Origin of the sequence: Bacillus marasmi (genome assembly GCF_902168435.1) — a bacterium.
Classification (GTDB): domain Bacteria; phylum Bacillota; class Bacilli; order Bacillales; family Cytobacillaceae; genus Bacillus_BU; species Bacillus_BU marasmi.
Genome location: NZ_LR656165.1, coordinates 288,358 through 346,028, shown reverse-complemented (window position 1 = coordinate 346,028; position 57,671 = coordinate 288,358). Strand labels below are relative to the sequence as shown.

Genomic DNA, 57,671 nt, shown 5'->3' with positions numbered 1-57,671 from the left:
TTGTAGAGGAGCTTCAAACAGAAGCAGTTGAGTTTAATGAACCAGAAGCACAAATCGAAGAAGCACAACCTATTGTAGAGGAGCTTCAAACAGAAGCAGTTGAGCTTAATGAACCAGAAGCACAAAAGGAAGAAGCACCGCTTATTGTTGAGGAGGTTCATGCAGAGGGAATTGAGCTTAATGAACAACTAGAAGCACAAAAGGAAGAAGCACCGCTTATTGTTGAGGAGGTTCATGCTGAGGATGTTGAGTTAATTGAACGAGAAGAACTAACAGAATCCATAATAGCTCCACCATCAAGCAGTAAGGAAATTGAACCTAAAGTAGTTGAGCCAATTGTTTTAGAAAAACAAGCCGAACCTGTAAAAATCATTAAGTTTCCAATTCAAGAACAACAACCAAAAATAGTTGAAACTGAAACAACCGTTCATGTAACGGACGAAGGCCACCATGAAACCATGAATGAACAGCACGTTACAAAATCCCACATTCCATTTAATGTCATAATGCTTAAACAGGATCGTCTAAAATTAACGAATCAAAATCTTGTGAACGAACCACAAGTAAAAAGTCCTGTAAATGTGGATGCTAATAATAATGAACATGAAATACAGGATTTTGTAAACGACGCAAAGGAAGTTGCATCAGAACCACAACAAAAACAAGAAACGTTTTACGAACCGTTAAACTATCAATATCCAGAAACACAATTGCTTACACCACCTGTCATTCAGGAAGAAAACGATGAATGGCTTCTATCGCAGGAGGAGCTTCTGAATCGGACACTGAATGATTTTAACGTAGGTGCTAAGGTAGTCAATGTAACACAAGGCCCGTCCGTGACAAGATTTGAAGTACAACCTGACCCTGGTGTAAAGGTAAATAAAATCACTAATTTGCAAGATGATATTAAGTTAAGTTTAGCAGCAAAGGATATTCGCATTGAGGCGCCAATTCCTGGAAAGCATACGATAGGAATTGAAGTGCCGAATGGAAAGAGTCGACCAGTATTCATAAGCGAAATTATCTCAAGCCCAGAATTCAAAAACAATCAGTCGCCGTTAACAGCTGCGCTCGGTCTTGATATTTCGGGAAAACCAGTTGTGACGGATCTTCGTAAAATGCCGCACGGGTTGATTGCCGGAGCGACAGGCTCAGGAAAAAGTGTATGTATTAACTCAATCTTAACGAGCCTGTTGTACAAAGCTGATCCGCACGAGGTGAAGTTATTATTAATCGATCCAAAGATGGTTGAGCTTGCGCCATACAATTATATTCCTCACTTAGTTAGCCCGGTTATCACTGATGTGAAAGCGGCAACTGCTGCCTTGAAATGGGCTGTTGAGGAAATGGAACGGCGTTATGAACTGTTCGTTCATACTGGTGTACGAGAAATCTCCCGCTTTAATGAGTTGGCTGAGGAAGCTAAGCGCTATAGCGACAAACTGCCATATATCCTAATCGTGATTGATGAGCTTGCTGATTTAATGATGGTTGCACCTGGAGATGTAGAAGAAGCAATTTGCCGCATCGCCCAAAAAGCGCGCGCCTGCGGGATTCACCTAATTATTGCGACACAGCGCCCATCTGTTGATGTTATTACAGGATTAATTAAGGCAAATATCCCAACAAGGATTGCTTTTTCAGTATCCTCGCAAATCGATTCAAGGACGATTATCGATATCGCCGGTGCTGAAAAATTATTAGGTCGAGGCGATATGCTATTTTTAGAAAATGGTACTTCTAAGCCAGTTAGGCTACAAGGTACATATATTTCTGATACGGAAATTGATGACGTTGTTGAGCATGTACGTTCACAAGCCGAACCGGATTATTTATTTGAGCAGGGCGAGCTTTTAAAGAAAGCTCAAGTAATGGAAGATGAGGATGAGTTGTTCTTTGAAGCCTGTGAATTTATTGTTGAACAGGGAGTTGCTTCCACATCTAGCTTGCAGCGTCGCTTTAAAATTGGCTATAACCGAGCTGCTCGTTTAATAGATATGATGCATTCAAATGGTTATATCTCTGAAGCAAAAGGGAGCAAACCCCGAGATGTATTAATTACTGAAGAAGAACTTGACTCATTGAATAGTAGTAGTACAATAAACTAATGTTAGGATAAAAACTAGCCATTAATATTTTAATAAAAAAGAAATTATTTTCGTCTATTGTAATAATGGTATACTGATTTAATATGATAACGCTGTGATGTAATAAAAATGAGCAAAATGGAAACATTCTCATATAATGTGTTACAGATAGACGTTTGTTGGAGGTTCTTTAGATGACTATTTACCATTTCGTAGGTATTAAGGGGTCTGGAATGAGTGCTCTTGCACAGGTTCTGCACGATACCGATTTTCAAGTTCAAGGCTCCGATGTCGAAAAGCACTTTTTCACTCAACAGGCCCTAGAGCAATCTGGAATAAAGATCCTTCCATTCCAAAAGGAGAATATTCAGCCGGGGATGACAATCATTGCTGGAAATGCCTTTCCGGATACTCATGAGGAAATTCAAGAAGCGATGCGAATGGGGCTGCCAATCATTCGATATCACCGCTTTTTGGGTGATTTTATGCAAAATTATACGAGTATTGCCGTGACCGGTGCACACGGAAAAACATCAACAACTGGTTTGTTAGCACATGTAATACAAGGCGCTAAGCCTACTTCCTTCCTAATTGGTGACGGAACGGGGAAGGGCGATCGCGATGCAGAATACTTTGTGTTTGAAGCATGTGAATATAGACGACATTTCTTATCGTATTTTCCTGACTATGCAATCATGACCAATATAGATTTTGACCATCCAGATTATTTTGCTAATATTGACGATGTCTTCTCTGCCTTTCAGGAAATGGCGCTTCAAGTAAAAAAAGGAATCATTGCCTGTGGTGATGACCGGAATCTGCAAAAAATTCAAGCGAAGGTTCCAGTCCTTTTTTATGGGTTTAACGATGACAACGATTATCACGCTAGTAATATCGTCAAAACAACAGAGGGAACTAGCTTTGACGTATTTGTTCGTAATACTTTTTTTGATACATTTACGATACCTACTTTCGGTGACCATAACGTGTTGAATTCTTTAGCCGTAATCGCGATGTGTCACTATGAAGGAATGGATATCAAAATTATTAAAGAGCAATTAATGACGTTTACTGGTGTGAAACGCAGATTTTCAGAAAAAGCAATTGGTTCGCAAATCATCATTGATGACTATGCGCATCATCCAACAGAAATTAAGGCAACAATTGATGCGGCCAATCAAAAATATCCAGATCGAGAAATTGTCGCTGTTTTTCAGCCACATACATTTACTCGAACACAAACATTTTTAAGTGATTTTGCTGATAGCTTAAACTTGGCAGACAAGGTTTATTTATGTGATATTTTCGGTTCAGCTCGTGAAAACCACGGTAAGCTTTCAATCGAAGATTTACAGGCGAAGATTCCTGGAGCCGAGCTATTGGATGAAAATGAAACAGGATTGTTGCGAAAACATGAAAATAGCGTAATCATTTTCATGGGCGCCGGTGACATCCAAAAATTCCAAGAAGCATACGAAAAAGAATTAGCATAAATGTAAAAAGGATGCAGTGCCTTGGGGGCGCTGCATCCTTTGTTTTTTGTTGTGTGTGTAGATGGTTAGGGGAATAAGGGATTTAAGTTACCTATTTTTTAGATTTTTGTAAAATGAGGGCACATAGAGTGGTGCTAAGTGCCCTATATTTCGGTATCCACCAAATAGAGGTCACTTAGAGAGTTTAAGTGCCCTAAATTTCGATACTCACCAATAATAGGTCACAATAGACCAGTGTTAAGTGCCCTAGATTTAGGTCACTGCCAAAAAGATGTAACATAGAACGAAGCTAAGTACCCTAATTTTAAGCTCCCCACAAAAACAGGGCACTAATAAACTAATATAAAAAAGCCACATGAACACAAAGTTTCATGTGACTCCTCATCGCTAGTCATGTTTATTTCAAGTTCTCCGGATTCAAAGCTTCTAACTCTGGGATCACGAAGCGGCCGTCTTTGCGAATCAGAACGTCGTCGAAATAAATCTCACCGCCGCCGTAATCTGGACGTTGGATGTTAACTAAATCCCAGTGAATATCGGATTTGTTGCCATTATAGGCCTCATCATAGCATTGTCCAGGCGTAAAGTGGAAGCTGCCATCGATTTTTTCATCGAATAGAATGTCCTGCATTGGGTGCAATATGTACGGATTCACTCCGATTGCAAATTCGCCGACATAGCGCGCGCCTTCATCAGTATCAAAGATTTTATTGATACGCTCTGTATCATTAGCCTCAGCCTTAATGATTTTTCCATTCTCAAAGGTTAACTTTACGTTTTCAAAGGTAAAGCCGTGATATGGCGAAGGTGTATTATACGAAATCACACCATTAATAGAATCACGCACTGGTGCAGTATAAACCTCACCGTCAGGAATATTCATTTGACCGGAACATTTAATCGCCGGAATATCTTTTATCGAGAATGTTAAATCCGTACCAGGTCCGGTTAAGCGAACCTTGTCCGTTCTATTCATTAAGTCTACGAGCGCATCCATCGCGGTATCCATTTTTCCGTAGTCCAAATTACAGACATCGAAATAGAAGTCCTCAAACGCCTCTGTGCTCATTTTGGCTAGCTGTGCCATTGAGGAGTTCGGATAGCGAAGCACGACCCACTTCGTTTTTGGAACGCGAATATCTCTATGTACTTTTTTCCCAACCGTTTTGCCTTGAATTTTCATTTTATCATCAGGAACATCTGATAATTCATTGATATTGTCACCGGAACGCAAGCCGATGTACGCATCCATTTGGCTCATCACATTTGCTTCAAAATCAGCCATTAAATCGAACTGCTCCTCCTTTGCACCTAGCAACAGCGAGCGATCTACTTGATGATCCTTTAACAGGACAAATGGATAACCACCAGCATCATACGCAGCTTTCACAAGAGCTGTCACAAGTTCACGCTGCAGTCCGAAGTTTTCAATTAGTACCTTTTCTCCTTTTTGGAGACGTACAGAGTAATTAATTAAATTATTTGCGAGTTTCTCAATTCGTGGATCTTTCAACTAGACTCCTCCTTATAGTACATAAATTGATGCAATATCCTTATTTTAACCTAAATCGCAATAATTGTTGAAAATGAGCCCTCATAAATCGAAAAATATCGTGTGTCAGATGAAGGAAAATGCCACTATAATATTGAAGTATGTATAAAACGGTTTAATCCTACACAACTGGGTAAACAATGATGTTAGAGACAACGGAGGTGCAAAGTGTGATCAATATTCTTTATTTTAGTGTGGCAATCATAGCCATTTCATTTCTCATTTTGGTTATTTATCTTTCAAGAACTTTTAATTCTTTAAAAATAACCCTGGATAATGTATCTAATACATTAACCGGTTTAGAAAAACAACTGGATGGCGTCATGAGTGAGACTAACGATTTATTGAAAAAAACCAATGCGTTAGCAGACGATATTCAGGGGAAAGCAGAAAGCTTAAATAGCGTAGTAACTGCTGTTAAGGATGTGGGTGGTTCGATTCAAAAATTTGGCCATACCCTCCAAACAGTTACTGATACATTGGACCGCGGTGTCGAGCAAAATCTAGAAAAAATATCGCAAGTAGTCCAATGGAGTACAGCAATCCTTGAACTAAAGGAAAAATGGAAAACAAAAAAACAATTAAAACAACAAAAACAGGCGCTTGATAAAAAACCAGCTACTGCAGGGCAACGAATGCGCGATCATTAAATAGAGGAGGAATGTTGATGAGCAACTATTTACACGAAGAAAAGGAAAAGAATGGGACAAAGGATTTCTTATTGGGAGCATTGATTGGCGGGGTCGTAGGTGCAGCCACAGCATTATTCCTTTCACCTAAGTCAGGTCCAGAACTAAGGGAATCAGTTACAAACCAAACGGCTGTATTGAAGGAAAAAGCAGTAACAATACCAAGTAAGGTTTCAGATTTGGCCCAAGCTACAAAAGAGAAAACATCGACATTAACCCAAACAATTAGTCAACAATCAGCTGAAGCAATTGCCAAGCTAAGAGGTAAAAAGAGCGAAACAACTGAAGAATTGGATGAGTTTGAGGAGCTCGAGGCTAGTGCTGAGTTTCAACAGACAGGCTATGATTCAATTCAGCAGATGCTTGAGGAAACAAAAAAGGCATTTGATGAAACTGAGAAAAAGCTAAATCATTAAATTTGCGGATATGTTTTGAAAATGATACGATTACAGAAATTAAGCGAGGCAGCCTTTTTTTAAGGATGATTCGCTTTTTTTCTAGCAAACAGATAACAATCTGTTTAACCAAGGAGGTATTCAAAGTGCAAAAAGTTGAAACGGCTGAGCAATTTAACCAGATTCTTCAATCAGGACAGCCATTTACGTTTTTAAAGCATAGTGTCACTTGCCCAATCAGCCAAGCTGCTTATGAGGAATATGTGAAGTTTACAGAAGACCATCCAGCACTCAATAGCTACTATTTAACGGTTCAGGATTCACGACCACTCTCAAACTACATAGCAGAAAAGTTCCAGATAAAACACGAATCCCCCCAAGCCTTTTATATTAGCAATCAACAAGTCGTTTGGCATGCATCACATTGGAAAATAACCTCTGATGCACTGGAAAAGGCCAAAGAGGCGAATAAATAAACATCCAGCTACATGGATGTTTTTTTTCACCAAAGTTTTGTCGAAAATTATTGGGCACTATTTAAAAAAATAAACATATAATGCTTTAGTGCTTAAAAGCGTTTAATTGTTAAAGTTTTTTGGTGACAAGAAATTATTTATCCTTTATAATTAACCCAATTAACTAGTAAAACAACATTTTTATTTGAGAATTAGAAAGATAAATAAACTGATTAAAAAATCTGGGGGTTGTGCAATGAGTAACTTGGAGCAATTACGTAACCGTGTCGACGAAATTAACCTACAATTACTTTCACTCATTAATGAAAGAGCAAAATTAGTTCAAGAAATTGGTCGTGTGAAGGAAACACAAGGGGTTAACCGATACGATCCTCTTCGTGAGAGAATGATGCTTGATAAAATTACAGCAAACAATGATGGTCCTTTTGAGAATTCAACAGTTGAGCACATGTTCAAGCAGATTTTTAAGGCTGGTTTAGAGCTTCAAGAGGATGATCATCGCAAAGCGTTATTAGTGTCCCGGAAGAAAAAGCCAGAAAACACAATTGTGGATGTTAAAGGCGTAAAAATCGGCGACGGCACCCCACATTTTGTGTTTGGCCCATGCTCCGTTGAATCATATGATCAAGTTGCTCAAGTTGCAGCAGCTGTTAAGCAAAAGGGCTTCTCTTTATTGCGTGGAGGAGCTTACAAGCCTAGAACATCCCCATACGATTTCCAAGGTCTCGGTTTAGAAGGCTTGAAAATTCTCAAGCAAATTGGCGATGAATATGGTTTAGCTACAATCAGTGAGATTGTTAGCCCTAACGATGTTGAAACAGCACTTGAATATATTGATGTCATTCAAATTGGTGCCCGCAATATGCAGAACTTTGAACTATTGAAGGCAGTCGGTTCTGTGAAAAAGCCAGTATTGCTTAAACGAGGTTTAGCAGCAACGATTGAAGAGTTCATTAATGCGGCTGAATACATTATCTCGCAAGGAAATGACCAAATTATCCTTTGTGAGCGAGGAATTCGTACTTATGAGAAGGCGACGAGAAATACGTTAGATATTTCCGCAGTCCCGATTTTAAAACAAGAAACGCACTTGCCAGTATTAGTTGACGTCACACACTCCACCGGCCGTAAGGATTTACTGCTACCTTGCGCGAAAGCAGCTTTAGCAATCGGTGCCGACGGCGTTATGGCAGAGGTCCATCCAGATCCAGCGGTTGCGCTATCTGACTCAGCTCAGCAAATGGATTTACAACAATTTGATGCTTTCCTTGAAGGCTTAAAGGATACCCCATTTGTTCGACTATAAATATACATGAAAAAACCTCCTGTTACAAATGCAGGAGGTTTTTTCATGAGAGGAATATTGAAAAATTCATATAAAAAGCAATAAAATTTCAGTTCTAGTCATTGCGGCAATAGATTGGGTATCGTATCATTAAATACATAAATTAGACAAGTTAAATATCTCACAAACTAAATAATGTGTTTAATCGAGGGAATCTTGCTGTAAACTACTAATAAGTTGATTTGTGGGGATTAATTAAGGAGTGAATATCATTTGAATATTACCATTTATGATGTTGCCAGAGAAGCAAGCGTCTCAATGGCAACCGTTTCTAGGGTTGTGAACGGAAATCCTAATGTTAAACCTGCAACGCGAAAAAAAGTTTTAGAGGTAATTGAACGCCTAGGCTATCGTCCAAATGCAGTGGCGCGTGGATTAGCAAGCAAGAAAACGACAACGGTCGGCGTGATTATTCCTGATATCTCAAGTACGTTTTTTGGTGATTTAGCGCGAGGCATTGAGGATATCGCCACAATGTATAAATACAATATTATTTTGAGCAACTCTGATCAAAATAAAGATAAAGAGTTACACTTAATTAATACAATGCTTGGAAAACAAGTGGATGGCATTGTATTTATGAGCGGAAATGTGACGGCTGAGCACGTGGAAGAATTTGAAAAATCACCTGTGCCAATTGTATTGGCTGGTTCAATTGAGGAATCCGGGAAAATTCCGTCTGTCAATATTGATTATGATCAAGCAGCATATGATGTGACGAAGTCCTTTATTGACAAAGGACATACTAAAATTGCCTTTGTCATTGGACCGATTCATGAACCAATTAACGGTGTGAAAAAGCTTGCCGGTTATAAGCGGGCATTAGCGGAAGCTGGAATTGCATATAATGAAGACCTTGTTGTTGAGGGCGATGATACTTATGATTCCGGGATTGAAGCATTTGAAAAACTGATGGAAGCAAACGAAAAACCAACGGCTATATTCGTTGGTCAGGATGAGATGGCGCTTGGTGTTGTTCATGGCGCAGAGGATAAAGGCTTCTCCATTCCAGAGGATTTTGAAATTATAAGCTCCGATAACACAAAATTAACCTTAATGGTTCGTCCGCAGTTAACGACCGTTGTACAGCCGCTATATGATATTGGCGCTGTTGCGATGAGATTGCTGACTAAATTGATGAACCAAGAAAAAACGAGCGAGCAAATTGTTGTTTTACCACATCGTATCGAAGAACGAGATTCAACGCGATAAAACGAAAAGCAAAAACGCACTACAGAGCGACCTAATAAAAAAGCGAAAAACCGCCATCTTTGGCGGTTTTTATTATTGTTTATAATACTGATTTCTTGCGGTTTCGAATTGGATATAATGCTTTTTGGACAGTTTGGGCATTTTTCTCAGTAATTTCTTCTTTCCGTGGAATCGGTGGATATAAATCAATTGGATCGTCCCACTCTGGTGGAAGTGTGACAGGTGAAAGAGACTGCCATCTATCCAACCACTCCTTCGGTAAACTTCCTGAAAAGTTGGAGTTTTCAGTCATTTCAAGCCAAACCATTGCCCAAGCCCTTGGAACAACTCGCCATATATCATAGCCGCCTCCACCGACAGCAATCCATTTTCCATCACAATATTGATGTGCCATTTTATGGGCAATTTTTGGGATTTCGCGATAGATTTTCATCGTTGCCGATAAATGAGTAAGTGGATCTAAATAATGGGAATCTGCGCCATTTTGCGTTATGATCACATCCGGTTTGAAAAACTCGCAAATTTCTTGTAAAGCTAAGGTGTAAGCATCAATAAAAGACTCATCTTCCGTAAAAGCATCAAGTGGAATATTAAATTTAGTACCATAGCCTTTTCCTTGACCACGTTCATTAATGCTGCCTGTACCTGGAAACAAATAGCGACCTGTTTCATGAATCGATAATGTGCAAACATCAGGATCATCATAAAAGGACCATTGCACACCATCACCATGATGAGCATCCGTATCAACATACAAGACGCGTGCATGATACTTTTCCTGCATATATTTGATGGCAACTGAACTGTCATTATAGATGCAAAACCCAGAAGCTTTACCGCGAAATCCGTGATGTAAGCCTCCGCCAAGATTAAGGGCATGCTTCGCTTTTCCAGTCATGACATGGTCGACAGCTGTTAATGTCCCACCGACCAAAAAGGAACTTGCTTCATGCATGTTTGGGAAAATCGGTGTATCCTCAGTTCCTAAACCATAGTTTTCAGCAACAGCTTGAGGCAATTCCCCAATGCTAGCTAGTTTAACCGCATTCACATAATTGGGGTCATGGATGAGGAGGAGCTCCTCATCCGTAGCCATGCGTGGTAACACGATTTGTTCCTCTTTAATTGCGCCGATTTTCTTTAATAAATCAAGAGTCAGTTCCAGACGTTGTTGATTAAAAGGATGATTGCTATTAAATTTATATTTTAATTGGGCTTCTGAAAATACAAATACAGAATCGGTCATGATGAAATCCCCGGAAGATTAGGCCAAAGCACGGTATGACCGGCTTGCTTTAAATCTTCGATAATATTCATCGGGTTCATTGTCCGAATCCGAATAACTAAATGCTTGTAGTTTTCATCCTTTTTGTCTGGATACACGAGAACGCTTTGAATGCTGGCATTACGCTGTTTAATGACGGATGTAACATCACTGAGAACGCCGATCATATTTCGGACTCTAACTTCAATTACGGACCCTGGTTGATGGGCGCCGGTTAATTCAACTAGAGTTCTTAATAAATCAGTTTCGGTAATAATGCCAGCCAATTTTCCTTCTTTTACAATTGGAAGGCAGCTGATATGGTGCTCATAAAACACAGCCGCAATTTCTTCTACAAAGTCGAGAGGATGCCCAGTAATAATATCTGTCTGCATAATCATATGTAAGGGCTTCTCCAAAATATCTCTGTGTTCCTCAGCATAAAAGGTAGATGGATTGGCATCGCGAATATCACGATCTGTTATAAGGCCAACAACTTTTTTTTGCTCATTAATGATAGGAATGTGGCGAATTTTTTTCGCTGCCATTAAATCGATCGCATCAGCAATTGTGTTTTCTGTAGTCATGGTGGCTACATTCGTTTTCATAATTTCTTCTACAATCATTGCTTAAACCTCCTTTTTGGCAAGGTAATTTGATTCTACCTGAAAGTCTTTTCTTTATTTTGCTAGTTTTTGAGAAGGTTAAAAAGAGTATTATTTATTGAATAGCTAAATTAAAAAACGGTTTTTATATCTTAATCTATCAAATCGTTGAATAGACTCTTGATCAACCCGACTACCGATTCTCGCCATTAAGCAGTTGGCAGGATGAGAACTGATTTCTGGATCATCTGTTGCAAACCAAACTAAGCCGCCGGCATTCATCATTTTTTCCATTATCTTTCTGTATTCCCATACATTCAAACCGGTTCTTTTCAAATCCCAATGCCAATAGTATTCTGTCGTGATAACGATATAGTCTTCCATGGCATCATCCATCATCGATACCATTAAAATGTATTTGCCGACATGATGGCCTCGAAATTGCGGAATGATTTCAATCGCGCCTAACTCTATTAAATTTTCCATTTTAGCCTCTGACCAACGCTCTAAAGGATCGGGATAAAGGAAGGTTGCGTAGCCAACAATTGTGTTTTCGTGTCGGGCAATGATAATTCTTCCTTCGGGTAATCCTGCAATCTCAACGATAGCTTTATGCTGTTGAGAAGCAGGGCGAAAAGCTGTTAAATCTTGATGGAACTCGTATTGAGCCAGTTGTTCGGCTGGCACTGGTCCTTCAATATGAACAACTCCATCTGGGGTTAGCAATTCTTTTTCATAGTACGTTTTATTATACTCCATTTAGTCACCGCCTAAATATATACAATACCATCTCCTCTCTATTATACATAAAATAGCACCTTATAAAGCGCTTCCAATCAATTAAATTTTTATTTTTTTTAAAATTAAATAAATACTTTAAATATTTTAAATATTGCGAAAAATATAAACTAGTAGTATACTAGGGTACATGATAGAGAACAAAGGAGGAAACTGTTTGATGAAATTGGAAGCGCTATCAGCAATTGAGGGGAATTTTAATTTAAAGAATTACGATGAAACTTACCGACAATTTGATTGGAAGGAAGCTGAAAAAGCCTTTTCTTGGTCTGAGACTGGTCAGGTAAATATGGCATATGAGGCAATTGATCGCCATGCAGCTACATACCGTAAAAATAAAGTCGCTTTGTATTATCGTGATGGAGCTAGAAAAGAAAAATATACCTTCAAGGAAATGAAAGACTTATCAAATAAAGCAGGGAATGTGCTTAAAGCATACGGTGATGTCGTAAAAGGAGACCGTGTCTTCATTTTTATGCCACGTTCACCTGAACTTTATTTTGCGGTATTGGGCGCAATTAAATTAGGTGCTGTAGTTGGTCCTTTGTTTGAAGCGTTTATGGAGGGTGCCGTTCGGGACCGTCTAGAAGATAGCGGAGCAAAAGTGATCATCACAACTCCTGAGTTGTTAAAGCGTGTTCCAGTTAGTGAGCTTCCAGAATTAAAACATATTTTCCTTGTTGGAGAAAATATTGAAGAAACAGATTCCCATATTGATTTTAATAAGAAGTTAGCTGAAGCTAGCAGAGAGCTTGAAATTCAGTGGGTTGATCGCAATGACGGTCTTATCCTTCATTATACATCAGGTTCAACAGGTAAGCCTAAGGGAGTACTCCATGTTCATAATGCTATGATTCAACAATATCAAACAGCAAAATGGGTACTAGATTTACAAGAAGAGGATGTTTATTGGTGCACAGCTGACCCAGGCTGGGTTACTGGAACTTCATACGGAATCTTTGGGCCATGGTTAACTGGAACTTCAAACGTTATTATCGGTGGAAGATTCAGCCCAGATGCTTGGTATAGCATGATTGAAGAATATGGCGTTACTGTTTGGTACAGTGCACCGACTGCATTCAGAATGCTTATGGGTGCTGGTGATGAAGTGGTCAAGCGTTTTGATTTGAGCAGTCTTCGCCATATCATCAGTGTTGGTGAGCCGTTAAATCCTGAGGTAGTTAGATGGGGTGCTAAAGTATTTGACCTTCGCATTCACGATACATGGTGGATGACAGAGACTGGTGCTCAGCTTATTTGTAACTATCCTTGCATGGAAATTAAGCCGGGATCAATGGGTAAACCAATTCCAGGTGTACAAGCTGCAATCGTGGATGATCAAGGTAAAGAGCTACCACCATTCCGTATGGGTAACTTGGCAATCAAAAAAGGCTGGCCATCCATGATGCAGACAGTTTGGGGTAACCCAGAAAAATTCGAATCTTACTTCATGCCAGGCGATTGGTATGTATCAGGGGATTCAGCGTACATGGACGATGAAGGCTATTTCTGGTTCCAAGGTCGCGTTGATGACGTAATCATGACTGCGGGTGAGCGTGTAGGTCCGTTCGAGGTTGAAAGTAAGCTTGTTGAGCATCCAGCTGTTGCAGAAGCAGGCGTAATCGGAAAACCAGACCCAGTACGCGGTGAAATCATTAAGGCATTCGTAGCCTTGCGTGAAGGCTTTGAAGCAAGTGATGAGCTAAAAGAGGATATCCGTACATTTGTTAAAACTGGTTTAGCAGCACATGCTGCACCACGCGAAATTGATTTCCGCGACAGTCTACCAAAAACTCGCAGCGGTAAAATCATGCGACGTGTCCTCAAGGCATGGGAACTTAACCTACCAACAGGTGACCTTTCAACAATGGAAGACTAATAGAAAAGCGGAGGCGGCTTGTTCAGCCCCGACAAGCTTAAGACGAGCCGGCCGAAAGGTTGTAGTTTACCTTTTGGCCGGATTGGCTTAAGACCTCGAGGGGCTAGCCGCCGCAGCTAGACATAACGAAAAAAAAAAGGCTGGGACAAAACTAGCTTCTATACATGAAAAAGGCAAAGCCTGTGAAATTTTACTCATCGTAAAAATTCCACAGGCTTTTTTGTATCAAAACTGGGTTTTGTCCATGCCTCGTTTTTATTGTGGTAAAGAAAATTCGGGCGGTGACAGGCACCTAAATTTCGGGTTGTGCATATCATGCTAAATGTGTTCATAAATGCATATTTGTGTGCATATCCTGATTTTTCTGTGCATAATTTTTAGGAGCCTATTAAAAGTTGTGCATATATTTTAAAAGTCGTGCATATATCCAAAAAGTTGTATCATATATTTTTTCAAATGAAGCATATCCTCTATTTCCTGTGCATATCACAGAAAAGTTGTGCAAATCATCTCCCACTAATTAAATGAAATCGTGAAAAATTCTTATTTTTTAATCAAAAACGATGATTTTTATCAAAAAAGATGTAGATTCATCCCAGAATAGTCACTTTTTCAAAAAATATCTCGCATTATTCATCAAAAACCTAGCCAAATTTCAAAATTAACGCAAAATCCATCTTTAATTAGACCAATTATGAAAAATCAATATTCGGGTGAATAGACACACCTCGTAAAAAGAAAAAACCGAACGATCATGTGAAATTCTAAGTTAGAATTTTGCATGATCGTTCGATTTTAGTTTAGCCGAAATACTTTTGTCCCTGCCTCATTTTCTATGGATTCGTCATTGGATCAGGAATAGTATTTTCCTGTTTTTTCGGATTTGATTTAGTTTGAGTTTGAGTTTGCTGTTCCGGTACCCCAATTGTGACTGTATTAGATGGTCCGGATTCATTTCCGGCAATATCCACTGCAGTTACATAATAGGATCCACCTGTTCCTCCCGTAAACGAAAGGGCAGCCCCAGACTTAATGCTCAGTACTTTACCAGCTCCATTTTGGTAAACACGATAACCAACGATATCACCATGTGGGTGAGCGCCCCAGGAAACATTATTACCAGAAAGTGAAATATTTAATGGAGTTGGCTTATTGCCATCTTCGTTTATTTTAGCATCAGCAACTAACACATTTGCCCAACGGTCCATTTTAGGTATTAATTGAGCTGCATTATTTGTTGTTCCCATCATTTTTGCAACATAATCAGGGTTTAATATCACGCCTGACTCTGAAAATTCTGCTGGTGTTGAATCTAGTGCTACATATTTCTTCCCACCGATTTCAACAAATTTCCCTGAAATCAGGCTGTCATCACCTTTAGTAGGTGCGTATTTAATATTGAACAAATCAGTTTCAACTAAACCAGCTTTTGAGCAAGCATCTGAAGGAAGTCCTCCTGAAGCTGCACAAAACGAACGACTAACGATTCCGCTTGGCATTTGGAAGGATTCAGCAGGATCGACTAAATCAGGATTAATATCATAGGCCGCATTCATTAAGTCCGCCCATAAATAATTCGTTCTGATACTATAGCTTAGTCCACCAGTTTGCAGTGATTTTGGTGTGTCATAACCTGTCCAAATTCCAAAGGTTACATTCGGATTTGTTGCGACAAACCAAGCATCATAGAACTGGTTCCCTGTACCTGTTTTTCCAGCCCAGTCAGATTTGAATTTTAGACGGCTATTAATCGAAGTGGCGGTACCTCTCGTGATTACGTCGCGCATGATATCTAATGTTAAATACGATGTTTGTGGACTGAATACTTCGGTTTCTTTTACCTCATGTTGATAAATCGCATTGCCATCACGGTCAGTAATTTTTTCGATCATGTAGGCATCCACAAATTTCCCACCATTAGCGAATGTGCCGAAAGCATTCGTATTTTCCTCAACGGTAACTCCATTTTCTAATGAACCAATCGCTGTAGCAAGGTTTGTATAATCCGGTTCAACTAGAGAAGTGAAGCCCATTTTCTCCAAGTATGTTGCTGGTCTTTGGGCGATGATGTCCTTGTATAGCTTAACGGCTGGCACGTTATACGATTTAGTTAAAGCGTGTCGTGCAGACGTCAATCCGCTATAGCGTCTGTCATAGTTTTGCGGCCAAGGACGATTAATTCCAGGTGCTAGCTTTAGGGCTACATCCGGTAAAATTGTTCCAGGTTGAGCTGCACCAAGCTCGAATGCCGGTGCGTAAACGAGAAGTGGTTTCATCGTCGAACCATTTTGACGGACAGCGCTTGTCGCGTGGTTCAATTGCTCACGTTGATAATCACGTCCACCAACAAAACTTATGATTTTTCCTGTTTTATTCTCGATTAAGATGGCGCCGACTTCAACTGGCTCCATAATCGTTACTTTTTCACCTGTTTCAGGGTCAGTCGTTTCCTGAGCCTTGTCTGGACCAAAGTGAGGGTAATTATTTTTTACCTGCTGCATTGCATCATAAATTTCTTTGTTAACGGTTGTATGAATTTTGTAGCCATTTTGGCGAATATTCAGGTTGGCGATTTCAAGATACTCTGCTTTAAGTTCTTTATCATCCTTTAGATCCTGTTCTTCATAACCATCTTGTTGAGCAAGAATTCCGGCCAAAATTTCAATTGAGCGCTTTTCGATTTCTGTTGTTAAATATGGATATTGTTGTGATGGGCTCTCCTTTGGTGGGATGAAATCCTTTGTAATGTCATAAGCAAGTGCCTCATCATATTGCTGCTGTGTAATATAACCGCCATCAAACATTCGTTTTAAGACCGTTTTCATCCGTTCTAAACCAGGTGATAAGTTGTTTTTAATCGTTTTGTTTTGAGTATATGGGGTATACCCAAATGGACTTTGCGGTAGACCGGCAATGAACGCTGCTTGTGGTAAGCTGAGTTGACTTGCCTCTACACCAAAAATCCCTTTTGCAGCTGCTTGAACACCTGCAATATTTCGACCTGATGAGTTTCGGCCAAATGTTGCAACATTCAAATAGGCTTCAAGTATTTCTTCTTTTTCAAAGAATTTTTCTAAACGTAGTGCCAATAATATTTCTTTTGCCTTACGTTCAAAGGATACTTCGTTGGATAGCAATTGGTTTTTAATTAACTGCTGTGTTAACGTACTACCGCCGGTTTGGACGGAGGCATTTGAAACCTCTTGAAACAGGGCGCGGAAAATAGCTTTCGGAACAACCCCGTCATGCTGATAAAAATATTCATCCTCCGTTGCGACAACCGCATCCTTTAAATGTTGAGATACCTGGTCGAGCTTAACTTCCTCACGATCGATGTCGGAGCGAAGCTTGCCGAGATAAACGTCATTAGCAAAATATAATTCCGATGTTTCTTCGTAGTTATAAATTTGTTTTTTCATGCTAGCATAGGTGCGTATCGGTTCGTCCTTTACTAATGATGCGAAGTAGCCTCCGCCAACACCTAAGGCAAAAGTACCGCCAACCATCAAAATAATAAAAAATAATAATCCCAAATTCCATATAACCTGATAGGTAATCCGAACTCCTTTTACGGTTTTTTGATTTGTAAAAAGTTGTAAGGCTGACCTCAGTTTTTCCTTCCAATTTTGGCTTTCGTTCATTGGCATATCAAACCCCCTAAAATCACATACATTATAGCATATTGCAACCGATAAAATGACAAGCATCGTCAATTTTCCTTTAATTCTCATCCTGCAATTGACAACATCCCTTAATTTATGGTAAAAAAACAATAATGAATTGAATAATTTGCAATGATGGGAATCCAGTAGTTCTTCTATCCCTGTTGACAGAAAACTGGCGGAAGCTGCGAGCCAGTACAAATAGAAGCACGAATTACCTCCCTAAGCATTTGCTGTGAACATTGAACTATAACCATTAGCAGCAAACGGTCTAAACCGTTATTTTATTGAGTGAAAAACCGTTGATGGTTTTTAATTTGGGTGGTACCGCGCTTATGGCGTCCCTGCAATTTGCAGGGGCGTCTTTTTGTTTTTGCTGTGTGCTCTATGCACCGCGGAAAATTACTACCAAGTGAGACATAGCTTTATTTTTTGAAATGGAGGCAAAAATAATGAATGAATTATTAGTTGACTTAAAATGGCGAGGAATCGTCTATCAACAAACAGATGAACAAGGAATTGAGGAGACGCTAAATAATGAAAGCATATCCTTATACTGCGGGGTCGACCCGACTGCAGATAGTATGCATATCGGGCATTTACTTCCGTTTTTAACACTGCGTCGCTTTCAAAAGGCTGGGCATCGTCCAATTGTGCTTGTCGGCGGGGCAACAGGCCTAATTGGTGATCCTAGCGGAAAGAAAGAAGAACGCAAGCTGCAAACGCTTGAAACCGTTCAATACAATGTTAGTTGTTTGCAGGAGCAACTTAAGCGTATTTTCGATTTTGAAGGTAGTAATGGTGCCATCATGGTTAATAACTATGACTGGGCTGGTTCAATGGATATCGTGACCTTCCTGCGCGACTTTGGAAAGTATGTCGGAGTCAACTACATGCTCGCTAAGGACACCATTTCTTCTCGTCTAGAAACAGGAATTTCTTTTACCGAATTTACGTACACAATTTTACAGGCAATGGATTTCTTCCACCTTTATGAAAAACATGATTGCCGCATGCAAATCGGTGGTAGTGACCAATGGGGAAATATTACAACCGGTCTTGAATTAATTCGAAAAATGAAGCCAGAGGGCGCAAAGCCAGCATTTGGTTTAACCATTCCGCTTGTAACTAAAGCAGATGGAACAAAATTCGGCAAAACTGAAAGTGGAGCTGTATGGCTTGATTCTGAAAAAACATCACCATACGAATTCTACCAATTCTGGATTAACACTGCTGACGCTGATGTTGTGAAATACTTGAAGTTCTTCACGTTCCTGTCTCGTGAGGAAATCGAAGCACTTGAGGTTTCAGTTGCTGAAGAACCACATCTTCGTAAGGCGCAAAAAGCGTTGGCTGAGGAAATGACTCGAATGATTCACGGCCAAGAGTCATTAGACCAAGCAGTGAAAATTTCCGCAGCATTATTCAGCGGCGATGTTAAAAACTTAACTGCAGCTGAAATTAAGCAAGGCTTTAAAGATGTTCCTTCTTTTGATGTGGATGATTCTAAAGAGTTAGGTCTTGTAGACCTGCTTGTGGATGCAAAAATCTCACCATCGAAGCGTCAAGCCCGTGAGGATATTTCGAATGGGGCGGTTTCAGTCAACGGTGAGCGGATTACCGATACAGCTTATGTATTAAGTGAAGCTGACCGAATCGAAGGTCAATTCACCATCATCCGCCGCGGCAAAAAGAAATACACTTTGATTAAATACTAAATTGTTAAGTGATTGACCTCTCAATTTTTTTGGGAGGTCTGTTTGTTAGTTTGAAAATTCACATAATGTTCAAGTGAATTATGATTATTATTTTTATAAAATAAAGATAATGAAGTTGAAAGGAAGTGGATTATGGCCTATAAAAATCGAGAAGAGTCGAGCGAATTAAAAATTTTGCATATTTTAAACGCAAGAATGGACTTAACCCAAACCGAGAAGCAGCACTATTTAAATTTAAAAAAAGGTTTTCAAGGTGAAGTACAGTTTGATCAATTAGTAGAGGGGGCCGGGCTACATCATAAGTTTTACATATTAAATGACTTGCTGCTAAAATGCGACAATACCACCTTTCAAATTGATTCCACCATCATCACCCAGAATTCAATCATCCCCAATGAAATTAAAAACTTCGAAGGAAATCTTATTTACAAAAATAAAAACTTCTATAATTGCACCACTGATGGAATCTATCAAAATCCACTTGAACAATTAAATAGGATAAAAATTTTGCTTACGAAACTGCTCCAGAAGAATGGCTTTAACATTCCAATTGAAGGAAATGTCATATTTATCAACCCCGAATGCTTTTTATACCAAGCCCCTGTTGACGAACCAATCGTTTACTATACCCAACTCAATAGGTTTCTGCGTTCGCTTAATGCAAAACCTTCGTTTTTAGATAACACTCACACTGAGTTGGCTAATTTTTTACTTAATGCACATATTACCGAGCCGGAATCGATGCATTTACCAGCTTATCAATTCGGGTCAGTTCGTAAGGGGTTAAATTGCGGGAAATGTAATTCATTCTTTCTCGAAATTCATGGAAGGAAACTAGTATGCTATGATTGTGGGTATCAGGAAAAAATAGAAGCTGCGGTAGTAAGGGGAGTTGAAGAAGTCCGTTTGCTTTTTCCAGAGTTAAAACTCACTCCAAATATTGTTTTTGATTGGTGTCGGCTGTCTATTTCATCAAAATGGCTAAGGAGAATACTTAAGGATAATTATGAGCAATTTGGTTATGGAAAATGGACCTATTATGGATGAGCGTAATCGGGATTTATCCTCGATGAAATGAGAGAGTTACTCTATAAGTGCCCTAATTTCATATGAAAGCAAAAAATGAGGGCACATACAGGAAGTCTAAGTGACCTCTTTTTGAATATGGGAAAAAACTAGGGTACTTAAAATGGCTAAGTACCCTAATTTTGATTGAAGCAAAAAATGAGGGCACATACAGGAAGTCTAAGTGACCTCTTTTCGAATATGGGAAAAAACTAGGGTACTTAAAATGGCTAAGTACCCTCATTTCGATTGAAGTAGAAAATGAGGGCACATACAGGAAGTCTAAGTGACCTCTTTTCGAATATGGGAAAAAACTAGGGTACTTAAAATGGCTAAGTACCCTCATTTCGATTGAAGTAGAAAATGAGGGTACTTACAGGGAGCCTAAGTGACCTCTTTTCGAATATGGGAAAAAACTAGGGTACATAAAATGGCTAAGTACCCTCATATCGATTGAAGCAGAAAATGAGGGCACATACAGGGAGCTTAAGTGACCTCTTTTCGAATATGGGAAAAAACTAGGGCACTTAAAATGGCTAAGTACCCTCATTTCGATTGAAGCAGAAAATGAGGGCACATACAGGGAGCTTAAGTGACCTCTTTTCGAATATGGGAAAAAACTAGGGTACATAAAATGGCTAAGTACCCTCATTTCGATTGAAGCAGAAAATGAGGGCACTTACAGGAAGCCTAAGTGACCTCTTTGCGAATATGGGAAAAAACTAGGGTACATAAAATGGCTAAGTACCCTCATTTCGATTGAAGTAGAAAATGAGGGTGCTTACAGGGAGCCTAAGTGCCCTCTTTTCGAATGAAAAACAAAAAGAGGGTACTTAAAAAATCTAAGTACCCTCATTTCGATTAAATTAGAAAACTAGGGCACTTATAAGCTGACTACGCACCAGAGCTTACCCAAATTCACAAAAAACCAACAAATCAAAAACCCCCCTGGCCAAACGGCCAAGGGGGCTTTTGTATCGCACCGAAGTGCTGATGACAAGCTATTAACGAGAGTAGAACTCAACGATAAGAGCTTCGTTAATTTCAGCTGGTAATTCAGAACGCTCTGGTAAGCGAGTGAAAGTACCTTCTAATTTGTCTGCATCGAAAGTTAAGTAATCAGGAACGAAGTTGTTTACTTCAACTGATTCTTTAACTACATCAAGGTTGCGAGACTTTTCACGAAGAGTGATAGTTTGACCAGGAGTTAAACGGTATGATGGGATATCTACGCGAGATCCATTAACCATAACGTGACCGTGGTTAACTAATTGGCGAGCTGCACGACGAGTGCGAGCTAAACCTAAACGATAAACAACGTTATCTAAACGTGATTCTAAAAGAACCATGAAGTTTTCACCGTGTTTACCTTGTAGTTTGCCAGCTTTGTCAAATAGGTTGCGGAATTGACGCTCATTTACTCCGTACATGTGACGAAGTTTTTGTTTTTCTTGTAATTGCAATCCGTATTCAGAAAGCTTTTTGCGTTGGTTTGGACCATGTGGACCAGGAGCGTAAGGACGCTTTTCTAATTCTTTTCCAGTTCCGCTTAGAGATACTCCAAGACGACGGGATAATTTCCAGCTTGGGCCGGTATAACGAGCCATGAGTGACTCCTCCTTGTGTTTTTATTTTGTAAAATAAAAACAGTAACAAACAACGATTATGCTCATTTTGTTTTCATGTATCTTCGCCCTCGCAGCAGAGGGTTACACAATACCCCATCATAAAGGTTCAAACTAAGGAGAACCGATGGAACAAAATGATAACAAAAAAGTGTTTATATAGGCTGCGATATTTTACACAAAGAGTATTATATAATTGTTTGTCTGTATAAGTCAATGAGTTTTCAAAAATTATCATTATAAATCAAACATACATATGTCCTATATTATAGAATATTTATGAAAGAATTAGACATACATATATTTTGATATGATATAATGAAATAATAATATAAGGAATAAACGCGATGAAAATGGTGTTTTTTTAAATAAATTAATTTATTAGGATAACAATTCCTCTAAAAAGCCAAAATGGGGAAATAGGTGATGCACGATGGGAAATGCAAACAATGAGATAATAGATAAATTAAAAAGTACTCTTTTGGACATTTTGAACGATGAAGAAAATATCCTTCACTTTGAGCAGATTCCTGAACGAATTACGCTTAATATTGCCATAACCCTAAAGGCGGAGGAAGTTATCTTTTATTATTGTTCAGAGTGGGGTGAACAGCTTATTGCTGATGGAATAAACATTGAGGATTCGCCACTCGTTAAACTGATGAATGCCACTAATGAGTCGATCGATGAGGCTGTTTTATTTGAAACAAACTCTAACGTACATAATCAATACATCATTAAGTTTGGGTTGGAGGACTATGGTTATATTTTAGTGAAGAACCCGCAAGTCAATTTGAGTTCACCAGTTTTATTAGAGCAAATTGGTTATGTTTGCGGAAACTTAATAAAGGTTCTCCTGAATCTTTCGAAAATCACAGCTAAAGAGAGGAAATATCGTCTCCTGTTTGGCGTAACAGAAAAGTTCCACTCGACGATGGATATGGATGCCGTATTAGCTGAAATCATCGATGTTCTTCATGAGGTATATCCAGGATTCCAATATTCATTATTCCTTTCACAAGACACTCGAAGCAATAGTAAGCTTCCAATTAAATGTTTGCAATATGATAGTGAAAACACGGCAGCGATGGAAGCCTATGTAACAGGAACTGTGCAAATGGAAAACTACGCACAAGATAATTGCTCGATTCTTTATGCTCCGCTAAAGGGAAAGCAGGGGGTTTATGGTGTCCTGCAAATTACGGCAGTTAATGTACTTGTCTTCCCTATTAAAGAAGTGGAATTTATTTCACTACTGGCTAATACAGCGGGTACGGCGATTGAAAATGCTCAATTGTATCAGCAATCTAATCGGCTTATTACTGATTTAAAATTAATCAATGAAGTATCCCATGAATTAAATTCAAAGCATCGGTTTTCAGATATTGTGTCCTTTGTTTGCAAACAGATTATTAGCTCTTTTAATGCAGAAGAGGTTGGCTTTATTCTTTTTCATGAGGGGCATATGAAAATTCTGGAAGGGAGTACACCGTTTTTCCTTTCAGCAGAGGCAGAAACGTATATTCATGATTTTCATGAGAAGCTTCTAAAGGATAAAAGTCCGATGTTCATTGGAGATTTTAAACAAATAAATGAAAGCCAATATCGTTCGATTATGGCTGTGCCAATGATCCAATCGGGTAGTATGGTCGGATTCATTTTAGTTTTCCATAGTGAGCCATATCATTTCTCATTTGATTCGTATAAACTATTGCAATCCTTAGTTCATCATTCGACATTGGCCTTTGTCAATTCTACCTTAAGGGAAGAGTTAGAGCGAATGGTCGTTACCGATTATTTGACAAAGCTCTATACCCGTAATTATTTAGATAAGCAAATTCAAAAATCGATGATAAATGAGGGTCAAGGTACGTTCATCCTCATTGATATTGATAATTTTAAAAAGGTAAATGATACATATGGACACCAAGTTGGCGATGATATACTGATTCAAGTAGCCTGCGTAATGCGAAGTAGTATTCGAGATACCGATATTGCCGCACGTTGGGGCGGTGAGGAATTAGCTATTTATTTGCCAAGAATACCGATGGAAAAAGGTAAGGAAATTGCTAATCGGTTAATACGACGGGTGGAAGAAGGAACTACACCTTCTGTAACAGTCAGCTGCGGAGTTTCGCATTGGTCGAAGGAGCAGGAGGATTCTGCTAAGCAGCTCTTTAATCGAGCCGATGAGGCGTTGTATTTTGCAAAAAGCTCCGGGAAAAATCGCGTAATCACGCAAACAGAAACGGTACAATAAAATTGCTAATGTAATGACAAATGTTGATTTGGAGCGAAAAATCAACATACTAATTAAAAAGAAATACTACAGGATGACCAGCTAATCAAGCATATGCACTGATATTTTTGGTGATGGAGTTTGATTGTGCAGGGCCATCCTTTTGTGCATTTTTAACGATTTGATTCGGCATATTTCGCGTCGGAAAGAGAGCTTTGTCGATAGAATTTAAAAGGAGAATCGCTTTCGATACAGAATGTTAGTTAAATATCATAGTTTTGAGTGCCATTCTAGCTGTAAGGGAGCGAAGTGCTTATGAGAAAAAATTCGCGGGAGAGAATCGTTAATGCTGCCGTGGCATTATTTAATGCTAATGGATATGATGGAACTTCAATTCGTGATATTGCTAAAAAAGCGGAAATCAATGCTGCGAACATCTCTTATTACTTTCGGAATAAGCAAGGTTTGCTAGAGTATTGTTTAACTGCCTTTTTTGAAGGGTATATGAAGGAATTGGAAAGTGGTTATTCTTGCCTTGAAAAGGGAGCCACAGAGTGCTTACGAGATATTGCCAGGAGACTTTGGGATTATCAATGCAACCAAATTCATTTGACGCGCTTTGTACTTCGAGAAATGTCAATTGACACACAGATTGTTCGAGAAATTTTAACGACTTATTATTCGAAGGAACGCTTCATTTTTCATACGGTAATCGAAAAGGGGATTGAATCAAAGGAGTTTCATCCAGTTCCTATTCAATACTTATTAATTCAATTTAAAGGGATATTGTCCGTACCGTTTTTAAACACGCAATATTTAACAGAGGTATTACATGTATTCCCGCATGAAAGCTACTTTGCCGATAAATATTTGCAAGAGATCAATCGATGGATAGATGGAATTGTTGTCACTCCGCTAAAGCAACGGAATGCTTGTTAAAAAACATCCTAACTAAAATAGGTAGGTTAGGATGTTTTCGCTTGAATCATTTGGTCTAAGCCTTGTCCTAAATCCTTCACCTGATGGGCGTCTGAACCGTATACGAGCGGGATGTTTAGAGCAATTGCTTTTTCGACGACCCATTGTGGTGGATAAGGTTCGCGACAAAGCGGCTTGGCACAACCAGCGCCATTGTAGTCTAATTCGTAGCCGTTCGTCTTTATCGCGTTGAGCAATTTGGACATTTCCGTTTCAAATCGCGTAGCAATCGGAAATTTTCGCTGAAACTTATGTGCCAGGGTAATATGACCAATTCTTTTAGGTTTAAAGGGTCCTAAGTCACTATTTACAGAGAGAAGTAAAGTCTCGTAATACTTTCTGTAGACAGCTTCGACTGAACCTAAACCGTCGACTAGTTTAGCAAAAATATCAGGGCTATAATCCATACATTCATATTGTTCATTGCACTTCAAAAAATGCACAGATAATATCGCATCGTCTAATTGAGGGCCATACATATTAAGAAATGATTTGATTTCCTCCTCGTACCCTTCGATATAGTCTACCTCTAGTCCGGCATTCACTTTTATTTGACCTGCATATTGTATTTTTAGGTTTCTAATGTCGTGAAAGTAGCTATCGAGCTGTTCGAGGCTGATGGCGCTGTCCTTCGTTGGGGCAGGATCGCTAAAACTAGCTGGTAGGGGCGCGTGCTCGGTAAATGAAATTTCCTTAAAACCAAGCTGAATTGCCTTTTCAACATAGTTTTCAAAAGCGTCTTTTGTTCCATGTGGACAGTAAAGGGAGTGTATATGTCCGTCCTTTATCATAAAGGGGCACCTCCTGATATAATAGGATTTTGGATGTCACATGATTGTCATTAAATATGTGTATTCCTGCACAATAGGCAGAATTTGTCTAAAAAAATATGATTTTATTAGTCAAAAAATGTCGTTTACATGTTATCATATTAACATTGAAAAGGACATTGATTAGTGAAAATTGTTCATTATTATATACCATACACTTTACTATACATGTTAAGAAATGAGCATAAGTAAAGTAATCATAGAAAAGAAACGGACTAAAACTTCGTATTAAGTGAGAGCAGGTGTGAGCAAGATGGGTTTTGTGATCGGTGGAATTGGGGCAGTACTGGTTATTGGTTTAGCTTTGCTCGGCTATATAAAAAGAAAAAATTTCTTTAAAGAGATAGATCGATTAGAAAATTGGAAAGTTGAAATATCAGACCGGCCGGTTCATGACGAATTGGCAAAGGTTAAACAATTAAATATGACTGGACAAACTGAGCAGTTATTTGAACAATGGCGTACACAGTGGGATGAAATCGTAACTGTGAAGTTGCCGGAAATTGATGTCATGCTGTTTGAGGCAGAAGAAGCAATTGATAAATTACATTTCAAAAAGGCAATGAATATTCAAGCTGAAATTGCAGCCATACTTGAAGAAAATGAAATGGTCATTAAAAAAATCCTTGCTGAACTTCATGACCTTGTTGGTAGTGAACAGAAAAATCGTGAGGAAACAGAAAGCTTAAAAGGGCTGTACCGCGAGTCGAAAAAGGCGTTGTTAGCTCATCGGCATACGTTTGGACATACAGTCGATGCTTTCGAGCAACAATTGGATGAGATGATAAAAACATTCCAATTATTTGAGGAAAAGACCGAAAATGGTGACTATTTAGAGGCACGCGAAATCGTTTTAACGATAAAAGATAGAATGCAAACCATTTCTGAAAAAATGCAGGCTATTCCAAAGCTGCTCATTGATTGTGAATCGGGATTACCGATGCAAATTAATGAATTGAAGGATGGCTACCGTGAAATGGTGGAGCAAGGCTATCAGCTAGGCCATTTAGAGTTTGAAGAAGAAGTTAACCGTTTAGAGCAGCAGATTACATCATTTTTAGCACAGCTTGGACAAACTGAAGTTAAAGCTGTTGAAGAGGGAATTGAAGCAGTTAAAGACAGAATTGATCAATTTTATGAGCTTTTGGAAAAGGAAGTATTGGCGAAGCACTATATTCAAAAGCATAAAGACGAAATTAAGGATGCTTTAGCCGAAATTGCAGAGCATTGCCGATTGCTGAATGATGAAACGGATTATGTAAGACAAATCTATCAACTTGCTGAGGCAGAAATTGAAACACAGCGAAAATCGGAAAAGCAAATTGTTCAGCTGTTGACTCGATATGATACTTTGGAGAAAAAAATAGATGAGCAAGGTTATGCGCAAACTCAGCTATCTGCAGAGCTTACTGAAATTAAAGAAATGATTGATGAGATTGTAAAAGAACAGGAGTCCTACCAAGAATCACTGCAAACGTTGAGAAAAGATGAATTGGCAGCCCGCGATAAAGTGAAAGAATTGAAAAAGAAAATGGGCGAAACAATTCGAATGGTTTCAAAAAGTAAAATTCCTGGATTGCCGAAGGAATATGAATATCTGCTAGATGATGCAGAGGAAAGTATCGATACATTGATGGATAAGCTTGCTGAAAAGCCGCTTGACATGAATGCCGTTCAGCACTTTTTAGAAGGTGCAGAACATGCGGTTGAAACGCTCGATCACAATACGAATGAAATGATCGAAAATGTTCGATTGGCCGAAAAGGTCATTCAATATGGAAATCGATACAAAAGCAAGTATCCTTCAGTTGCAGAGGGATTATATGAAGCAGAAATTGCCTTCAGAGAGTTTGATTACAAAACGGCACTGGAACAAGCTGCAACAACGATTGAAAAGGTTGAACCAGGCGCATTAAAGAAAATTGAAGAAATGATGACAGAGAAAATACTTTAAGCAGTTATGCTGATCTGGTTCGCCATTTATGGGGAACCTCTTTTTTTTGACAAACTGCGACACTTAAATCATTGTTTTTTAGGTAGACATTTGGAATAATTATTTCGTACAAAAGGAACGGATTCGATTCGTTTTTGCGCAAAGGTGCGCTCAATGTTAATTCATAGGTGTAACGGTTCAAAGCTGAAAGGGGAAAAACATGATTTATCTTGATAATAGCGCCACAACAAAGCCATATTCAGAAGTAGTTGATTCATTTACTAAGGTCGCTACGGATTATTTTGGTAATCCTTCGTCATTGCATCAGCTCGGAGGGATGGCGGAAAAATTGTTATCGCAGGCGCGTTCGCAAATCGCGAAGCTTTTACATGTAAAGGATTCAGAAATTTTGTTTACTTCAGGGGGAACTGAGAGCAATAATCTTGCTATAAAAGGTACGGCATTAATGTATCGTGGGCGAGGGAAGCATATCATTACAACTGAGGTTGAACATGCTTCAATTCGTGAAGCGATGGAGCAGCTTAAAGAGCTTGGCTTTGAAATTACTTATGTTCATCCTGATCAGGATGGAAGAATCGCTGTTAGAGATATTGAAAAAGAAATAAGAAACGACACGATTTTAGTGTCGGTCATTCATGTGCAAAATGAAGTTGGGACGATTCAACCTATTAAAGAAATTGGTACTATGCTAAAAGCGTATCCAAAAATTTTGTTTCATGTTGATCATGTTCAAGGAGTAGGAAAGGTTCCTCTAGACATTTATGACTGCGGCATCGATCTTTGTTCGATTTCGGGGCATAAATTTCATGGCCTAAACGGAACTGGGATCCTTTATTTGCGTGAGGGATTACAAATTAGTCCGCTTTTCTCAGGCGGGAATCAAGAATTTAAACTTAGAAGTGGTACAGAAAATGTGCCGGGTAACGTTGCAATGGCTAAAGCACTTCGTTTGACGATGGATTATTATCATGAAAAGCTATCTTTATTGAATGAAGTGATGCAATATATTAAAAGCGAATTAGAGCAGGTTCCGGAAATTACCATCTATACTCCAAAGAAGGGTGCTGCTCCGCACATTGTTAATTTTTCAATAAAGGGCTTTAAGGGTGAGGTTTTCGTACATGCACTAGAGGATAAGGGAGTTTTTGTTTCGACCACTAGTGCATGCTCCTCACGTCAAGCGGCAGTTAGTAAAACCTTGTTAGCAATGGGGATTTCACAGGATGAGGCAAAGAGTGCGATTAGACTGAGTCTTTCCTATCAGAACACGCTACAGGAAGCAAAAAAAGCAGTAAAGGCTATAAAAGCCACAATAAATCAGTTAGGTGAGGTAATGAAATAAGATGAATTATGATCGGATTATTATACGTTATGGTGAAATATCGACAAAAGGACGCAATCGAAAGCAATTTATTGACAAATTACGGAAAAGCATTAAACCGCTTTTAAAAGATACACCGAAAGCAAAAATCGACGCAAGTCGCGACAGAATGTATATTTTATTAAACGGAGAGAATGGCGATGAAATTATTGAAGGGTTAAAGGGGATTTTTGGTATTCAATCATTTAGCCCAGCCGTAAAGGTTGAAAAAGAGCTAGATCAAATGAAAGATGCAGCATTGACCCTTTTTCAACAAGTGTATAAAACAGGAAACACTTTTAAAATTACCGGGAAACGATCAGATAAAACATTTGAGCTTACTGCCGAGGACATTAATCAGGAATTTGGGGCTCACATTCTAAGGAATATGGATGGATCAGGATTAAAGGTAGATGTGAAAAATCCCGATATCAATTTACTAATTGAAATCCGTGCAGATGCGGCATATTTATCATGTGAAACGATTCGAGGTGCAGGTGGCTTGCCAGTGGGGTCTAGTGGTAAGGCGATGCTGATGCTTTCAGGCGGAATTGACAGTCCAGTTGCTGGATATTTGTCAATGAAGCGTGGTTTAGAAATCGAAGCGGTCCATTTTTACAGTCCGCCGTTTACAAGTGAGCGCTCTAAACAAAAAGTTATCGACTTAACTGAAAAGCTGGCAAAGGTTAGTGGCTATGTCAATTTGCACATTGTGCCATTTACAGAAATTCAGCAGATCATCCAAAAGCAAATCCCGGCAAATTATTCTATGACGACAACACGAAGAATGATGTTGAGGATCACTGATGAAATTAGAAAAAAACGTGAAGGATTGGCGATTGTTACGGGTGAAAGTCTAGGTCAGGTAGCCAGTCAAACACTCGAAAGCATGTATGCAATTAACGAAGTGACGAATACACCAATTATTCGTCCGCTCATTACAATCGACAAAAATGATACGATTGAAATCGCACAACAAATCGACACATACGATATTTCGATTCGTCCATTCGATGATTGCTGCACTGTTTTTGTTCCTTCGTCGCCAAAAACAAAGCCAAAACGCGAGAAGGTCATTCATTATGAAAGTTATTTTGATTTTGAGCCATTTATTGAAAAGGCCGTTAAAGAAACAGAAATGATCCGTATAAGAATTGGCAATACCAACCATAATATGTCAGTGGACGAAATTAATGATTTATTTTAATCGACAAAATTCAATTGTTAACAATTTTTTTAAACAATTGTTAAAAAACTGTTAACAATTACCAATGAATGTATTGAATGAAGCCATGTGATTCTACACACTCTATACTCACAAGGAGGTGATTCACATGGCTAACAGCAACAACTCAAATCAATTATTAGTTCCAGGAGCTGAACAAGCACTTCAACAAATGAAGTACGAAATTGCGACTGAATTTGGAGTAAATCTTGGAGCTGACACAACTTCACGCGCTAACGGTTCAGTTGGTGGTGAGATCACTAAACGTCTAGTATCTATGGCCCAACAACAAATGGGCGGAAGCTTCACAAGATAACAAAAAAATACAAATGGCTACAAGAAGCGAGTCTAATGGCTCGCTTCTTTATATTTTTTTGTCAAAATAAATAGAAAAATAATTTAAAATTTTGCGAAAATTTAGTATAAAATAGGGTTGTAGGAAAATTATTATCGTAATATCTACTAAGGGGGAAATAGAATGGAAAGAAAAGATTTACTAGCGCCTGAAAACTACAACCTTGTAAGTGAAGTTGAGCAATATGCTAAAGATGAAAACAAACTTGCAATTAAATGGGAAAATGAAGCTGGGGATTTGCAAGAAGTTACATACAAACAACTTATTTTAAATGCAAATAAAGTTGGTAATTTATTATATGAAAACGGTTTAAAAAAGGGTGATGTTGTTCTTGTTATGGTTCCTCGCTTAATTGAAGCATACCAAGTATACCTTGGAGCATTAAAAGCGGGAATCGTTGTAATTCCAAGTTCTGAAATGCTTCGTAAAAAGGACCTACAATATCGTATCAACCATGGTGGGGTAAAAGCGGTAGTATGCTATCATCCATACCTTGATCAATTTGATGGTCTTGAAGAAGCGGAAGGACTTGCTAAGTTCGTTATTGGTGCAGAAGCTGAAGGCTGGATTCAATTAGATGGAGAGCTTAAGCATGTATCTGACCAATTTGACTATGCTGATACATTAGCAAGCGATATGGCATTCTTATCATATACTTCAGGTACAACTGGAAACCCTAAAGGTGTTGTTCATACACACGGCTGGGCGTTTGCACACTTACGTACAGCAGCTAAAAGCTGGTTAGGAATTGAAAATGGTGACAATGTTTGGGCAACTGCAAGCCCTGGTTGGCAAAAATGGATTTGGAGCCCATTCTTATCAGTATTAGGTTCAGGCGCGACTGGAATCGTATACAATGGTCGTTTTGAACCACAAAAATATTTACAACTACTTGTGAAGCATGAAGTAAATGTACTTTGCTGCACACCAACTGAGTACCGTATTATGTCTAAAGTAGACAATCTTGCTGATTATCAATTAGATCACCTTCACAGTGCAGTATCTGCAGGTGAGCCTTTAAACCGTGAAGTAATCGACACATTTAAGCGTCATTTTAATATCGAAGTTCGCGATGGTTATGGACAAACTGAAAACACATTATTAATTGGTGTTTCAAAAGGAATGGAACTTCGTGCAGGTTCAATGGGTAAACCAACACCTGGTAACCGTGTCGAAATCATCGATGAAAACGGCGAGCCTTGCCAAGTGGGCGAAGTTGGCGATATCGCAGTTCATGTTTCAACTCCAGCGTTGTTCAAGGAATACTATAAAGATCCAGAAAGAACTGCTATGCAATTCCGTGGTGAGTATTATGTAACTGGTGATAAAGCGAAAAAAGACGAAGATGGTTACTTCTGGTTTGAGGGACGTAATGATGACATCATCATTAGCTCTGGATATACAATTGGACCATTCGAAGTTGAAGATGCGCTTGTTAAACACCCATTCGTTAAGGAATGTGCTGTAGTTGCCAGCCCAGACGAAATTCGTGGTAATATTGTAAAAGCATTTGTTGTATTAAGAGAAGATGTTGACAAAAATGATCAAAATCTTATTTCTGTTCTTCAAGAACATGTTAAAGAGCTTACAGCTCCATATAAATATCCACGTGCAATCGAATTTTTAGAGGAATTACCAAAAACTACATCTGGAAAAATCCGTCGTGTAGAATTACGCCAAAAAGAATTGGCTGCATTTAGCACAAAATAATAACCTTTTTGACAAAATAAAGACTGACTAATGTCGGTCTTTATTTTTTTATGTCTGATATTAGTTGTTAATTTTACCTATTTTTCCAATTCTTTTGTACAATGAAATCATAATATATCCAACTATATTTCTAAACACTAAGGGAATGAAGGTTGTAGAGGAGGTTTTTACATGAATGCTAAACGGTGGGCAGCGTTAGGGATTGCCGCTGGATTGTTTTTATTTTCGGTCATTATTAATGTGCTAAGTACATTTGCTTTTAGCAATGTTGAGACAGGTTTGGCGGATTTCTTTGCCATGGCTGAGGAGCCATTTACAGAAGAAATCATTGAAGAAGGAGATGCTTTTAAGCAAATCGCCGTGCTCGATGTAAATGGTGTAATTCAAGACACTGGCGATGTTAGCTCTTTCTTTCAAAGTCCAACCTATAATCATCGTTTATTTTTGAAAAAGCTTGATTATGCAGCAGAAAGCGATGCAATCAAGGGAATCATAATTCGGGTGAATTCCCCTGGTGGCGGTGTTATGGAAAGTGCTGAAATTCATGATAAGCTTGTTGAAATAAAGAAAGAGAGTAAAAAACCCATCTATATTTCGATGGGATCGGTAGCAGCATCGGGAGGTTATTACATTGCTACACCGGCTGACAAAATCTTTGCTACTAAAGAAACGATGACTGGCTCACTAGGTGTTATTATGCAAAGTGTCAATTATGCTGGTTTAGCAGAGAAGTACGGAGTTGATTTTGTAACGATAAAAAGTGGTCCGTATAAAGATATTATGAGTCCAAGTCGAGAAATGACCGAGGAGGAACGACAAATCCTTCAGAATATGATTAACAATTCATATGAAGGCTTTGTTAAGGTTATTGCAGATGGACGAAAAATGTCAACCGAACGTGTAAAGGAAATTGCAGATGGCCGGGTTTATGACGGTCTGCAAGCTAAAGAGCTAAATCTAGTCGATGATTTTGGTTATTTTGATGATGTTATTAGAGCGATGAAATCAGACCATAAACTAAAAGGTGCCCAAGTAGTTCAGCTAACCGACTATTTTGGCTTTGAGTCGTTTTTAAATATGGGAGCTAACAAGCTAATTGGTAAGGATGCTGAAATGGCGGGATTGATGAAACTGCTATCACAACCAAATTCCCCAAGACTCATGTATTTATATGCTAAATAGGGAGGGGGATGAAAATGGAAAATGATTACTCAAATAATCAGATTGATACAACGGAACATTCTGTAGAGAATCTATCCCCAGCTTATGATTCTTTTCCTATCGGAGTGCTACCAATTCGGTTTGCTGGATTTTGGATGAGATTTTGGGCCTATTTAATGGATTTAATTGTCATTGGGAGCATTAATCGTATTATCATTAACCCGATTTTTCGGGGAATGGATATTTCCTTATACGATTCGGGTGTGCTAGCGCCGATTTCAATTGCTACAGCCATTACGTTTTATGCGTATTTTGTGTTGATGACTAAATACTTTGGACAAACGCTTGGGAAAATGGTATTTGGTTTAAAAGTGGTGAATTTAGATGGCTCCCCTCTAACGTGGAGTACAGTAATATTTCGTGAGTTCATTGGGCGTTACATATCTGTTACGATTTTTATCTTATATATCATTGTGGCATTCCTTCCGAAAAAACAAGGAATTCATGATTTATTTGTCGATACAACTGTCATTTATAAAAATTAGTTTTTTTGACCTGCTGAAGTTCAGCAGGTTTATTTTTTTGTGTTTAAGCCAATAATGGGAGGCTGAAAGGTCGTGAAATTATTGAAATGGTTAGCTCTTTGTCTTATCGTTCTTTTACTCGTAATTGTCCTAATCATCATCACAAAATTAACCATTTTAATAAATTACCATCACCGACAAGATGATGATCGGTTAAATGTGAAATTAAAAATTTGGTTTGGACTTATAACATATAAAATTTCTATTCCGGTTATAAAAATTGATGATGATTCTGCTGCGATTGTTTATAAACAGAAAACGCAGACTGGTGAACAAGCTGAGCCTGAACAGAAAAAGAAAAAATTCACAGCTAATGATTTAATGCATGGTATTAAAGATTTAGAAACATTGATCAAACATGTTGTATCGATGCACAAAATTATTCGTAACTTTCTTCGTAAGGTCTCAATAAATGATATTCAATGGCATTCAGTAGTAGGAGTTGGAGATGCGGCCACCACGGGTACGCTTACGGGAGCCCTTTGGTCGGTTAAAGGTAGTTTGTTAGGCTTGTTAAGTCTTTATATGCGAATTAAGGAGATGCCAAAGCTTTCGATTTCTCCGAGCTTTCTTCGTCCTGTTTCGGAAACCCATTTTCAATGTATGATTCAATTTCGAATCGGGTATGCTATGTTGGCAGGTATTAAACTAGTGAAATACTGGAAGGGCGGACGCCCAAAATTCCAGTCCAATCACTTGAAGATATTTTCGAAGGATAAATCAAAAAGCGTGTAGATTAGGAGGAAAAATGAATGTCTGATCACCCAATCCAAGGACTTATGACGACAGCAATGGAAAATTTGAAGGAAATGATTGATGTCAATACGATTATCGGTGACCCTGTTGAAACGCCAGATGGTAGCGTGATTTTAACCGTGTCAAAGGTTGGCTTTGGTTTTGCTGCAGGTGGTAGTGAGTTTATTATTGATTCCGGTAATGGTGGCAGTGGAGGAAATGGCGGCTCCGGTTCAGATAAAGAAAAAGGCCAAGGTGGACCTAAGCACCCATTTGGTGGTGGTAGTGGTGGAGGTGTTTCAATCACACCGATTGCCTTTTTAATTGTTAGTTCTAATGGTGTGAAGATGCTCCATCTCGACGAGAATACTCATCTGTATGAAAAAATCCTCGACCTGGCTCCGCAGGCTGTTGATAAAATTCAACAGATGATGAATAAGAAGGATCAAAATAATCAATCAAATCAAGATAAAAATAATAATGACAGTAGTGGAAATGGTCAAAAGCAAGAGATCTAGTAAATAACTCGCCCGAGGGCGAGTTTTATTTTGTCGCGAATCATTTGTGCCTGTCGCCCCTGAGCAAGCCGCTTCCGCTTTTCTTGTCTAGCTCCAGCGGCTAGGGGCTCGGGGTCACAAGCCAATCCGTCCAAAAGGTCAAAGAACGACCTTTTAGCCAGCTCGTCTTGTGCCTGTCGCCCCTGGGCAAGCCGCTTCCGCTTTTCTAATAAGTCTTATTATTTGAAAAAATAATTATTTGAAGTTATGATTAACACTATGAGCGTTGTAATAAATGAGGAGGAAATAATAATGGCATCAATTACATTTAAAGGTAACCCAGTTACATTGTTAGGACAAGAAGTAAAAGTAGGAGACAAAGCGCCGAATTTTACAGTTTTGGCAAATGATTTATCTCCTGTATCATTGGATAATTCAAAAGGAAGCGTACGTCTTATTAGTGTTGTACCTTCTTTAGATACTGGCGTTTGTGACCAACAAACTCGTCGTTTCAACGAAGAAGCGGCTAACTTAGATAATGTACAAATTTTAACAGTAAGTGTTGACCTACCATTTGCGCAAAAACGTTGGTGTGGTGCAGCAGGAATTGACAAGGTTCAAACAGTTTCTGACCACCGTGACCTTTCTTTCGGTGAAGCGTTTGGAGTGGCAATCCAAGAATTACGTCTACTAGCTCGTGCCGTATTCGTAATTGATTCAAATGATGTTGTTACATACGCAGAATACGTAAGTGAAGCAACAAATCATCCTAATTATGAAGCAGCAATTGAAGCCGCTAAACAAGCAAAATAATGATTAAACCCAATAAGTCCTATTCGTAGGGCTTATTTTTTTGTCTGAATTTGTAGAAATATGCTTGAGATTAGTACAATTGCTCGGTAAAATAGGGAAATAGGATAAATTAGGAGGAAAGTAATGGTAAAAATATCGCCGGTGGAAGAGCTCTTTACATTCATTAATGAAACAGCTCTTATAATACAAGAAGAGATATCATGTACGTATTTAGAAGCACTTGCGGAAACAGGCGAAAATTTATTCCAGGGGACGATCCTTCAGGAAAATATGAGCGAAATAAATAAAAAACGCCTTGAAAAGCTATACAGTCAAGTGCATCTGACAAAATACCAAAAAGAAGAAATTAGAAAAGCATATCAATTGGTCATATTAAAAGGAATGAAGGACAGTGTACAGGCTAACCATCAAATGACACCAGATGCAATTGGAATGCTGATGGGATATTTGGTTAGCAAATTTGTAACAAACAAAGCCCTTACACTGTTAGATCCAGCTGTTGGAACGGGCAACTTATTGGCAACTGTGATTAATCAACTTCAGGGTAAAGAAATAGATGCAACCGGTATTGAGGTGGATGAATTATTAATTCGATTAGCCTTTGTGAATGCCAACTTACAGCAGCATTCTATCGAATTTTATAATCAAGATAGTATTGCGCCACTATATGTTGATCCTGTAGACGTTGTAATCTGCGATTTACCAGTAGGTTATTATCCTATAGACGAGCGAGCTGCTGAATTTGCAGTTAAAGCAGATCAAGGACATACTTATGCTCACCACCTTTTGATTGAACAAAGTGTTCAGCATACAAAGGATGGAGGATATCTATTTTTCATCATTCCGAATGGCTTATTTGAAAGTGAGCAAGCAGCAAAGCTCCACCAGCTTCTGAAGGAGAACACTAATATTCAAGGAATTCTTCAATTGCCACTTTCAATTTTTAAATCGAAACAAGCTGCTAAAAGCATATTAATACTACAAAAGAAGGCTGAAGGTGTTCTGGCGCCTAAGCAAGCACTTTTAGTTAACATGCCTTCATTATCAAATATGCAAGCCGTTGAAAGTATTTTTGCACAAATAGATTTATGGCTAAAGGAAAACAAATAATACCAGTATTGCCAGTCGTTGGTTCGCTTCGCCTGGCTCTGTAAAGTTATTTCAGAAAAATAAAAATAATCACTTATTTCGAATATATTTACTTTGGAATGAAAACGTTATCATAATAAAAAATAACTTGATTAGACTAATTGCCAATGATTTAATGATGAAATAAGAGAGAGATATTTAGAGTTACTGTGCAAAATAAAAAATGTACACGTTTTCGGTATCACCCTAGATGTGGCACAAAGAAAAAGGAGCGGAAGATTTATGGCAAAAATTATCGCAATTAATGCAGGGAGTTCTTCGTTAAAGTTTCAATTGTTTGATATGCCGAGTGAACATGTAATTACAAAAGGGTTAATCGAACGGATTGGCCTAACTGATGGGATTTTTAATATTACCGTAAATGGGGATAAAATAAAAGAAGTAACAGATATTCCTAATCATGAAGTTGCAGTAGAGCTGTTAGTGAAGAAATTGACTGAGTTAGGGATTATCCAATCTTTAGATGAAATTGAGGGTGTCGGTCATCGCGTTGTGCATGGTGGGGAAGAATTTAATGATTCAGTTTTAATCAATGAAGAAGTGCTACAAAAAATTGAAGCTCTATCTGAATTAGCTCCGCTTCATAATCCAGCAAATATTACTGGTATTAAGGCGTTTGCTAATGTATTACCGAATGTACCAGCTATCGCAGTATTTGACACAGCCTTCCATCAAACGATGCCGGAAAGCTCATTTTTATATAGCTTACCTTATGCATATTATGAAAACTTCGGAATCCGTAAATATGGTTTCCACGGTACTTCACATAAATATGTTTCAGAACGTACTGCTGAATTACTGGGTCGACCAGTTGAGAACTTACGCTTAATTTCCTGTCACCTAGGAAATGGAGCAAGTATTGCAGCAATCGAAGGCGGGAAGTCGATTGATACCTCTATGGGCTTTACACCTCTTGCTGGTGTTACAATGGGAACACGTTCAGGAAATATTGACCCAGCGTTAATTCCATATATTATGGAGAAAACAGGAAAAACTGCTGATGAAGTATTAGATGTTTTGAATAAAGAAAGCGGTATGCTAGGAGTCTCCGGATTCTCAAGCGACCTTCGCGATATTGAAGAGGAAGCTGAAAAAGGAAATGATCGCGCAGAGCTAGCTCTAGAAGTATTTGGAAACAGAATTCACAAATACATCGGTTCATATGCAGCACGGATGAATGGTGTCGATGCGATTATTTTTACCGCTGGTATCGGTGAAAACAGTGAAGCCATTCGCGCACGTGTTCTTCAAGGCCTAGAGTTTATGGGCGTATATTGGGATCCTTCATTAAATAAGGTCCGTGGTCAAGAAGCGTTCATCAACTATCCACATTCACCTGTAAAGGTTCTAATTGTACCAACAAATGAAGAAGTAATGATTGCCCGCGACGTAGTCCGTCTTGCAAACGGCACATTACAAACTGTCTAAACATACAAAACTGCCGAGAAACCTCGGCAGTTTTTTTTATTAGATAAAATGGATATGTTATACTTTATTTACCTACACGTTAATGGGGAGGGATGTACGTGAGCCTTACCGAATACGAAGAAAAGATATTACAAACAATAGTTGAATGGAGAAATCAGCTCGAACAATATCAACCGAATGATTTTGAATTAACGTTTGATAAATATATTGAACGGGCTTTTTTATTGTTACCAGAGGATGTCCAAGACCAATTTTTTACCGTTCTCGACAGCTGGCTATTTCATCTCCATGCGATGATTCAAGGTGCTCAGCTACAAGTGGATGCGAAGGAAAGAATTATTTTATCTGGGCGCATTTTTAATCCTAACATTACTCAAATAGAAGATTTACAACAATTGAGTATTGAACAGCTTCAATATATTGCCGAACAGCAAATTTCTCGTCACCGTTTCTATTCAATGCTTCAGGGAGGGGTGTCAGGAACAGGCGGTGCTATGCTGCTAGGTTCGGATATTCCAGCGATGGCCGTCATTAATCTCCGGGCCGTACAACTGATTGCGATGACCTACGGGATTGAGGTCAATACCCCATTCGAAATGATGACATCACTTAAAGTGTTTAACGCTGCTTCACTTCCAACGCGCTTACAGGCGAATGCCTGGGAAGAGCTTCTCAGTGATCTCAATGACAATCAAATGAAATACTTTTATGAAGGAAAAGAGGAGATAACTGATATTAGCTGGATTGAACAACCCATCAAGCAGCTTTTTAAATTACTTGTTATTTCATTGTTTAAAAAGAAAACAATGAAGGGCATACCAGTTGTTTCTATTGGTATTGGAGCTAGTACGAACTATTTGTTCACAAGACGGGTGACAGATTTTGCCCACAAATACTATCAAATGAGATACTTAATTGAAAAAAGAGGGGATACACTTCAATGAGTAAAGCAGAGCATAAAAAATCAGCACCGCGAAGTGTGAAATGCAAAATCATTACAGTAAGTGATACAAGAACAGAGGAAAGTGATAAAAGCGGAAAGCTAATGAAGGAGCTCTTAACTGAAGCTGGACATATTATTGCTGATTATGTGATAGTCAAGGATGAGGGTGCGGCAATTTCGGCAGCGGTTTTATCCGGCTGTGAAAACTCAGAGATAGATGCAATTTTGACAAATGGGGGTACGGGAATTGCATTACGCGATGTAACGATTGAAACCGTGCGAGCTCTGTTTGAAAAAGAAATCTCGGGCTTCGGAGAAATATTTCGCCTGCTGAGTTACCAGGAAGATATCGGATCAGCAGCCATTATGTCACGTGCTGTTGCAGGCGTCGTTAATAATAAAGTCGTATTTTCAACGCCTGGATCAACAGGAGCGGTTCGCCTCGCAATGAATAAATTGATATTACCGGAATTAGGCCATGTCGTTGGCGAGCTAAAAAAAGATTTACATAAATAATTGTACATAATTAAAAGGATGACTCATTAATGGAGTCATCCCCTTAATCATAAGAACTATGGAATATCGACATGGAAGATCGAGATGGCCACCTAAGTGGAGAACTTTAGAAGAGGTGATTACTGATCTAATTTATATTCATTTGTAGTTTCATCAGATGTACGATACCAGATCCACAAATCATTAATAACAGAGGCAAGTTCAGCAATTTCATTATTTAAGCGACAGGATTTCATAAAATCATTTTCATCTGCAAGCTGAGTAAGCTTCCTGTCTATTTCCTTTTCTAAGGACGAGATTCGGTCTGGAATTTGACCTCGAATATTTTCCCAGTGAAACAGAATTTCTTCCTGTGTCATCATGTTGTACTCATCCCAATCCTTTTCCAAGGAAGGTACCGGAATTCCTAAGCGATTATCGTGGAAAAAATAGCCTTCCATATTATAACTCCTCCTTTTGTTTAGCTTCAGGCTTCCTTGGTTCGTCGTTTGTTTTTGACGAAAGTTAAGTACCATCTGCTTTTCTTTTATTGTCTTAATTTTACAACAAATTAGCGGTCTTCGCCATTGACAGTTTTGTGACATTCATCACGAAAACATTTTTTGCGAGATTTGTAGAATAGCGCTTGAAATTTCCAAGAAAAATTGCTAAAGTGTATACATGTTGAATAAAAATTAAAAAACTTGAATGTTTATACAATAGAATGGAGGAACAAATTAATGAGCAAGCCAAAATTAGTTCTAGCATACTCCGGTGGTTTAGATACATCTGTAGCAATAAAATGGTTAATGGAAAAGGGTTATGATGTTGTAGCCTGCTGTCTTGATGTCGGTGAAGGAAAAGATCTTGATTTTATTCAAAAGAAAGCAAAGGATATGGGGGCAATTGAATCCTATGTTATTGATGCTAAAGAAGAATTTGCAAGAGATTTCGCTTTAGTAGCACTTCAAGCCCAAGCATATTACGAGCAAAAATATCCACTAGTTTCTGCATTATCTCGTCCATTAATTTCTAAAAAATTAGTTGAAATCGCAGAAAAAGAAGGAGCAGTTGCCGTAGCACACGGTTGTACTGGTAAAGGAAACGACCAAGTTCGTTTTGAAGTATCATTCTCTGCATTAAATCCAGATTTAGAAGTTCTTGCACCAGTTCGTGAATGGAAATGGTCTCGTGAAGAAGAAATTGAATATGCAAAACAACACGGTATTCCTGTACCGATTAACTTAGATAGCCCATACTCAATTGACCAAAACCTATGGGGACGTGCAAATGAGTGTGGAATCTTAGAAGACCCATGGGCTGCACCGCCAGAAGATGCTTATGATTTAACTGTAAGCCTTGAAAATGCTCCTGACACTCCTGATGTAATCGAAATCGGTTTCGAGCAAGGTGTGCCAGTAACATTAAATGGTGAATCAATGCTAGTTTCTGAAATCATTCTAAAATTAAACGAGCTTGCTGGTAAGCATGGTATTGGCCGTATCGACCATGTTGAAAACAGACTTGTTGGGATTAAATCTCGTGAAGTATATGAAATCCCAGGTGCATTAACTTTACTTAAAGCGCACAAAGAGCTTGAAGATTTAACTCTTGTTAAAGAAGTAGCTCATTTCAAACCAATCATTTCACAAAAGCTTTCCGAAGTAATCTATAACGGTTTATGGTTCTCACCACTAACTGATGCGCTTAAAGCGTTCTTAAAAGAAACACAAAAATTCGTGACTGGAACAGTTCGTGTAAAATTGTTCAAAGGCCATGCGATTGTTGAAGGAAGAAAATCACCATATTCTTTATATGATGAGAAATTAGCAACTTATACAACTGAAGATAATTTTGATCATGATGCAGCTGTTGGATTCATCAAATTATTTGGTCTACCAACAAAAGTTCAATCAATGGAACAAAACAAGAAGGTGACAGTGTGAAAAAGCTTTGGGGCGGACGTTTTACAAAATCTGCAGAAGAATGGGTAGATGAATTCGGCGCTTCCATTTCTTTTGATAAGCAATTAGTGTTTGAGGATTTAGAAGGTAGTATCGCCCATGTTACGATGCTTGCAAAATGTGGAATCATCTCTCCTGAAGAGGGAGAGATGATTAAAAAAGGACTGCAGGAATTAAAGGAAGAAGCAAAGCAAAACAAGCTTCCTTTTTCCGTAAAGCTCGAGGATATTCATCTTAACAATGAAAGCTTCTTAACTGAAAAAATCGGACCTGTTGGTGGGAAATTACATACAGGTAGAAGTCGTAATGACCAAGTCGCAACAGATATGCATTTATATTTGCGTAATCAGCTTGGCCTTATTATTGAATTAATCGAGGAATTGCAATCTACATTAGTTGAGCAAGCTGAAAAACATGTTGAAACCATCATGCCAGGATACACACACCTTCAACGTGCTCAGCCTATTTCTTTTGCTCACCATCTTCTAGCTTATTTCTGGATGCTAGAAAGAGACAAGGAACGTTACACGCAAAACTTAAACAGAACGAATATTTCACCACTTGGTGCGGGTGCATTGGCGGGAACAACCTTCCCAATCAATCGTCACTACAGTGCGGAATTATTAGAATTTGATGGAATCTACGAAAACAGCCTTGATGCGGTTAGTGATCGTGATTTTATTCTGGAATTCTTATCTTCAAGCTCGATTTTGATGATGCACTTATCTCGATTAAGTGAAGAAATCATCCTTTGGTCTAGCCAAGAATTCCGTTTTATTGAATTAGATGATAGCTTTTCTACAGGCTCTAGCATTATGCCGCAAAAGAAAAACCCTGATATGGCGGAACTCATCCGTGGTAAAACAGGACGTGTATATGGGAACTTAGTCGGCTTATTAACTGTATTAAAAGGCTTACCACTTGCTTATAACAAGGATATGCAAGAGGATAAGGAAGGCATGTTTGATACAGTTAAGACTGTTACCGGTTCACTGAAAATCTTTGCTGGTATGATTCGCACAATGAAGGTGCGCACAGATGAAATGACGAAGGCTACAAAAAATGATTTCTCAAATGCAACAGAGCTAGCGGATTATTTAGCTGAAAAAGGTTTGCCATTTAGAGAAGCGCATGAAGTAGTTGGAAAACTTGTGCTTACTTGTGTGAATAAAGGTTGTTACCTAGCTGACCTATCTCTTGATGAGTATAAAGCAGCAAACTCTTTATTTGAAGAGGACATTTATCATGCCCTCGAGCCATATACTGCCGTTGAACGCCGTAATAGTGCAGGTGGAACAGGATTTAAACAAGTGAAGCTGGCGCTTGAAAAAGCAAAGCAATGCTTGGAAAACTAAACTAATATGAAAAGAGGTTGACCATTGGTCAACCTCTTTTTGTAAGTATTTTATTACTCAACTTCTGGTGTACGAACGACGAGAACGTCACAGTTTGCATACCGAGTGATATGTTCAGATACACTGCCGATAAAGAATCTTTCAACAGCGTTTAAACCAGTCGCACCACACATGATTAAATCTACACCGTTATTATTGGCAATATCTTTAGGGATTTTCACTTTCGGAGAGCCATAATCTACAATATAATCCACATCTTTAATGCCTGCATCAATAGCCTGCTTTTGATAGTTTTGCATTAATTCTGCTGCGAAAGAGTCCGCTCTTTCAGCAATTGCTCTGTCGTAAGCTTCGACAGTTGCGAAAGTACGTGTATCAATAATATGCGTTAACAAAAGTGTGGCATTATTTCTTTTGGCAACTTCAATGGCTTTTTTAAACGCCCATTCTGCTTCTTTTGAACCATCAACTGCTACTAAGATTTTTTTATATTTTAATGTCATTTTCCTCTCCTCCTTCACTTATATTATACAATATTTAACTGGCTAGTATATAAGTTTCTCTTGGAAGAACACTATTATTGTCGCAATAATGCGCAATGAGAGGGGAGTGGTAGCTTGAAAAAGCCACTAGAGAATCCGCAGTACACTTATTTCTACGATGAACAAGGAACGAAGCAAGTTAGCGACCAAATCATGGATGCTTATAGCAGTGGTTTTATTAATCAATATTCATCCGAGCCAACCCAAGCAACTGATACAGATTCATTACTTTAACTAATCCTTTAATTTGGCTGCCGACATTGGCAGTCTTTTTTATCATATTTTTGCTGTTTGGCAAACAATGTTAAGATAAAGGTAAGTACATTGTTGGGAGGTTTTGGGGTTGCGGATTGGGATACCTAAAGAAATCAAAAACAATGAAAATCGAGTTGCCATTACGCCAGCTGGAGTGATGAACCTAAGGAAAAATGGTCATGAAATCTTGGTGGAAAATAATGCAGGGATTGGCTCGGGCTTTACGAATGACGACTATGTTAAGGTTGGCGCAACCATTGTTGTAAGTAGCGCTGAGGCGTGGGCGGCCGAAATGGTGATGAAGGTCAAGGAACCGCTTCCTAGTGAGTATGGCTATTTTCGTGAGGATTTGATTTTATTTACCTATTTGCATTTAGCACCAGAACCGGAGCTAACAAAAGCTTTAGTCGACCATAAGGTAATCGGTATTGCCTATGAAACCGTTCAACTACCAAATGGTTCCTTGCCGCTATTAACACCGATGAGTGAAGTGGCTGGTCGGATGGCCCCTCAAGTAGGAGCACAATTTCTAGAAAAGGTTAATGGTGGGAAAGGGATTCTCTTGTCAGGAGTGCCCGGTGTGTCCCGTGGCGAAGTGACGATTATTGGCGGGGGTGTGGCTGGCACTAATGCAGCCAAAGTGGCCATTGGCTTAGGAGCGAAGGTAACCATAATTGATCTGAATCCAGAGCGGCTGCGTCAGCTTGACGACATGTTTGGTCATAATGTATCTACGCTAATCTCAAACCCTTTTAATATTGCCGAAGCAGTAGCAAAATCAGACTTGGTGATTGGGGCCGTACTGATTCCTGGAGCAAAGGCCCCAAAGCTAGTTAGTGAGGAAATGATTCAAAGGATGAGCTCGGGTTCGGTTGTGGTTGATATCGCGATTGATCAAGGTGGAATTTTTGCGACGACAGATCGCGTTACCACTCATGAGCAGCCGACCTATGAGAAGTATGGTGTTGTTCATTATGCGGTGGCCAATATGCCTGGTGCCGTGCCTAGAACGTCGACAATTGCCTTAACTAACGTTACAGTGCCATATGCTTTGCAGATTGCTAATAAGGGCTATAAAAAGGCATGCACGGAAAATCCGGCATTGCTGAAGGGGATTAACACCCTTAAGGGATGTGTGACCTATAAGGCCGTAGCTGAGGCGCTTCAATATCCTTATTGTGATGCAGAGCCGCTCTTATAGATTGTTCTTTTTGGATGTTTTGTTCCCTTTATTCAGTTAATCTGGTAAAAAGAGGCACTAACCTTTTTAATATAGAAGGTTAAGTGCCTAATTTTTCTAGATCCAAAATAATAAGGTAGTAAACAGCAGTGTAAGTGCCCTAATTTTTCGATTTTAAAAAAATCTAGGGTAGTTAAAGTCGGCTAAGTGCCTTCATTTACTATTTTTTCGAAAAACAGGGTACTTAACGCATCCCACTAATTATCTAAGTGCCTCTTCAACTACAACATGCTATACCCGCTGCAGCTCCTTCGGGAATTTCGTTAATAGCTCATAACCGTTAGCGGTCACGAGGACATCATCCTCAATCCGAACTCCGGCAACATCAGGTACATAGATTCCCGGTTCAACCGTAAATACCATACCTTCCTGAAGCGCCAACGGGTTTTTCTCCGTCACAGAAGGATATTCATGGATACTAATCCCCAGTCCATGCCCTAAACGATGTGGAAAGTATTCTCCGTAGCCAGCACCTGATATGATGTTGCGAGCGGTTAAATCTAACGTAGAACAAGCAACTCCAGGCTTAATTGCTTGAATGGCTGCAAGCTGACCGGCAAGGACCGTTTCGTATATTTCCCTTTGTTTGTCATTGATGTCACCATAGGCGATTGTTCTTGTGATATCGGAGCAATATCCATCTACGACCACGCCTAAATCAAACAGTACGAGGTCACCCTTTTGGATTTTAGTATTACCTGGTGTTCCATGTGGTGCGGCGGCATTCGTTCCGGTTAACACCATCGTCGAGAACGACATCTGGGAGACGCCTTTTTTCTTTAAGGCGTACTCAATCGCTGCAAGAACCTCGAGCTCTGTTTTACCTTCCGAAATTTCTTCCATTCCGATTTGAATGGCGAAATCCGCAAGCTCCCCGGCCTGACGAAGCTTGGAAATCTCAGCATCGCTCTTAATCATTCTAAGCTGACGAAGCTTTTCCTCAGCAGAAACAAATTTAGCACCTTCAAATATAGCAGTCACTGTTTCGTAACGCTCAACATTCATATGCTCTTTTTCTATCGCTAACGCAGAAACAGAATCTATCCGTTTCTTGATGGCACTATGTACTAATTCCCAGGGCTGTTCAATATCGCTGTAGCCGATAATTTCGTATGGCCAGCCAGCATTTCGCGCTTCATTGACTTCCATTCCGGGACAAATTAAAAAAGGCTCAGCATCCTGGAATATGGCTAACCCTAATAAACGTTCATGAGGATCGCTGAAAAATCCGCTTAAATAAAAGACGTTTTCGCTTGAGGTGAGAAAGCAGACCTCGGCACCTTGTTCCTTTAACCATTGTGACACTTCATTTAATTTCAAAGTAAAGCCTCCTTATGCCTTAAAACCATCATGTATTTGTTTACCCACCTTTCAGATTAGCAACAAACAAACAAAAAGTAAATTCCTATAAAAAAAGTCGGAAAGTATAAAAAGGAAAAAAACGATTAATATGGAAATGTAATATTAATGTAATTTAAAGGAGATGGAAAAATGAAAGTATCTTATCATGGACATTCTGTTGTCAAAATTGAATTAAAGGATAAAGTGATATTAATTGATCCATTTATTTCAGGAAACCCATTAACGGATTTGGATGCTCTAGAGGAGAAGCCGGATGTCATTATCGTGACACATGGACATGGCGATCACCTTGGTGATACAGTCGAACTCGCGAAGCGTAATAAGTCGTTGGTTATTGGTAATTTTGAATTGGCAACCTATTTGGGCTGGCAAGGGGTTGAAGCTCATGGGATGTCAATCGGCGGATCCTATCAGTTTGATTTTGGTAAAGTAAAATTAACACCAGCTCTCCATGGTACCGGGCTAGAGACGGGTGATAACCAATTAATTTATTTAGGTATGCCAGCAGGAGTGCTTATCACAGCTGAAGGAAAAACCATTTATCACGCTGGTGATACAGGCTTATTTTCTGATATGAAATTAATTGGCGAACGGCACCCAATTGATTTAGCGTTTTTGCCTATCGGTGATAATTTTACGATGGGACCTGAAGATGCTGCACTTGCTGCGGAGTTTTTACAGGCGAAAAAGGTTGTGCCAATTCATTTCAATACTTTTCCACCAATTGTTCAAGATCCACAGGATTTTGTCAATTTGCTGAAAAATAATCAAGGAATCATCCTCCAACCAGGCGAAAGTATTGAACTCTAGCAGAGTACTGAAACCTCTCAATTATCATCCAACCGCATTTTTGCAATGTGAAATTGCACCATGTTGATGACTTTTTTCTAACCTTTAAGCATAAAATGAAACAAGCTTATTAAAGGGAGGATGGAGACGTGAAGCGAAATCGATATATTTTATGTATGCTGCTATGTGGTTGGATGATTTATTATGCTGGTCCAAAATTGCAGGTTTTTGAAGCAGGCGCTGAGGGGATATTCGCCATTACATGGCTATTATTTGCGTTGATGGTGATGGCCGGAAATCTGACAGGGGTGCTTTACTCATCCAAACCGCAAAAATATGACAGTGGTTCCTATCCAAAAAAACGACAAAAAAAGAAAGTTCGTTCATTTCACGGGTAGTTCTGCCAGTTCATCAATATATAAAATTGAATACAGCCAACATTCACTTTATAATAAAGAATAAGAATATTGCTAGGACTAGTTTTATTTTAGAAATACTTTATAAAGGGTGAAGGCCTTGGCTACGAAACACGAACAAATATTACATTATATTGATGAACTGCCAGTGGGTGAGAAAATTTCAGTCCGCCAAATTGCTAAAGCAATGAATGTCAGTGAGGGAACTGCTTATCGGGCAATTAAGGATGCTGAAAATAAAGGATATGTCAGTACTATTGAGCGGGTTGGAACAATTCGAATCGAACGGAAAAAACGCGAAAATATTGAAAAGCTAACCTTTGCTGAGGTTATTAATATTGTCGATGGTCAAGTGTTGGGCGGTAGAGCGGGGTTACATAAAACACTAAATAAATTCGTCATTGGTGCGATGAAGCTTGAGGCAATGATGCGATATACTGGTGCCGGAAATTTATTAATCGTCGGAAATCGGACCAATGCGCATGAATTGGCGTTAAAAGCTGGAGCTGCCGTGTTGATTACTGGTGGCTTTGATACTGATGAGCACGTGAAAAAATTAGCGGATGAACTGCAAATGCCTATCATTTCAACTAGCTATGATACATTTACAGTAGCAACGATGATTAACCGTGCTATTTATGACCAATTAATAAAAAAAGAGATTGTCCTTGTTGAGGATATATTAACCTCGCTTGAAAGTACAATTTATTTAACAACGGATCAAACAGTTTCCGATTGGTATGAACGAAATCGTGAAACCTTACATAGTCGTTTTCCTGTTGTCGATCATAATTTAAGGGTACAAGGGATGGTTACCTCGAAGGACGTAATCGGTCATGAGCCTGATGTAGTAATTGAAAAGGTTATGACAAAAAACCCAATGACTGTGAGTGGAAAAACAAGTGTTGCATCGTCTGCACATATGATGGTATGGGAAGGCATTGAAGTATTGCCGGTAGTGGATGATTCGAACAAATTAGAGGGAATGATTTCTCGTCAGGATGTTTTAAAAGCTCTACAGATGATTCAACGTCAGCCGCAAGTCGGTGAAACGCTTGATGATACAGTAACGAACCGAATTTCCCTTGTTCAAGGTAGACCAAAGGGAGAAGAGGTATACCAATGTGAAATTACACCACAAATGACCAATCATCTTGGAACCATCTCTTACGGAGTAATGACAACCATTGTAACGGAGGCGTCAAATCGCGTATTTAGAAGCACGAAAAAGGGTGACCTTGTTGTTGAAAATATGACGATATACTATTTAAAGCCGGTTCAAATTGACAGCATGATTGAAATCGTTCCTAAGGTGCTTGAGGCTGGTCGTAAATCGGGAAAAGTAGATGTCGAGGTATTTAATGATGGGGTTTTAGTAGGGAAGGCCTTGCTAGTTTGCCAACTAATTGACCGAAATTAAATAGGCTGATGGCTGCAACATGAAAATGTGCAGTCCGACCAGCCTATATAAAAAGCTATTTAGTTTTCCAATAGATCCTTTGCTTCTTTTTCTACATAAGGAAGGTAAAATCGATAGGCCTTGAAACCATTAAAGGCGCTAAGAAAGCCGAGTACAATAAAAATGGCAGCGACAATGTAGGTTACAGTTGTGTCAAACAAAAAAAGCTGATTGATTCCAAACAAACCTACAAAAAGCCCAAGCATAATGCTAGATTTTGCACCAAGCCATTGTTTCTCAGCCGGTCGATTGGAACGGAAATATTTAGTTTTATAGTATAAATAAAAAGCAAGACAAATCATGATGAAAAAAACGATAATTGGCATTTCACTTTCCTCCAAGCTATGATAATCTTCTCCTATTTTAGCTTTATTTTATGTGATTTTCCAATGACAAGCTACATATTTCGAATTTTCATAATAAGGAGTTAGCAAATGAAGGAAAAAATATTAGAAACTATTCGTCAATATGAAACGATTATAGTACACCGACATGTACGTCCAGACCCAGATGCATATGGATCTCAGTGTGGTCTTGTTGAAATTTTAAAAGCGAGCTTTCCTGAAAAAAAAGTTTATGCTGTTGGTCAGGAAGAGGAGTCGCTTAATTTTATGCGGAGACTCGATGTCATTCCTGATGAAACATATCAAGGTGCTCTAGTAATCGTTTGTGACACAGCCAATCAAGAAAGAGTCGATGATTCCCGTTATACAACCGGTGATAGATTGATTAAAATTGACCACCATCCTAATGAGGATCCGTACGGTGATATTGTTTGGGTCGATACAACCTCGAGCTCATGTAGCGAATTGATTTATGAATTTGCAAAGGATCAAGGTTTAATCGTGACAGATGAAGCTGCAAGACTCCTTTATGGAGGAATTGTCGGAGATACTGGAAGATTTTTATATCCTAGTACAAATGATAGAACCTTTATTTATGCTAGTGAACTTATTCATTATAATTTTTCAAGAACTGAGCTTTATGACAAAATGTACGAGCAAAAGCTTAATATTGTAAAGCTTAATGGATATGTCCTGCAGAATTTTGAAGCGAGAAAAAATGGGGTTGCATCGATGATTTTATCGAAGGAGCTTTTGCAAAAATATGACGCTAGACCATCAGAAGCATCACAGCTTGTCAGTGTTCTCGGTGGTGTGGAAGGCTTGGTTGCCTGGGTTTTCTTTATTGAGGAAGACGATCAAATTCGCGTTCGACTTCGTTCGAAAGGCCCCGTTATTAACGGGATTGCTAAAAAGTATAAAGGTGGCGGCCATCCGCTTGCATCTGGTGCATCCATTTATTCATGGGACGAAGTGGAAGATGTAGTACGTGATCTTGAAGCGCTTTGTCAGCAATAAAATTTAGGAGGCTTTCCCTTATGTAAGCCTCCTAACCTTTTTCAATCCAAATGCATTTCGACTTTAATGGATAGTGTCGTGTAAATGAAAATTTCTCTGATTTCGAGACGATAGCGCTTGTCGTTAACCTTAACCACTTTGTTTTCAATTGCTCTCCTTAACATTTCCCTGCTTTCGTAAACCGTTTCTATTTCTTTGGCGAGGACCATGTTAATATCTTCCTTTATGCCATCTTCAACCTCATAAACGCTCAAAAGATCCAAATCATATTTTTTATAATTGGTCACCTCAATTTTAATTTCTTGCACTGTCATTTTTTCGAGATTCCGCTTATTCAATTCTCTAAATTCATCCTGCCAAATATTTTTTTCGGCAGTCAATTCTTTAATTATATCCTTTTGCTTTTGAATTTCCTCAGATTGCTTTTCCTGCCAGACGCCAAAAATATATAAAAAAATGCCCCAGCAAACTAAACCGCCTATCGCCATTCCTGAAAAAAAAACCTGCCATGAGGGTTTATGATAATATGGCGGAATTCTCATGGTGCGAGGTGCTCCTGGGTTAACCATTTAATGAGTAAAGCGCCGGTTTGAGCACCACCTAAGGCGGACAGGATGAGCAGAAATTGCTTAAATAAGTCCTTTGTTTCTCCTTGAAGCAGGCCTCTTTCGAAACTGTATACAGTGTCAAAGGTTCCACCGATGGCAGCAACAATTGCCCAAATCCGCAGGAGGTTGGAGAGGCGATAGATGGCCGTCAGCGGCGGATTTCCAGTTAAAAAGGTCGCAATGCCCCCAATGATAGAACCACCTAAAATAACACCGAGTGCAATGAAATAACTTTCTAAAAATGAATGAAAAAAAGTTGCTTCCTTCAAGGTAAATCCACCTTTTATCTCGACATAATACATTTTATGGACAAACCCGAAAGAATATGAATATATGAATAAAATATAATGTCTTGCTTCAGCGAGCCGCTTCCGCTTTTCCTGTCTAGTTTCCGCTTTTCGATAAAAAAGGGAACGTATTTTCCTTTTTACGATAGAACACTTATAATACAAATAGATAGAAGTGATGAGGGTGTGAGGAAAAATGGCTTACGTTCACCTGCAGGTTTATAGTTCCTATAGTTTATTATCAAGCACGGCGGAAATCCGTCAGCTTGTTCAAAATGCAAAGAATAAAGGCTATTCTGCGATTGCCTTGACAGATAAAAATGTTTTATATGCTACGGTCAACTTTTATAAGGAATGTCTAAAGCATTCAATAAAACCGATATTCGGCCTTACCGTGGATATTGAGGCTGATGATGCGCAAACTCCAACATTCCCTCTAGTTCTCCTGGCTAAAAATCAAACAGGCTTTCAGAATCTATTGAAAATATCCAGCGCAGTACAAACGAAATCGAAGACTGGTCTGCCGATTAAGTGGTTAAAGCACTATGCTGACGGATTAATCGCTATAACTCCTGGTGTTAGTGGGGAAATTGAAACTAGTCTACTAAACGGAGATATAGAAAAGGCCTATCAATCAGCAGAGCGTTATCAGGCAATGTTTGGTCCAGAAAATTTCTATGTATCGTTGCAAAATCATAACTTAAAAGCTGAGGCTTTCGTCCAATCTGAAATCATGACATTAGGACAAAAGTTAAATATTCCACTCGTGGTGACGAATGCAGTGCAGTATTTAGAAAAGGAAGATGCGTTTTCGCACGAGGTTTTATTAGCAATTAAAAATGGCGTAAAGCTTAGTGATGAGAACCGAGAGCGCTTAGAAACGAGCGAGTACTATCTGAAAAGTCCAGCGGAGATGGTGGAACTTTACGGAGACTATCCAGATGCGCTTGAGAATACATTGAAAATTGCCGCAAACTGTCAGGTTCAATTAAATTTGAATGAACAAAGGCTCCCAAAATATCCTGTTGCTAACGGTATGAATGCTGAGACTTTACTTGAACAGATTTGCTTAGCTGGCTTTCAAAAGAGATATCAAAATCCGACGACGCTACATAAGAAGAGACTTCAGTACGAACTCTCAATCATTAATAAAATGAAATTTAGCGATTATTTTCTAATCGTTTGGGATTTTATGAAATATGCTCGAGAACAAGGCATTTTGACTGGTCCAGGACGTGGATCGGCGGCTGGTTCGATGGTTGCGTATGTGCTGCAAATTACTGATATTGATCCAATTGAACATGGGCTCTTGTTTGAAAGATTTTTAAATCCAGAAAGAATTACGATGCCAGATATTGATATCGATTTTCCCGATACGCGCCGCGAAGAGGTTATCCAATATGTTATGCAAAAATATGGTCAACTTCATGTTGCCCAAATTATCACTTTCGGAACTTTGGCAGCAAGGGCGGCATTGAAGGATGTAGGCCGGGTATTTGGATTGAATCCAAAAGAACTGGATCAACTGACCTCACTCGTTCCTGCTAAACTCGGAATCACCTTAAAGGATGCATATCAAGAATCGGAGCGGTTAAGAATTTTTATAACGGAAGCGGACTTACTTCAACGGTTATTTGAAACAGCGACAAAGCTTGAAGGATTACCACGTCACACTTCAACACACGCAGCCGGTGTTGTAATTAGTGAATTGCCATTAGTCGAAACGGTGCCGATCCAAGCTGGGCATAATGAGGTGTATTTAACTCAGTATGCAATGGAATCTCTTCAGGAAGTCGGTTTGTTAAAAATGGATTTTCTAGGACTTAGAAACTTATCTTTCATTGAAAGTATTCTTGAAACGATTTATCGGTACACTAGAACTCGGATTGATATTAGGAACATTCCAATAAATGACGAGAAAACCTATGCATTATTAGCTGCTGGGAATACAACAGGTGTGTTTCAATTGGAATCAGATGGAATGCGCAAAGTATTAAAGCAACTTGTTCCATCTGCATTTGAAGACATTGTTGCCGTCAATGCGCTCTATCGTCCAGGCCCGATGGAAAATATCCCATTATTTATTAATCGGAAGCATGGGCGGGAGCAGATTGCTTATCCGCATCGGGATTTAGAGCCGATATTAAATAAAACATACGGTGTTATCATCTACCAGGAGCAGATAATGCAAATTGCTTCAAGTATGGCGGGGTTTTCTTTAGGTGAAGCTGACTTACTGCGCCGTGCCGTCAGTAAAAAGCAAAAGCAAACGCTCGATCGCGAACGTCAACATTTTGTAACTGGTGCGTTGAAAAATCAATATAGTGAGACTACAGCAAATGAAATCTATGATTTAATTGTACGTTTTGCAAATTATGGTTTTAACCGAAGCCATGCGGTAGCTTATAGTTTTATTGCTTATCAGCTTGCCTATTTAAAAGCCCACTATCCTGTTTATTTTATGGCGAATCTATTAACCTCTGCTGTTGGTAATGAGACGAAGCTCATGGGGTATTTACATGAGCTCTCGCAAATGGAAATTAAGCTATTGCCTCCATCTGTAAACGATAGTGATACTACCTTCAAAATTGAAGGTGACAGTATCCGTTATAGCTTATTGGCAATAAAAGGTGTTGGTGGAAATGCGCTGAAGGCCATCATGGCAGCCAGAAGGCGAAAAAGATTTCAAGATTTATTTGATTTTTGCTTAAGAGTTTCTCCTAAGCTTGTAAATAGAAAAACACTAGAGGCGCTAGTCCTTTCCGGAAGCTTTGATGAATTTGGCGAAGACCGTGCCGTTTTGCTGGCTAGCCTTGATGTAGCAATTGAGCATGCGCAGCTATTCATGCCAGAAGAAGGGGCGCAAATTGATTTCTTTGAAGCAGATGAATTGATGCCAAAGCCGAAGTATGTCGAGGTTGATCCTTTAACAATTGAAGCTAAGCTCGCATATGAAAAAGAAATATTAGGATTTTTCCTATCTGATCATCCTTTAGCAGCTTATCAACAGGAATTAAGGGCTGAAGGGCTTACTCCATTATCGGATTTGCAGCCTGGAAATCGTCATGCAGTTAAAGCAGTTTATGTTTCTAATATAAAAAAAATCCGCACTAAAAAAGGTGAACCGATGGCATTTTTAGTGGTAAGTGACCAAAGTGCAGAATGCGAAGCCGTAATCTTTCCGCAGGCATTTAAGAAAATGGGTCATTTATTGCAGCAAGGTACGATGTGGGTCCTTGATGGGGGAGTTGAGGAAAGAGACGGGAAATTGCAATTTATTATTAAAGACGGCAAAGGGATTTCGGGATATTTGTCGAAAAAGAATAAAACAAGGCTTTTTTTAAAGGTTGTGGCAGAAAAACAAACTCAAGAATTGCTTAATAAATTGCATACCATATTACATCAATATCCTGGTGAGATCGAAGTCGTTCTATATTATGAAGGTCTTGAAAAGACTGTGCGTTTAGCAAAATCAGAACAAGTTGATGGAACTGATTCTTGCATAAAGGAATTGCAAGGTCTATTAGGATTTGATAATGTAATATTAAAATAATCAAATTTTCAAATAATCAAAATCTTTACATGTATTTAGGTATGTTATATATTAATAAAGACAACTGGTCAGACCACTAGAAGGGGTTCAATAGCAAATCGTTAAAGCTATTTCTTGGTATAATTGAGGGAGTGGAAAAAGTTGACTATTAGAGAAGAAGCATTACACATGCACAGTTTGAACAAAGGAAAATTAGAAACAGTAACAAAGGTACCGGTACAAAATGCAAAGGACCTCAGTTTAGCCTATTCACCTGGAGTAGCAGAGCCATGCAAGGAAATTTACGATCGCCCTGAAACTGTATATGACTATACAATGAAGGGAAATATGGTTGCGGTCGTATCTGATGGAACAGCAGTACTTGGACTTGGGAATATTGGACCAGCAGCAGCTTTACCAGTAATGGAAGGAAAGGCAGTGCTTTTCAAAAGCTTTGCAGGCGTTGATGCGTTTCCAATTTGCTTAAATACAACTGATGTTGAAAAAATCATTGAAACAGTTAAACTATTAGAGCCAGTTTTTGGCGGTGTTAATCTTGAAGATATTGCTGCCCCAAATTGCTTCATCATTGAAGAGCGCTTGAAAAAAGAAGCTAACATTCCAGTTTTCCACGATGACCAACACGGGACTGCAATTGTTACAGCAGCGGGCTTAGTTAATGCCGTAAAACTAACTGGTAAAAAAATGAATGAAATTAAAGTCGTGGCAAATGGAGCGGGAGCTGCAGGAATCGCGATTATCAAGCTTCTTTATACATACGGTGTCCGCGATATCATTATGTGTGATACTAAAGGGGCTATTTATGAAGGCCGACCTGAAGGTATGAATAATATCAAAGATGAGGTTTCAAAATTCACCAATCGTGAAAATCGTAAAGGTAGCTTAGCTGATGTTATTGATGGCGCTGATGTATTTATCGGTGTATCTGCAGAAGGTGCATTGACACCTGAAATGGTTAAAACAATGAATGAAAATCCAATCATTTTTGCGATGGCAAATCCTAATCCAGAAATCATGCCGCATCTTGCTAAAGAAGCTGGAGCAGCAGTTGTAGGAACAGGCCGCTCAGATTTCCCTAATCAAGTGAACAACGTTCTTGCATTTCCTGGGATTTTCCGTGGAGCATTAGACGTTAGAGCAACACATATTAATGAGGAAATGAAGATGGCTGCCGTTGATGCCATTGCTAGTCTAGTTAGTGATGAAGAGCTTAATGCGGACTACGTTATTCCTGGACCGTTTGATCCACGTGTCGCACCTGCTGTTGCTGCAGCAGTAGCCAAATCTGCAATGGAGACTGGGGTAGCTCGTATCAAAGTTGATATTGAAGAAATTAAAGAAAAAACGAAAAGACTTGCGAATATTGGAAAAAGTGAGTGAAAAATGTGAATACCTCACAGGAGAATTCAAAGGTTTATCTTGAAATTGTAAAACAGCTAAGACTGATGATTCATTCGGATAACCTAAAGCCTGGGGATAAACTTCCATCTGAACGTGAACTAACCGAGCGCCTAAATGTTGGGCGCTCTTCAGTTAGGGAAGCACTTCGGTCATTAGAACTTTTAGGTTTAATTGAGACTAGAAGAGGTGAAGGAACATTCATCAGGGATTTTAAGGGGCACAGGCTGGTTGAATTAATCAGTACATTTATTCTTCAGGATGAAGAAGCAAAAAAAGATGTACATGAATTAAAATATTTAATTGAATTGGACTGTTTACGACTAATTGTACAAAGAAATAATGATGAAAAGTTGAACAATTTTTATCAATGGGTAACAACTAATGATTTTGATGACGATGAGTATTTTTTTAACATTGTCACACTATCTGAAAATCGGTTAATATTAAGAATCTGGTTAATTTTGAAGGACTATGACGCTGTATTAAAAATTGCAAAGAAGGTAGCACCGAAGGAAAAATATATCGCACTCATAGAATCTTTACTTAATAAAGATCAAGCAGGAATTATTTCCTCTTTTAACTCACTGCGTAAACTGTCGAGTTATTAACGACGGATTCTTACAAACAACTTTTGAGAACCATCGTATAATGAAGGACAGGTAGTTTTTTTTTTTGGTAGTGGTCAGGCCACTTCGAAAAAATAATCAGATTTTATTTATATTAAATTTTTGTAGTTCAAAAGATTAGTGAATCAT

General features: G+C 38.8%; 50 protein-coding genes and 1 other annotated feature (1 of these 51 running past the window's edge). Of the genes, 37 read left to right on the top strand and 13 right to left on the bottom strand.

Translation table 11 applies throughout. The features are described 5' to 3' along the window. Nucleotides 1-2,111, top strand: partial view of a DNA translocase FtsK gene (locus tag FXW34_RS23550; protein WP_147532651.1) — the 3' portion only. 721 nt of this gene lie to the left of the window's left edge; the window shows 2,111 of its 2,832 coding nt (coding positions 722-2,832); the start codon falls outside the window, past its left edge; the stop codon is at nucleotides 2,109-2,111. A 173-nt stretch (nucleotides 2,112-2,284) separates the two neighbouring features. Continuing rightward, nucleotides 2,285-3,583 carry a UDP-N-acetylmuramate--L-alanine ligase gene (gene murC / locus FXW34_RS03815; protein WP_147532650.1) on the top strand — a complete coding sequence of 433 codons (1,299 nt, stop codon included), beginning with the start codon at nucleotides 2,285-2,287 and terminating at the stop codon, nucleotides 3,581-3,583. 397 nt (nucleotides 3,584-3,980) lie between these two features. On the opposite strand, the gene FXW34_RS03810 is transcribed toward murC, so the two are convergent. After that, nucleotides 3,981-5,096 carry an aminopeptidase gene (locus tag FXW34_RS03810; protein ID WP_147532649.1) on the bottom strand — a complete coding sequence of 372 codons (1,116 nt, stop codon included), beginning with the start codon at nucleotides 5,094-5,096 and terminating at the stop codon, nucleotides 3,981-3,983. Between the two features lie 209 nt (nucleotides 5,097-5,305). Between FXW34_RS03810 and FXW34_RS03805 the strand changes: the two genes are divergently transcribed. The 5 genes from FXW34_RS03805 (at nucleotide 5,306) to ccpA (ending at nucleotide 9,252) form a co-directional block, all read left to right on the top strand. Continuing rightward, the gene (locus FXW34_RS03805; protein WP_147532648.1) at nucleotides 5,306-5,785 is read left to right on the top strand and encodes a DUF948 domain-containing protein; all 480 of its coding nucleotides are present in this window, start codon (nucleotides 5,306-5,308) and stop codon (nucleotides 5,783-5,785) included. Between the two features lie 17 nt (nucleotides 5,786-5,802). Then, entirely contained in the window at nucleotides 5,803-6,240 is a 438-nt protein-coding gene (locus FXW34_RS03800; protein ID WP_147532647.1) for a YtxH domain-containing protein, read from the top strand. A 125-nt stretch (nucleotides 6,241-6,365) separates the two neighbouring features. Beyond that, nucleotides 6,366-6,695, top strand: coding sequence for a bacillithiol system redox-active protein YtxJ (gene ytxJ / locus FXW34_RS03795; protein ID WP_246140841.1), 330 nt, complete (start codon nucleotides 6,366-6,368; stop codon nucleotides 6,693-6,695). Nucleotides 6,696-6,930: 235 nt separating this feature from the next. Beyond that, nucleotides 6,931-8,001 (top strand): bifunctional 3-deoxy-7-phosphoheptulonate synthase/chorismate mutase, encoded by a 1,071-nt coding sequence (locus FXW34_RS03790; RefSeq protein WP_147532645.1) that lies wholly within the window; start codon nucleotides 6,931-6,933, stop codon nucleotides 7,999-8,001. 252 nt (nucleotides 8,002-8,253) lie between these two features. Continuing rightward, complete coding sequence (ccpA, locus tag FXW34_RS03785; RefSeq protein WP_147532644.1) at nucleotides 8,254-9,252, top strand: catabolite control protein A; 999 nt, start codon at nucleotides 8,254-8,256, stop codon at nucleotides 9,250-9,252. A gap of 79 nt (nucleotides 9,253-9,331) precedes the next feature. Here the strand turns inward: ccpA and FXW34_RS03780 are convergent, their stop codons facing one another. From FXW34_RS03780 to FXW34_RS03770, 3 genes are all read right to left on the bottom strand, one after another. Next, on the bottom strand, nucleotides 9,332-10,501 hold the full coding sequence (locus FXW34_RS03780) for an acetoin utilization protein AcuC (protein WP_281292916.1): 1,170 nt from the start codon (nucleotides 10,499-10,501) through the stop codon (nucleotides 9,332-9,334). Continuing rightward, entirely contained in the window at nucleotides 10,495-11,142 is a 648-nt protein-coding gene (locus FXW34_RS03775; protein ID WP_147532642.1) for an acetoin utilization AcuB family protein, read from the bottom strand. The genes FXW34_RS03780 and FXW34_RS03775 overlap by 7 nt, the downstream gene beginning before the upstream one ends. 105 nt (nucleotides 11,143-11,247) lie before the next feature. Then, nucleotides 11,248-11,880 carry a GNAT family N-acetyltransferase gene (locus FXW34_RS03770; RefSeq protein WP_147532641.1) on the bottom strand — a complete coding sequence of 211 codons (633 nt, stop codon included), beginning with the start codon at nucleotides 11,878-11,880 and terminating at the stop codon, nucleotides 11,248-11,250. Nucleotides 11,881-12,079: 199 nt separating this feature from the next. On the opposite strand from FXW34_RS03770, the gene acsA reads away from it, so the two are divergent. Then, nucleotides 12,080-13,798, top strand: a complete 1,719-nt coding sequence (gene acsA / locus FXW34_RS03765; RefSeq protein WP_147532732.1) for an acetate--CoA ligase — start codon at nucleotides 12,080-12,082, stop codon at nucleotides 13,796-13,798. A gap of 833 nt (nucleotides 13,799-14,631) precedes the next feature. On the opposite strand, the gene FXW34_RS03760 is transcribed toward acsA, so the two are convergent. Next, the gene (locus FXW34_RS03760) at nucleotides 14,632-17,439 is read right to left on the bottom strand and encodes a transglycosylase domain-containing protein (protein ID WP_147532731.1); all 2,808 of its coding nucleotides are present in this window, start codon (nucleotides 17,437-17,439) and stop codon (nucleotides 14,632-14,634) included. 144 nt (nucleotides 17,440-17,583) lie between these two features. Further along, nucleotides 17,584-17,809: a binding site (T-box leader), on the top strand. A 103-nt stretch (nucleotides 17,810-17,912) separates the two neighbouring features. Between FXW34_RS03760 and tyrS the strand changes: the two genes are divergently transcribed. Together tyrS and FXW34_RS03750 are read left to right on the top strand one after the other, a co-directional pair. After that, nucleotides 17,913-19,178, top strand: coding sequence for a tyrosine--tRNA ligase (tyrS, locus tag FXW34_RS03755; RefSeq protein WP_147532640.1), 1,266 nt, complete (start codon nucleotides 17,913-17,915; stop codon nucleotides 19,176-19,178). Between the two features lie 132 nt (nucleotides 19,179-19,310). After that, complete coding sequence (locus FXW34_RS03750; RefSeq protein WP_147532639.1) at nucleotides 19,311-20,225, top strand: nuclease-related domain-containing protein; 915 nt, start codon at nucleotides 19,311-19,313, stop codon at nucleotides 20,223-20,225. 1,022 nt (nucleotides 20,226-21,247) lie between these two features. On the opposite strand, the gene rpsD is transcribed toward FXW34_RS03750, so the two are convergent. Then, complete coding sequence (gene rpsD, locus FXW34_RS03745; RefSeq protein ID WP_147532638.1) at nucleotides 21,248-21,850, bottom strand: 30S ribosomal protein S4; 603 nt, start codon at nucleotides 21,848-21,850, stop codon at nucleotides 21,248-21,250. Between the two features lie 451 nt (nucleotides 21,851-22,301). Here rpsD and FXW34_RS03740 point away from each other — a divergent pair, with 451 nt between their 5' ends. Together FXW34_RS03740 and refZ are read left to right on the top strand one after the other, a co-directional pair. Beyond that, on the top strand, nucleotides 22,302-24,128 hold the full coding sequence (locus FXW34_RS03740; protein WP_147532637.1) for a sensor domain-containing diguanylate cyclase: 1,827 nt from the start codon (nucleotides 22,302-22,304) through the stop codon (nucleotides 24,126-24,128). A 294-nt stretch (nucleotides 24,129-24,422) separates the two neighbouring features. Beyond that, nucleotides 24,423-25,046, top strand: a complete 624-nt coding sequence (gene refZ / locus FXW34_RS03735; protein ID WP_147532636.1) for a forespore capture DNA-binding protein RefZ — start codon at nucleotides 24,423-24,425, stop codon at nucleotides 25,044-25,046. Nucleotides 25,047-25,072: 26 nt separating this feature from the next. On the opposite strand, the gene hisJ is transcribed toward refZ, so the two are convergent. Next, nucleotides 25,073-25,876, bottom strand: coding sequence for a histidinol-phosphatase HisJ (hisJ, locus tag FXW34_RS03730; RefSeq protein ID WP_147532635.1), 804 nt, complete (start codon nucleotides 25,874-25,876; stop codon nucleotides 25,073-25,075). Nucleotides 25,877-26,168: 292 nt separating this feature from the next. Here hisJ and ezrA point away from each other — a divergent pair, with 292 nt between their 5' ends. The 14 genes from ezrA to FXW34_RS03660 all read left to right on the top strand — a co-directional run bounded on the left by ezrA (nucleotide 26,169) and on the right by FXW34_RS03660 (nucleotide 40,345). Next, nucleotides 26,169-27,869, top strand: coding sequence for a septation ring formation regulator EzrA (gene ezrA, locus FXW34_RS03725; protein ID WP_147532634.1), 1,701 nt, complete (start codon nucleotides 26,169-26,171; stop codon nucleotides 27,867-27,869). A 199-nt stretch (nucleotides 27,870-28,068) separates the two neighbouring features. Further along, entirely contained in the window at nucleotides 28,069-29,211 is a 1,143-nt protein-coding gene (locus FXW34_RS03720; protein WP_147532633.1) for a cysteine desulfurase family protein, read from the top strand. 1 nt (nucleotide 29,212) lies between these two features. Continuing rightward, nucleotides 29,213-30,436 carry a tRNA uracil 4-sulfurtransferase ThiI gene (thiI, locus tag FXW34_RS03715; protein ID WP_147532632.1) on the top strand — a complete coding sequence of 408 codons (1,224 nt, stop codon included), beginning with the start codon at nucleotides 29,213-29,215 and terminating at the stop codon, nucleotides 30,434-30,436. A gap of 127 nt (nucleotides 30,437-30,563) precedes the next feature. Further along, entirely contained in the window at nucleotides 30,564-30,770 is a 207-nt protein-coding gene (locus FXW34_RS03710) for an alpha/beta-type small acid-soluble spore protein (protein ID WP_147532631.1), read from the top strand. A gap of 162 nt (nucleotides 30,771-30,932) precedes the next feature. Next, nucleotides 30,933-32,519 (top strand): acyl-CoA synthetase MbcS, encoded by a 1,587-nt coding sequence (gene mbcS / locus FXW34_RS03705; RefSeq protein WP_147532630.1) that lies wholly within the window; start codon nucleotides 30,933-30,935, stop codon nucleotides 32,517-32,519. 171 nt (nucleotides 32,520-32,690) lie between these two features. Further along, the gene (gene sppA / locus FXW34_RS03700; protein WP_147532629.1) at nucleotides 32,691-33,701 is read left to right on the top strand and encodes a signal peptide peptidase SppA; all 1,011 of its coding nucleotides are present in this window, start codon (nucleotides 32,691-32,693) and stop codon (nucleotides 33,699-33,701) included. Nucleotides 33,702-33,715: 14 nt separating this feature from the next. Next, entirely contained in the window at nucleotides 33,716-34,225 is a 510-nt protein-coding gene (locus FXW34_RS03695; RefSeq protein ID WP_187118822.1) for an RDD family protein, read from the top strand. Nucleotides 34,226-34,297: 72 nt separating this feature from the next. After that, a complete protein-coding gene (locus tag FXW34_RS03690; RefSeq protein ID WP_246140839.1) occupies nucleotides 34,298-34,999 on the top strand; it encodes a DUF2953 domain-containing protein in 702 nt (233 codons plus the stop codon). 17 nt (nucleotides 35,000-35,016) lie between these two features. Then, entirely contained in the window at nucleotides 35,017-35,517 is a 501-nt protein-coding gene (gene ytfJ, locus FXW34_RS03685) for a GerW family sporulation protein (RefSeq protein WP_147532627.1), read from the top strand. A gap of 291 nt (nucleotides 35,518-35,808) precedes the next feature. Beyond that, a complete protein-coding gene (tpx, locus tag FXW34_RS03680) occupies nucleotides 35,809-36,309 on the top strand; it encodes a thiol peroxidase (RefSeq protein WP_147532626.1) in 501 nt (166 codons plus the stop codon). A gap of 123 nt (nucleotides 36,310-36,432) precedes the next feature. Beyond that, entirely contained in the window at nucleotides 36,433-37,419 is a 987-nt protein-coding gene (locus tag FXW34_RS03675; RefSeq protein WP_147532625.1) for a class I SAM-dependent methyltransferase, read from the top strand. A 261-nt stretch (nucleotides 37,420-37,680) separates the two neighbouring features. After that, on the top strand, nucleotides 37,681-38,886 hold the full coding sequence (locus tag FXW34_RS03670) for an acetate kinase (RefSeq protein WP_147532624.1): 1,206 nt from the start codon (nucleotides 37,681-37,683) through the stop codon (nucleotides 38,884-38,886). Between the two features lie 98 nt (nucleotides 38,887-38,984). Next, a complete protein-coding gene (locus FXW34_RS03665; RefSeq protein WP_147532623.1) occupies nucleotides 38,985-39,830 on the top strand; it encodes an EcsC family protein in 846 nt (281 codons plus the stop codon). After that, complete coding sequence (locus FXW34_RS03660) at nucleotides 39,827-40,345, top strand: MogA/MoaB family molybdenum cofactor biosynthesis protein (RefSeq protein ID WP_147532622.1); 519 nt, start codon at nucleotides 39,827-39,829, stop codon at nucleotides 40,343-40,345. Before FXW34_RS03665 ends, FXW34_RS03660 begins: the two co-directional genes overlap by 4 nt. 119 nt (nucleotides 40,346-40,464) lie before the next feature. On the opposite strand, the gene FXW34_RS03655 is transcribed toward FXW34_RS03660, so the two are convergent. After that, entirely contained in the window at nucleotides 40,465-40,785 is a 321-nt protein-coding gene (locus FXW34_RS03655; RefSeq protein ID WP_147532621.1) for a hypothetical protein, read from the bottom strand. 279 nt (nucleotides 40,786-41,064) lie between these two features. On the opposite strand from FXW34_RS03655, the gene FXW34_RS03650 reads away from it, so the two are divergent. Further along, nucleotides 41,065-42,270, top strand: coding sequence for an argininosuccinate synthase (locus FXW34_RS03650; RefSeq protein WP_147532620.1), 1,206 nt, complete (start codon nucleotides 41,065-41,067; stop codon nucleotides 42,268-42,270). Beyond that, nucleotides 42,267-43,643, top strand: a complete 1,377-nt coding sequence (gene argH, locus FXW34_RS03645) for an argininosuccinate lyase (protein WP_147532619.1) — start codon at nucleotides 42,267-42,269, stop codon at nucleotides 43,641-43,643. The genes FXW34_RS03650 and argH overlap by 4 nt, the downstream gene beginning before the upstream one ends. A 53-nt stretch (nucleotides 43,644-43,696) precedes the next feature. On the opposite strand, the gene FXW34_RS03640 is transcribed toward argH, so the two are convergent. Continuing rightward, on the bottom strand, nucleotides 43,697-44,146 hold the full coding sequence (locus tag FXW34_RS03640) for a universal stress protein (RefSeq protein ID WP_147532618.1): 450 nt from the start codon (nucleotides 44,144-44,146) through the stop codon (nucleotides 43,697-43,699). Between the two features lie 114 nt (nucleotides 44,147-44,260). On the opposite strand from FXW34_RS03640, the gene FXW34_RS22800 reads away from it, so the two are divergent. Together FXW34_RS22800 and ald are read left to right on the top strand one after the other, a co-directional pair. Then, nucleotides 44,261-44,419 (top strand): hypothetical protein, encoded by a 159-nt coding sequence (locus FXW34_RS22800; protein ID WP_187118821.1) that lies wholly within the window; start codon nucleotides 44,261-44,263, stop codon nucleotides 44,417-44,419. 109 nt (nucleotides 44,420-44,528) lie between these two features. Further along, a complete protein-coding gene (ald, locus tag FXW34_RS03635) occupies nucleotides 44,529-45,641 on the top strand; it encodes an alanine dehydrogenase (RefSeq protein ID WP_147532617.1) in 1,113 nt (370 codons plus the stop codon). Nucleotides 45,642-45,911: 270 nt separating this feature from the next. Here ald and FXW34_RS03630 read toward each other — a convergent pair whose 3' ends face one another. After that, on the bottom strand, nucleotides 45,912-47,000 hold the full coding sequence (locus FXW34_RS03630; protein WP_147532616.1) for a M24 family metallopeptidase: 1,089 nt from the start codon (nucleotides 46,998-47,000) through the stop codon (nucleotides 45,912-45,914). Nucleotides 47,001-47,171: 171 nt separating this feature from the next. On the opposite strand from FXW34_RS03630, the gene FXW34_RS03625 reads away from it, so the two are divergent. The 3 genes from FXW34_RS03625 (at nucleotide 47,172) to FXW34_RS03615 (ending at nucleotide 49,667) form a co-directional block, all read left to right on the top strand. Then, entirely contained in the window at nucleotides 47,172-47,852 is a 681-nt protein-coding gene (locus tag FXW34_RS03625; RefSeq protein WP_147532615.1) for a metal-dependent hydrolase, read from the top strand. 128 nt (nucleotides 47,853-47,980) lie between these two features. Beyond that, the gene (locus tag FXW34_RS03620) at nucleotides 47,981-48,229 is read left to right on the top strand and encodes a hypothetical protein (RefSeq protein WP_147532614.1); all 249 of its coding nucleotides are present in this window, start codon (nucleotides 47,981-47,983) and stop codon (nucleotides 48,227-48,229) included. Between the two features lie 118 nt (nucleotides 48,230-48,347). Further along, nucleotides 48,348-49,667, top strand: a complete 1,320-nt coding sequence (locus tag FXW34_RS03615; protein ID WP_147532613.1) for a CBS domain-containing protein — start codon at nucleotides 48,348-48,350, stop codon at nucleotides 49,665-49,667. A 59-nt stretch (nucleotides 49,668-49,726) separates the two neighbouring features. Here the strand turns inward: FXW34_RS03615 and FXW34_RS03610 are convergent, their stop codons facing one another. Then, nucleotides 49,727-50,032, bottom strand: a complete 306-nt coding sequence (locus tag FXW34_RS03610) for a YtpI family protein (RefSeq protein ID WP_147532612.1) — start codon at nucleotides 50,030-50,032, stop codon at nucleotides 49,727-49,729. Between the two features lie 108 nt (nucleotides 50,033-50,140). Between FXW34_RS03610 and FXW34_RS03605 the strand changes: the two genes are divergently transcribed. After that, on the top strand, nucleotides 50,141-51,067 hold the full coding sequence (locus FXW34_RS03605; protein ID WP_147532611.1) for a DHH family phosphoesterase: 927 nt from the start codon (nucleotides 50,141-50,143) through the stop codon (nucleotides 51,065-51,067). 41 nt (nucleotides 51,068-51,108) lie between these two features. Here the strand turns inward: FXW34_RS03605 and ytrI are convergent, their stop codons facing one another. Together ytrI and ytrH are read right to left on the bottom strand one after the other, a co-directional pair. Further along, nucleotides 51,109-51,609: a sporulation membrane protein YtrI gene (ytrI, locus tag FXW34_RS03600; protein WP_147532610.1), complete on the bottom strand. Its 501-nt coding sequence runs from the start codon at nucleotides 51,607-51,609 to the stop codon at nucleotides 51,109-51,111. Continuing rightward, entirely contained in the window at nucleotides 51,606-51,977 is a 372-nt protein-coding gene (gene ytrH, locus FXW34_RS03595) for a sporulation membrane protein YtrH (protein WP_187118820.1), read from the bottom strand. Before ytrH ends, ytrI begins: the two co-directional genes overlap by 4 nt. Before the next feature lie 181 nt (nucleotides 51,978-52,158). On the opposite strand from ytrH, the gene dnaE reads away from it, so the two are divergent. From dnaE to FXW34_RS03580, 3 genes are all read left to right on the top strand, one after another. Further along, on the top strand, nucleotides 52,159-55,515 hold the full coding sequence (gene dnaE / locus FXW34_RS03590; RefSeq protein ID WP_147532608.1) for a DNA polymerase III subunit alpha: 3,357 nt from the start codon (nucleotides 52,159-52,161) through the stop codon (nucleotides 55,513-55,515). A 141-nt stretch (nucleotides 55,516-55,656) separates the two neighbouring features. After that, nucleotides 55,657-56,895, top strand: a complete 1,239-nt coding sequence (ystJ, locus tag FXW34_RS03585; protein WP_147532607.1) for an NADP-dependent malic enzyme — start codon at nucleotides 55,657-55,659, stop codon at nucleotides 56,893-56,895. Next, complete coding sequence (locus FXW34_RS03580; protein ID WP_342780671.1) at nucleotides 56,892-57,524, top strand: FadR/GntR family transcriptional regulator; 633 nt, start codon at nucleotides 56,892-56,894, stop codon at nucleotides 57,522-57,524. The genes ystJ and FXW34_RS03580 overlap by 4 nt, the downstream gene beginning before the upstream one ends. Nucleotides 57,525-57,671 lie beyond the last annotated feature (147 nt).

Coding starts and splice junctions, on each gene's coding strand:
- murC (WP_147532650.1), top strand. CDS start 2,285: ATGACTATTTACCATTTCGTAGGTATTAAGGGGTCTGGAATGAGTGCT.
- FXW34_RS03800 (WP_147532647.1), top strand. CDS start 5,803: ATGAGCAACTATTTACACGAAGAAAAGGAAAAGAATGGGACAAAGGAT.
- FXW34_RS03790 (WP_147532645.1), top strand. CDS start 6,931: ATGAGTAACTTGGAGCAATTACGTAACCGTGTCGACGAAATTAACCTA.
- FXW34_RS03775 (WP_147532642.1), bottom strand. CDS start 11,142: ATGATTGTAGAAGAAATTATGAAAACGAATGTAGCCACCATGACTACA.
- FXW34_RS03770 (WP_147532641.1), bottom strand. CDS start 11,880: ATGGAGTATAATAAAACGTACTATGAAAAAGAATTGCTAACCCCAGAT.
- acsA (WP_147532732.1), top strand. CDS start 12,080: ATGAAATTGGAAGCGCTATCAGCAATTGAGGGGAATTTTAATTTAAAG.
- FXW34_RS03760 (WP_147532731.1), bottom strand. CDS start 17,439: ATGAACGAAAGCCAAAATTGGAAGGAAAAACTGAGGTCAGCCTTACAA.
- tyrS (WP_147532640.1), top strand. CDS start 17,913: ATGAATGAATTATTAGTTGACTTAAAATGGCGAGGAATCGTCTATCAA.
- FXW34_RS03750 (WP_147532639.1), top strand. CDS start 19,311: ATGGCCTATAAAAATCGAGAAGAGTCGAGCGAATTAAAAATTTTGCAT.
- rpsD (WP_147532638.1), bottom strand. CDS start 21,850: ATGGCTCGTTATACCGGCCCAAGCTGGAAATTATCCCGTCGTCTTGGA.
- FXW34_RS03740 (WP_147532637.1), top strand. CDS start 22,302: ATGGGAAATGCAAACAATGAGATAATAGATAAATTAAAAAGTACTCTT.
- refZ (WP_147532636.1), top strand. CDS start 24,423: ATGAGAAAAAATTCGCGGGAGAGAATCGTTAATGCTGCCGTGGCATTA.
- hisJ (WP_147532635.1), bottom strand. CDS start 25,876: ATGATAAAGGACGGACATATACACTCCCTTTACTGTCCACATGGAACA.
- ezrA (WP_147532634.1), top strand. CDS start 26,169: ATGGGTTTTGTGATCGGTGGAATTGGGGCAGTACTGGTTATTGGTTTA.
- FXW34_RS03720 (WP_147532633.1), top strand. CDS start 28,069: ATGATTTATCTTGATAATAGCGCCACAACAAAGCCATATTCAGAAGTA.
- thiI (WP_147532632.1), top strand. CDS start 29,213: ATGAATTATGATCGGATTATTATACGTTATGGTGAAATATCGACAAAA.
- FXW34_RS03710 (WP_147532631.1), top strand. CDS start 30,564: ATGGCTAACAGCAACAACTCAAATCAATTATTAGTTCCAGGAGCTGAA.
- mbcS (WP_147532630.1), top strand. CDS start 30,933: ATGGAAAGAAAAGATTTACTAGCGCCTGAAAACTACAACCTTGTAAGT.
- sppA (WP_147532629.1), top strand. CDS start 32,691: ATGAATGCTAAACGGTGGGCAGCGTTAGGGATTGCCGCTGGATTGTTT.
- FXW34_RS03695 (WP_187118822.1), top strand. CDS start 33,716: ATGGAAAATGATTACTCAAATAATCAGATTGATACAACGGAACATTCT.
- ytfJ (WP_147532627.1), top strand. CDS start 35,017: ATGTCTGATCACCCAATCCAAGGACTTATGACGACAGCAATGGAAAAT.
- tpx (WP_147532626.1), top strand. CDS start 35,809: ATGGCATCAATTACATTTAAAGGTAACCCAGTTACATTGTTAGGACAA.
- FXW34_RS03675 (WP_147532625.1), top strand. CDS start 36,433: ATGGTAAAAATATCGCCGGTGGAAGAGCTCTTTACATTCATTAATGAA.
- FXW34_RS03670 (WP_147532624.1), top strand. CDS start 37,681: ATGGCAAAAATTATCGCAATTAATGCAGGGAGTTCTTCGTTAAAGTTT.
- FXW34_RS03660 (WP_147532622.1), top strand. CDS start 39,827: ATGAGTAAAGCAGAGCATAAAAAATCAGCACCGCGAAGTGTGAAATGC.
- FXW34_RS03655 (WP_147532621.1), bottom strand. CDS start 40,785: ATGGAAGGCTATTTTTTCCACGATAATCGCTTAGGAATTCCGGTACCT.
- FXW34_RS03650 (WP_147532620.1), top strand. CDS start 41,065: ATGAGCAAGCCAAAATTAGTTCTAGCATACTCCGGTGGTTTAGATACA.
- FXW34_RS03640 (WP_147532618.1), bottom strand. CDS start 44,146: ATGACATTAAAATATAAAAAAATCTTAGTAGCAGTTGATGGTTCAAAA.
- FXW34_RS03625 (WP_147532615.1), top strand. CDS start 47,172: ATGAAAGTATCTTATCATGGACATTCTGTTGTCAAAATTGAATTAAAG.
- FXW34_RS03610 (WP_147532612.1), bottom strand. CDS start 50,032: ATGCCAATTATCGTTTTTTTCATCATGATTTGTCTTGCTTTTTATTTA.
- FXW34_RS03605 (WP_147532611.1), top strand. CDS start 50,141: ATGAAGGAAAAAATATTAGAAACTATTCGTCAATATGAAACGATTATA.
- ytrI (WP_147532610.1), bottom strand. CDS start 51,609: ATGAGAATTCCGCCATATTATCATAAACCCTCATGGCAGGTTTTTTTT.
- ytrH (WP_187118820.1), bottom strand. CDS start 51,977: ATGTATTATGTCGAGATAAAAGGTGGATTTACCTTGAAGGAAGCAACT.
- dnaE (WP_147532608.1), top strand. CDS start 52,159: ATGGCTTACGTTCACCTGCAGGTTTATAGTTCCTATAGTTTATTATCA.